Annotated in this window: 48 protein-coding genes (1 of these 48 running past the window's edge); 30 read left to right on the forward strand and 18 right to left on the reverse strand. The window is 56.1% G+C overall.

Translation table 11 applies throughout. The features are described from left to right. From VN577_20435 to VN577_20455, 5 genes are all read left to right on the forward strand, one after another. Positions 1-541 (forward strand): lipocalin-like domain-containing protein (locus tag VN577_20435; GenBank protein HWR17208.1); only part of this gene is annotated, 541 nt, incomplete at its 5' end. A gap of 463 nt (positions 542-1,004) precedes the next feature. Next, positions 1,005-3,029, forward strand: coding sequence for a hypothetical protein (locus VN577_20440; GenBank protein HWR17209.1), 2,025 nt, complete (start codon positions 1,005-1,007; stop codon positions 3,027-3,029). A gap of 261 nt (positions 3,030-3,290) precedes the next feature. Beyond that, entirely contained in the window at positions 3,291-3,944 is a 654-nt protein-coding gene (locus VN577_20445) for a DVUA0089 family protein (protein HWR17210.1), read from the forward strand. Positions 3,945-3,957: 13 nt separating this feature from the next. Continuing rightward, positions 3,958-4,443 carry a hypothetical protein gene (locus tag VN577_20450; protein ID HWR17211.1) on the forward strand — a complete coding sequence of 162 codons (486 nt, stop codon included), beginning with the start codon at positions 3,958-3,960 and terminating at the stop codon, positions 4,441-4,443. Positions 4,444-4,585: 142 nt separating this feature from the next. After that, complete coding sequence (locus VN577_20455) at positions 4,586-5,086, forward strand: hypothetical protein (protein ID HWR17212.1); 501 nt, start codon at positions 4,586-4,588, stop codon at positions 5,084-5,086. A 78-nt stretch (positions 5,087-5,164) separates the two neighbouring features. Here the strand turns inward: VN577_20455 and VN577_20460 are convergent, their stop codons facing one another. After that, the gene (locus VN577_20460; GenBank protein HWR17213.1) at positions 5,165-5,500 is read right to left on the reverse strand and encodes a hypothetical protein; all 336 of its coding nucleotides are present in this window, start codon (positions 5,498-5,500) and stop codon (positions 5,165-5,167) included. 821 nt (positions 5,501-6,321) lie between these two features. On the opposite strand from VN577_20460, the gene VN577_20465 reads away from it, so the two are divergent. The 6 genes from VN577_20465 to VN577_20490 all read left to right on the forward strand — a co-directional run bounded on the left by VN577_20465 (position 6,322) and on the right by VN577_20490 (position 14,766). After that, positions 6,322-7,398 carry a hypothetical protein gene (locus tag VN577_20465; GenBank protein ID HWR17214.1) on the forward strand — a complete coding sequence of 359 codons (1,077 nt, stop codon included), beginning with the start codon at positions 6,322-6,324 and terminating at the stop codon, positions 7,396-7,398. 280 nt (positions 7,399-7,678) lie between these two features. Next, on the forward strand, positions 7,679-8,560 hold the full coding sequence (locus VN577_20470) for a hypothetical protein (protein HWR17215.1): 882 nt from the start codon (positions 7,679-7,681) through the stop codon (positions 8,558-8,560). Between the two features lie 190 nt (positions 8,561-8,750). Beyond that, entirely contained in the window at positions 8,751-9,236 is a 486-nt protein-coding gene (locus VN577_20475; protein ID HWR17216.1) for a hypothetical protein, read from the forward strand. Positions 9,237-9,703: 467 nt separating this feature from the next. Beyond that, positions 9,704-12,553, forward strand: a complete 2,850-nt coding sequence (locus VN577_20480) for an endo-1,4-beta-xylanase (protein HWR17217.1) — start codon at positions 9,704-9,706, stop codon at positions 12,551-12,553. A 464-nt stretch (positions 12,554-13,017) separates the two neighbouring features. Further along, a complete protein-coding gene (locus tag VN577_20485) occupies positions 13,018-14,343 on the forward strand; it encodes a hypothetical protein (GenBank protein ID HWR17218.1) in 1,326 nt (441 codons plus the stop codon). Between the two features lie 63 nt (positions 14,344-14,406). Then, on the forward strand, positions 14,407-14,766 hold the full coding sequence (locus VN577_20490) for a hypothetical protein (GenBank protein HWR17219.1): 360 nt from the start codon (positions 14,407-14,409) through the stop codon (positions 14,764-14,766). Between the two features lie 108 nt (positions 14,767-14,874). On the opposite strand, the gene VN577_20495 is transcribed toward VN577_20490, so the two are convergent. Beyond that, entirely contained in the window at positions 14,875-17,931 is a 3,057-nt protein-coding gene (locus tag VN577_20495) for a TonB-dependent receptor (protein ID HWR17220.1), read from the reverse strand. 542 nt (positions 17,932-18,473) lie between these two features. On the opposite strand from VN577_20495, the gene VN577_20500 reads away from it, so the two are divergent. Beyond that, the gene (locus VN577_20500) at positions 18,474-18,935 is read left to right on the forward strand and encodes a hypothetical protein (protein HWR17221.1); all 462 of its coding nucleotides are present in this window, start codon (positions 18,474-18,476) and stop codon (positions 18,933-18,935) included. Between the two features lie 90 nt (positions 18,936-19,025). Here VN577_20500 and VN577_20505 read toward each other — a convergent pair whose 3' ends face one another. Both VN577_20505 and VN577_20510 read right to left on the reverse strand, forming a co-directional pair. Further along, positions 19,026-21,287 (reverse strand): hypothetical protein, encoded by a 2,262-nt coding sequence (locus tag VN577_20505; GenBank protein ID HWR17222.1) that lies wholly within the window; start codon positions 21,285-21,287, stop codon positions 19,026-19,028. 172 nt (positions 21,288-21,459) lie between these two features. Next, on the reverse strand, positions 21,460-21,963 hold the full coding sequence (locus VN577_20510) for a PEP-CTERM sorting domain-containing protein (GenBank protein ID HWR17223.1): 504 nt from the start codon (positions 21,961-21,963) through the stop codon (positions 21,460-21,462). An 852-nt stretch (positions 21,964-22,815) separates the two neighbouring features. Between VN577_20510 and VN577_20515 the strand changes: the two genes are divergently transcribed. From VN577_20515 to VN577_20530, 4 genes are all read left to right on the forward strand, one after another. Then, positions 22,816-24,711 (forward strand): hypothetical protein, encoded by a 1,896-nt coding sequence (locus tag VN577_20515; protein ID HWR17224.1) that lies wholly within the window; start codon positions 22,816-22,818, stop codon positions 24,709-24,711. A 320-nt stretch (positions 24,712-25,031) separates the two neighbouring features. Beyond that, positions 25,032-26,618 (forward strand): alpha-L-arabinofuranosidase C-terminal domain-containing protein, encoded by a 1,587-nt coding sequence (locus VN577_20520; protein ID HWR17225.1) that lies wholly within the window; start codon positions 25,032-25,034, stop codon positions 26,616-26,618. 4 nt (positions 26,619-26,622) lie between these two features. Further along, positions 26,623-27,423 carry a class I SAM-dependent methyltransferase gene (locus tag VN577_20525; protein ID HWR17226.1) on the forward strand — a complete coding sequence of 267 codons (801 nt, stop codon included), beginning with the start codon at positions 26,623-26,625 and terminating at the stop codon, positions 27,421-27,423. 534 nt (positions 27,424-27,957) lie between these two features. Further along, positions 27,958-28,407, forward strand: a complete 450-nt coding sequence (locus VN577_20530; protein HWR17227.1) for a hypothetical protein — start codon at positions 27,958-27,960, stop codon at positions 28,405-28,407. A 67-nt stretch (positions 28,408-28,474) separates the two neighbouring features. Here VN577_20530 and VN577_20535 read toward each other — a convergent pair whose 3' ends face one another. The 4 genes from VN577_20535 to thiC all read right to left on the reverse strand — a co-directional run bounded on the left by VN577_20535 (position 28,475) and on the right by thiC (position 33,673). Then, positions 28,475-28,813, reverse strand: a complete 339-nt coding sequence (locus VN577_20535; GenBank protein HWR17228.1) for a hypothetical protein — start codon at positions 28,811-28,813, stop codon at positions 28,475-28,477. A 112-nt stretch (positions 28,814-28,925) separates the two neighbouring features. Then, positions 28,926-29,867 (reverse strand): tetratricopeptide repeat protein, encoded by a 942-nt coding sequence (locus VN577_20540; protein HWR17229.1) that lies wholly within the window; start codon positions 29,865-29,867, stop codon positions 28,926-28,928. Positions 29,868-29,964: 97 nt separating this feature from the next. After that, complete coding sequence (tkt, locus tag VN577_20545; protein ID HWR17230.1) at positions 29,965-32,064, reverse strand: transketolase; 2,100 nt, start codon at positions 32,062-32,064, stop codon at positions 29,965-29,967. A 139-nt stretch (positions 32,065-32,203) separates the two neighbouring features. Further along, on the reverse strand, positions 32,204-33,673 hold the full coding sequence (gene thiC / locus VN577_20550) for a phosphomethylpyrimidine synthase ThiC (protein ID HWR17231.1): 1,470 nt from the start codon (positions 33,671-33,673) through the stop codon (positions 32,204-32,206). Positions 33,674-33,791: 118 nt separating this feature from the next. Between thiC and VN577_20555 the strand changes: the two genes are divergently transcribed. Further along, entirely contained in the window at positions 33,792-34,241 is a 450-nt protein-coding gene (locus VN577_20555; protein HWR17232.1) for a cytochrome c maturation protein CcmE, read from the forward strand. A gap of 57 nt (positions 34,242-34,298) precedes the next feature. Here the strand turns inward: VN577_20555 and VN577_20560 are convergent, their stop codons facing one another. Then, positions 34,299-35,288, reverse strand: a complete 990-nt coding sequence (locus VN577_20560; protein ID HWR17233.1) for an alpha/beta hydrolase — start codon at positions 35,286-35,288, stop codon at positions 34,299-34,301. A gap of 48 nt (positions 35,289-35,336) precedes the next feature. Next, positions 35,337-35,855 (reverse strand): hypothetical protein, encoded by a 519-nt coding sequence (locus VN577_20565; protein HWR17234.1) that lies wholly within the window; start codon positions 35,853-35,855, stop codon positions 35,337-35,339. A gap of 160 nt (positions 35,856-36,015) precedes the next feature. On the opposite strand from VN577_20565, the gene VN577_20570 reads away from it, so the two are divergent. The 4 genes from VN577_20570 (at position 36,016) to VN577_20585 (ending at position 39,044) form a co-directional block, all read left to right on the forward strand. Further along, entirely contained in the window at positions 36,016-36,693 is a 678-nt protein-coding gene (locus VN577_20570; GenBank protein HWR17235.1) for an ABC transporter ATP-binding protein, read from the forward strand. Continuing rightward, entirely contained in the window at positions 36,690-37,364 is a 675-nt protein-coding gene (locus tag VN577_20575) for a heme exporter protein CcmB (protein HWR17236.1), read from the forward strand. The genes VN577_20570 and VN577_20575 overlap by 4 nt, the downstream gene beginning before the upstream one ends. Continuing rightward, positions 37,361-38,047: a cytochrome c biogenesis protein CcsA gene (gene ccsA, locus VN577_20580; GenBank protein HWR17237.1), complete on the forward strand. Its 687-nt coding sequence runs from the start codon at positions 37,361-37,363 to the stop codon at positions 38,045-38,047. Before VN577_20575 ends, ccsA begins: the two co-directional genes overlap by 4 nt. Positions 38,048-38,165: 118 nt before the next feature. Further along, positions 38,166-39,044, forward strand: a complete 879-nt coding sequence (locus VN577_20585) for an ABC transporter permease (GenBank protein HWR17238.1) — start codon at positions 38,166-38,168, stop codon at positions 39,042-39,044. On the opposite strand, the gene VN577_20590 is transcribed toward VN577_20585, so the two are convergent. Continuing rightward, a complete protein-coding gene (locus tag VN577_20590; protein HWR17239.1) occupies positions 39,045-39,461 on the reverse strand; it encodes a DoxX family protein in 417 nt (138 codons plus the stop codon). A 30-nt stretch (positions 39,462-39,491) separates the two neighbouring features. Then, positions 39,492-40,682 (reverse strand): saccharopine dehydrogenase C-terminal domain-containing protein, encoded by a 1,191-nt coding sequence (locus VN577_20595; GenBank protein ID HWR17240.1) that lies wholly within the window; start codon positions 40,680-40,682, stop codon positions 39,492-39,494. Positions 40,683-40,763: 81 nt separating this feature from the next. On the opposite strand from VN577_20595, the gene VN577_20600 reads away from it, so the two are divergent. After that, positions 40,764-40,913 carry a hypothetical protein gene (locus VN577_20600; GenBank protein HWR17241.1) on the forward strand — a complete coding sequence of 50 codons (150 nt, stop codon included), beginning with the start codon at positions 40,764-40,766 and terminating at the stop codon, positions 40,911-40,913. 41 nt (positions 40,914-40,954) lie between these two features. After that, positions 40,955-41,707 carry a class I SAM-dependent methyltransferase gene (locus VN577_20605; GenBank protein HWR17242.1) on the forward strand — a complete coding sequence of 251 codons (753 nt, stop codon included), beginning with the start codon at positions 40,955-40,957 and terminating at the stop codon, positions 41,705-41,707. 43 nt (positions 41,708-41,750) lie between these two features. Here the strand turns inward: VN577_20605 and VN577_20610 are convergent, their stop codons facing one another. Next, positions 41,751-42,440 carry a hypothetical protein gene (locus tag VN577_20610; GenBank protein ID HWR17243.1) on the reverse strand — a complete coding sequence of 230 codons (690 nt, stop codon included), beginning with the start codon at positions 42,438-42,440 and terminating at the stop codon, positions 41,751-41,753. Positions 42,441-42,601: 161 nt separating this feature from the next. Continuing rightward, positions 42,602-43,522: a patatin-like phospholipase family protein gene (locus tag VN577_20615; GenBank protein HWR17244.1), complete on the reverse strand. Its 921-nt coding sequence runs from the start codon at positions 43,520-43,522 to the stop codon at positions 42,602-42,604. Positions 43,523-43,726: 204 nt separating this feature from the next. Here VN577_20615 and VN577_20620 point away from each other — a divergent pair, with 204 nt between their 5' ends. The 7 genes from VN577_20620 (at position 43,727) to VN577_20650 (ending at position 53,405) form a co-directional block, all read left to right on the forward strand. Then, positions 43,727-44,224, forward strand: coding sequence for an NUDIX domain-containing protein (locus VN577_20620; protein ID HWR17245.1), 498 nt, complete (start codon positions 43,727-43,729; stop codon positions 44,222-44,224). A gap of 301 nt (positions 44,225-44,525) precedes the next feature. Beyond that, a complete protein-coding gene (locus tag VN577_20625; GenBank protein HWR17246.1) occupies positions 44,526-45,770 on the forward strand; it encodes a metallophosphoesterase in 1,245 nt (414 codons plus the stop codon). Positions 45,771-45,885: 115 nt separating this feature from the next. After that, a complete protein-coding gene (locus tag VN577_20630; protein ID HWR17247.1) occupies positions 45,886-48,297 on the forward strand; it encodes a 3-hydroxyacyl-CoA dehydrogenase NAD-binding domain-containing protein in 2,412 nt (803 codons plus the stop codon). Between the two features lie 20 nt (positions 48,298-48,317). Further along, positions 48,318-49,496, forward strand: a complete 1,179-nt coding sequence (locus VN577_20635; GenBank protein HWR17248.1) for an acetyl-CoA C-acyltransferase — start codon at positions 48,318-48,320, stop codon at positions 49,494-49,496. Positions 49,497-49,512: 16 nt separating this feature from the next. Further along, positions 49,513-51,309, forward strand: coding sequence for an acyl-CoA dehydrogenase family protein (locus VN577_20640; protein ID HWR17249.1), 1,797 nt, complete (start codon positions 49,513-49,515; stop codon positions 51,307-51,309). A gap of 120 nt (positions 51,310-51,429) precedes the next feature. Further along, positions 51,430-52,275 (forward strand): zinc metalloprotease HtpX, encoded by an 846-nt coding sequence (gene htpX / locus VN577_20645; protein HWR17250.1) that lies wholly within the window; start codon positions 51,430-51,432, stop codon positions 52,273-52,275. A gap of 173 nt (positions 52,276-52,448) precedes the next feature. Next, positions 52,449-53,405, forward strand: a complete 957-nt coding sequence (locus VN577_20650; protein ID HWR17251.1) for a MoxR family ATPase — start codon at positions 52,449-52,451, stop codon at positions 53,403-53,405. 8 nt (positions 53,406-53,413) lie between these two features. On the opposite strand, the gene hpnE is transcribed toward VN577_20650, so the two are convergent. The 4 genes from hpnE to VN577_20670 form a co-directional block, all read right to left on the reverse strand. Beyond that, positions 53,414-54,787: a hydroxysqualene dehydroxylase HpnE gene (gene hpnE, locus VN577_20655; GenBank protein HWR17252.1), complete on the reverse strand. Its 1,374-nt coding sequence runs from the start codon at positions 54,785-54,787 to the stop codon at positions 53,414-53,416. A gap of 11 nt (positions 54,788-54,798) precedes the next feature. Next, positions 54,799-55,737, reverse strand: coding sequence for a phytoene/squalene synthase family protein (locus tag VN577_20660; GenBank protein HWR17253.1), 939 nt, complete (start codon positions 55,735-55,737; stop codon positions 54,799-54,801). Further along, complete coding sequence (gene hpnC / locus VN577_20665) at positions 55,737-56,666, reverse strand: squalene synthase HpnC (protein HWR17254.1); 930 nt, start codon at positions 56,664-56,666, stop codon at positions 55,737-55,739. Before hpnC ends, VN577_20660 begins: the two co-directional genes overlap by 1 nt. 93 nt (positions 56,667-56,759) lie before the next feature. After that, positions 56,760-57,671, reverse strand: the 3' portion of a protein-coding gene (locus tag VN577_20670) for a zinc-binding dehydrogenase (protein ID HWR17255.1). Its footprint extends 126 nt past the window's final position; the window shows 912 of its 1,038 coding nt (coding positions 127-1,038); the start codon falls outside the window, past its right edge — the gene reads right to left on this strand; it ends in the stop codon at positions 56,760-56,762.

Consider the following 57,671-nt stretch of genomic DNA (forward strand, 5'->3'; position numbering starts at 1 on the left):
CACTCCGTCCCACTCGATCCTGAATCCTTCTTCCCGCGCGCCTCATCTTTCCGATATGAAAATTAAGTTCTTTTCTCTTATCGCTCTCGTTATCGTAGGCTCTCTCACAGCCGCTGCGCAATCGCCTTCCATCGTCGGCACCTGGGCCCTCACCGCCGCCGACAAGCTTCTCCCGGACGGCACTCGCTCCCATGATTACGGCGACGCTCCCCACGGTCTCGTGATCTTCACCGCAGATGGCCATTACTCCGTCCAGATCTATCGGGAACAGCGCACCAAGTTCGCTTCCGGCGACAAGACCAAGGGATCGCCCGATGAGTACAAGGACGCCAGTCTCGGAATGAGCGTCCATTTCGGCAAGTACAGCGTCGATCCCGGGAAAGGCACCATTACCTTCCAAATCGATCGCGCGTCGTTTCCCAATTGGGACGGCACCACACAGGTCCGCGCTTTCGAGTTGAAGGACGACGAGCTTTCCTGGAAGGTCCCGCCCCGCCCCGACGGCTCCACTCCCATCACCGTCCTCAAGCGGATCAATTAGATCGTCGCCCCATCCTTCCTTTGTGGCGCCTGCGATTCCACCAGGCGCCCGGCCCCAGGTTGGCTCCGCGCCTTATCGCATAACGACCTGTGCAAAACGTAGGCCAGCCGGGCTATTGCAATGATTTTTCCGCAGATTTCCTCTTGACAATGTGAGCATTAGGTATATAGTTCGTGCCCTGAATTAAGTAGCTGAAAGCGCCGCGAGCGAACCAATCCCGGGCGCTGAACAGTTGGTCGTAAACTCCTTGCCTCGGGGTCCCGGTGAGTCCACGAGAGCACATCTACTTCTGTTTCCCAAGTTAACAAGGCATAGTTCGGGCCATGAATTAAATCGCTGCAGCGCCGATAGGGATAACAGCCCTCGGTGCTGAGCAGCTTGTTGCAAACACCTTCCCTCACGGTCAAGTAAGCCGTCGTGAGCTCATCACGAAACGAGAAGATCACCAAAACGGAGGAGCACGATGTACAGGTTCCAAGACCGATTTAATCTCGTCGACGTTGGCAAAACGTGTCTTTCGCTGATGCTGCTGCTCGTTCCAATCGTCGCCGTACCAGCAGTCGCCCAAGACACGTTACCCTTGGTTTATAACGTGGAGAATACTGGTGCGCAGTATCCGGCACCGACTTTCCCCTCGTTCGATCAACTACCAATCATTCGACCGTTGCCGGATCCGTTCGTGTTCTTCGCAGACGGACGGCGCGACACCACTTTCGCAAGCTGGCAGCAGCGGCGTAACGAGATCTTTGCTGCTGTCCAGAAATATATGCTGGGCCCAAAGCCCGATTGCCATGACTGCACGATCACTGCGAACTATGTGCCCAACGCGACCGATCCTCTTCGGGGAACACTGACCGTAAATGTCACGCGGAATGGCAATACGCTCACGCTGACCTCGGCAGTTACCCTGCCCGCGACGGGGTCCGCTCCCTTCCCTTACATGATTGGTATCGGAGCTAGCGGTACCGGGAGCCTCCCAGCCAGTCTTCTCACCAATGTCGCGAAAGTCGGATTCAACAATGGTCAGGTAACAACTGCGTTCTACACGCTTTATCCCGAGCTGTGCGCCGGAACAGCTTGTGCCGTGGCCACTAACTACGGAGCAGGAGGCAGTAACTCGGGGCAATACGCCGCATGGTCCTGGGGAATAAGCCGCTTGATTGACGGCATAGAAATCGCTTCCAAACAGGCAGACAATCCACTCTCGCTCGATACCACACACTCGGGGGTGACCGGGTGCTCTTTTGCCGGCAAAGAGGCGCTATACGCCGGAGCTTTGGACGAACGCATCGCTCTTACGATCGCCCAGGAAAACGGTGGTGGTGGCGCTCCGTCATGGCGTTTCAACCAGAATGTCGAAGCCCAGGCGCCTCCGGGATCGGCCGTATTGGCGGCAGGTTCGGTGGAGGACATCAACGACACAAACTATGGCTGGTTCAGCGGACAGATGTACCAGTTTAACGGCTCCAACGTTTACAAACTCCCGATCGACCAGCACGAGCTTATGGCCATGATCGCGCCGAGAGCGTTGCTCCAGACCGGGAACACCGGTTTTTACTGGCTGGGGAATGGCGCCGCGTATGTCTCGTCACGGGCAACGCAGCGGGTCTACGAACAATTTGGCATAGGAGACAGGTTTGGGTTCATCATCGACGGTGACCATAACCACTGTGCTATACCACCCATCCAACAGACCCAGGTAGCGGCGTTCATCAACAGATTCATGCTGGGCCAGGACGTCTCTACCGACATTAAGATCTATCCAAACCCGTACGTCCAGGAACAAACCGCGCCTCCCTATTATTTGCCCCACGGGAACTACACTGGACGCTACATCGACCGCAACGGAAACCGTTACCCAACGGACTATCCATACCTCTTTTCAACCATGGATTACAGTCGATGGACGAATTGGTGGGGTAGCGACAAAGCAGAATTCCCCAACAACTGGAACACAGGCGGAACCTTCGACCTGATCATGAACAACCAGGTACGTCGACTGAGTGCCGGCGATACGATCGTGGCCGGGTACGCTATCAACATGCCCACCGAGCACCCGGAAGCGACGGTGAAAGTTCCAAACGCGCGCATTGAGATGGACATCTCCTGTCCGGATGGCAGTTCCTATACCCTCGGAGTTCCGCTCGCGGGGCAGACCTATACGATTCCGGCCAACAACAACGATTGGTTCCCATCACCCAATCAAAACAGTCCACTTGTTTATCAGGGCACAGCAACCAACCCTGGCTGCAGTGGCGGCGGACAAGGGACCGCAACTCGGGCCTACTTCACAGCACTCGGAGTGCAAGACGGCTGGGCCGGCGACCCCGCGGGGCCTGGCTTGATAACCACTGACACTGTGAATCCAACCGACGTGAGGTTCCACCTCGCCAACAACTCCAATGGCTCCGGTGGTCACTGGAGCGAAACCATAACCGTGAACCATGACCCGCTGAATTGGCCGCCTCCTCCGAGGCCACTGCAATAGTTGCCGGGGGAGCCATGTGGGGCGGGTTCGAGTTCCCGCCCCATACTTCTAGTTCTGATTTAGGAAACTGCAGATTCCTGCCACTGACGTTGCAACAGCTTGCAGCTTGTCTTCCCTTTCGCCTCGTAACTCCTTTCGTTGATTACGCTTGCTTTGGTGAATGACGTGCTCTCATCACTCCGGAAACCTCTTTTTATATGGGCTGAACTACAGGGAATTATGTCGCCAAGGCTAATCGTCTAGTCTTCGGAGGAAATTCCGATGTCCCATCGTGCCTGGGTTTTGTTACTTCTCTTTCTCCTTTATTCCGTCGTCACTCTCAACGCTACAAGTATCTTCTTCAGCGGCAACCTGCGTAATGATGCCAACGTTATCTCTTGCGGGTCTGGCTGCACACTAACCTCTGCCGACAGCGACGCAGCATGGGCCCAGTTTGCTGCGCGGGTGGAGAGCTTCACAGTCGCCAGCACTTCCACCATGGACGCCATATCCTTCAGCTTCGGCGGAGGCACCAGTGGAACGGGGGCCGTTGTGTCCGCGGGCGGATTTTCGCCATACCTGAGCCTGTTCGACAGTTCCGGCAATTTCCTGGCGTCCACTTACTACGGCACGTATTGCCCAGCGGGAGCACAGTCCTTCAATGGACTTTGCTATGACGTCAAACTCGACGGCGGCGTGCTTGGTCCGGGCACGTACTCCATCGCATTCTCCGCGTACTTGAATATGTCCTATGCCGAGAACTGGGGCAGCGGAACCCTCGCCGATGGCTTCACTGGTTTGGGCAACTTCGATGGGGTGACGTTGGATTATGCGTTCGACGTAAACCTGACGCCCGTTGCAATTCCTGAACCTGCCACGTTGGCGCTATGCGCTGTGGGGATCGCGATGCTGTGGCGCAGGCGGAAGGCCTGGTGAGGTTGGAGGAAATATGGCCCGCATTCTGCTGATCCCTCTTTGGCTGATGCTCGCCTCGGTGGGTCTGTTTGCTCAGGCATCAACCAGTGCGCAAGAGCAGATGACAAACGAGTTGAGGCTCATTCGATCGACACTCGAGAGGATCGAGAAGACTCAGAACCTGCTCGTGACTCTGGAGAGGATTCGCTTGAACGAGCAACGGGTTGCGGCACTGGAAGCACAGCGCCTGCAACTTCTTAACCAGCAGACATCGCTTTCCGCACAGGTTGCGGCGGCCCGCAGTTCCGGCGGATCGCCGCGCAGTTCGATGATCGGTACACAGGTCGAAGATACCGGAAGTTCGGAAGCTTCTCAGGGCAGTGGTGCGGATCAGTCGAGGGCAGCCGAGTCGTGGGCACAGTTGACCGCTGTTGAACGAAGTTTGAAGGCCATTGATCAGAGGCTCGTCGAACTGAAGCGTCGCATCGCGGAAGCGGAAAAGTCGCTTCAGGGTTTTTGAATATCGACCCCAATCGGACAAGTTAGGCCCATCGGCCCAGCGTCATCCTCGGTCACGAACAAGCGGGATGGCCGGATCCGGGTCCGATTCTCCCGCCCATCCATTCGTCATAGATATCCGATGTTCCTGAAAGGAGCGCCACATGGAGGCATTGAAACATCGCTACATCACGGTGATCTTTACGATCGTCGGTGTTGCCGTTCTTCTGTCGATCTTCACGCAACCGGCCATGGCGCAGATACGGCCGGCCATGGTGCGTGATGTCGACACGCCAGCTCTCACGCCCTTCTTCGCCACTGTTGATTACTATTTCAATACCCTAAATGATCAACGGCTTCTAACGACTGTGCCCGCCGGAAAACGGCTCGTAATCGAATACATCTCTTATTGGTCGGCCGGGCCAATAGGGGACCAACTCGTATTTGCCACACTGCGCCGTGCACAGTACGGAACTCTCATGGTGATGATGCAAATCAACCCACCGCACCCTTCCGCTGATTCTTCCTATACGATCCAGGATGGGTCGCAAATGGTAAAAGCGTATTTCGAGGCTGGCGACCAGGTGTGGGTGTCAGCCAGTCACAACACAAATGGATATCGAGATTTCAATATTTCGGTATTTGGCTATTACGTGACGCCGTAGCAAACAGAGACAGTAGAGTTGAAGAGCCCCGCTCGCGAGACCGGGGCTTTTTTCTTTTATCGATTGAGCGTTCCAGGGTTATGCGGGATTACGAGGTTGTGAGCGCCGTTTGCGGGAGGGTTGGAGTTTGGCAAGTCCGTCCATGGCGATGCGGAGGCCGCGGAGCATGATGGCGACTTGTTGTTTCGAAAGGCGCTCCTGCTGGAGGAGGCGGAGTGCGTTCTCGGTGGCCTTGCGGATGTTGCGGACGTTGGTGAGGGGCGGGACGGTGTAGATGGGATGATTGGGCGAGATGGAGTGGTGCATGGCGCGACGGTTGTGGAAGTAACAGAGTTGGTGTCCGCGAAGAGCGGGCGAGCCGCATTTGGAACCATCGTCTTTGAAGCCCTGACATAGAGGTACTGGCCTGGACATCGGAAGTCTCCTTTGAGCGCAATGTGGATATCAAAATTTCCCTGGTTTAATGTTTTCAATCAGTTGGAGGGGTATTTATTCGCATCTTCGAGTAAACACGAGAGTTAGCGGCGAAAATATTGAACACGTAGGGGTTAGCGGTTAGAGGGTGGCAGTTAGGGGATAGCGGCTGGGGATTAGCCGATAGTGGGTGGTGGCAAGCGTCGATTGCCGGATGCAATAAACGCGGCAGACCCAACGGAAGTGGTGTTTGGCCAACTGACCGCGAATTCTGGGTCGCCATGTGCTAACTCTCCGGTGAAATGAAAATGGCCGGTGAGCGAAAGGGATCCGCTTTCACCAGCCTAATTTCAGATTAGCAAATTGGGCGGGGCACATTGCCAACAAAGTTAGAACTCGATTTGGTTTGTTTTCAGAGACTTAGGTTTTTGGAGTGCGCTTGACCCCCTTGACAACAAATTTTGTCACTTTCCCGGATTGGGAAGAAAAACACGAACGAGAGGAAGGGATTCAATTCGATGATCGGGTGATGACGTCAGCCGGTGATTGAAATGCTGTGGGCTACCGCCGGTGGCAAGCGGCCGCCCTGAGAAACTTAAGGGCAAGCTCGCAGCACGTAAGTTCGGCCACCCATTGCGGAAGCAACGCCCAACTTATATCGCAGATGATCAGTGCACCTTTTCGATTCCGGAAATGCATGCACGTACATACATGTTTCATTATTGCTCAAAAGCTGTAATATCATTCGCGAATCTCAGTTTACAACTGGCGTTAAGGCGAAGCGTACATCGCTTACGCCGTCTACAATTCACGGAGACGAAATGGGCGAAACCGCCAACATTGCTCAGATTGCCGCGAAGGTTGCGGACCAGTTATTCGCCAGATTTTTATGGAAAACATCTGAAGGGCCAAAGGACGAGAATTGGCCTTGTGAGCAGCCTGAATTGCATGGCAAGAGGAAGAAAAAGCAATCAGCCAAAGCGACTCCCGCGGATGAGCACAATCCGTATTCGGAAACTTCGGATGAAGATAACGACACCTCCACACCAAGTGTCACGCACCCGACCGACGTCGTGTTTTATTACGATGAACCTTACTCGAACCACCGGACTTACATCAACTGTGACCTGAAGAGTTACGCTGCATCTTCAATCAAGAAAAGCGAGGTCAAAAAAGCTGTTGGGAGTCTAGCAAAAGCAGTAAGTTGCCTTGAAAAGAGCGCCACCTGGCGGACACGATACGTAGCCGACGACAAGACCGCGCTGTACGCCGGAATGCTCTTTGTATACAACCACGACGGAGATTACAACTCGCGATTCGACGAACTTCTGGCTGACATAAATCTCACGACTCTCGATATCCCCCGAAACTCAAAGCTAGTAGTCCTTGGGCCTAGGGACATTTTCTGGCTTGATAACGTCAGCGACCAGATAGCACGGATGCGAGGCGACGGTCTGATTGGCCCGCCAGATCAAACTCGCTTTTTCTTTCCCCCTCTCGTTTTGTCAAAGAATGTTCAGCCGTCAGCCCGTGCTGCAACAATAGAAATGCTGACCGGTCCCTGGATAGTACTCAAGCACAGGCTCAACGACGCACCAAAGGAGTCGGTTGTCGTTTTCTATCGAGGAAGAGGCGAAGTAGTTGAAGAATTCTCTTTGCTGATCGATTACCTGATGTTTCACGGTCTCGTGGACCAGGGCGTGAACATTGTTGTCTGTGCGCTCGAACCCCACCAAGAAGCTAACGCTCTGTTCGTGAAAGCGATCGATGATTACATTCTTCGCTATGAGGGTGGCGAGGAGATTTCGAATTTGCTTAAGGCAATCACCTTCGAATCGATCACTCAAGTCCGGCGCGCATTTTCGACCTCGGAGATAGGAATGAAACGTGGCACGTAAGAAACTGATTTTCTCAGTAAGCGACAGCGAAATATTCGACGCATACATGTCCGCGCCTATTCACTTCAGCGAAAATGCACTGTTGGAAGAAGGTCGACGTCGGTCGATCATTTACTCGAAATATGAGAACGCAGAAGCATTGGCGAGAAAATTGTCGAGGCAGGTATTCGGATACCGCGAGCTACAACCCATCGAGCAATACTTCTCGCAATTAGGCCGTGGGGCGAAAACATCGTCCATTAAGATCGACACGCCAGTACAGGTAGACGAGTTGCGGTCAGTGATCGAAGAATTGGCGACCTCTCCTGAAAGGACCGAAGATATCACCTCGTATGTCGATGGTGTCGACATTGTAGTAAATGCGGCTTATACGGAGACAGACTTTAGCAAGAATCGCCTTCGTCAGCGGCAGCAAAAAGAAGCCAAGGTTCGATTCGAGATCGCCGTAGACTCAGTTACGGTTACTTCTCCTGCAACTAGCAAAGGCAGAGATCTGGTAAAAGCAGTAATAAACAGACTAGAAGAGAGAAGAAAGGCAGTACTGAATGTGGAGGAAGTTGATCTGTCGGGCATACGTGACAGCTTTCTGAGAACTCTCTTCTTCACTAAGCTCTGTTCAGGTCTCCCAAACGCAACCTTGAATGATGTCGTGCGAGTGAAACTTCAGAGCACCAACAAGGGCACATCGGACGGAGACGAAGCGGACGAAGAAGATGAAGAAGAGGATATCAATCTGGACATCGGAGTAACTAAGACGGAGGAGGTTGTTGCTGGAGTTCTCCGCGCAGCCGCGCTGAATGGACAAGACCTGTTTGGGACCAGCGTTTTTCAAGAGCTCCGCGAGAAAGGCTTCTATTTAACGAGCGTTACCTGGCGATCCCGATTGCAGGAGCCAGGTAATCCGATCGTGGAATTCAATGCAGACTTCGAAGACTCGGAGAACTGCAGGATGTTCACCTATACAGCTAACACTTGGAAGATACGCCGTACAACTGGTGAGTACAATGAGTCGTTTACATCGATACCGGCGGACAAGAAAGCGGACCTCCTGAAGATGTTGCACCGTTTTGCCCTGTCCACAATGCACGAGGTCGCAAAAGAACAAGCGTCATCATCACAGTCACCGGCAAAAGCGAACGGAGGCGACAGTGAACCGAATTAGATGGATGCGGGCAAGATTTCCAGGCTCGATCAGGCGGATCGCAAGGCAATTTCAGGCATCTAGCTTCACGAATGAATCTGAACAAGGGTTTGTAGTGGACCGCGTTCGAGACGATTACTTGGAAGCTCGATACTTTGAACGAGTTTCGTTTCAACAATCAGTTACCGATCCATTTGGAAACGTTTTCGTCATGGATAGACTCGAGTTTCGGGAAGTGGATTTCACCTTGACCAAAGCGTTCCCAGAACTGGAACTCAGAATGGCACCGCGAGCTTTGCGGGGATTTTCAAGCGCACTCCTGAAAGCGTCTGACTTTACGATGGAACTCGAGCAACATCCTGTGAAATTGAGCAAATGGGTTGCGGGAATTGAACGTCAACTCCATTCAAAAGTCTCGATTGGTTCGGCAATTGCTTCTGGCATCGAACTCGAAGGAGGAGCAAGAGCGAAGATTTCAATACAGAGCCCAAATGACGTGAGACCTGGATTGGCACAACTGATTCCCAAACATCCCTTCGAACTCGAAACAATCGAAATCGAATTCGAATATGACCGCGCGAGACACAAGGCAGTCCTGAGCACCGACAGCACTTTAAGGTATGGCACGAAGATGCCGGACGATGTGTTATCTATCCTTCGATCTTCTTTCGAAGCAACACGGGCGGCAAAAGAGTGAGTTAGCTACTGTTGGTGCCTTGTGCCCCTGTTTCCGCGCTGGGGTAAGAAGGAGTTCCTTTCTAAACAACTGTACCGCTAACGTTCACCCGCCACTATTTGGAACACAATACTCATTCTCCTACGCAATCAACTACGTCCTATTGCGAAAGTTCGGCATCCGCCCGGGACGAACGGTGAACGCGTAGACTGATTCCGCCACCGGCCAGGTGCAAAACTTTTCAGTCGGTGTCCGTTTCCTTTCCTTCCTCTTTTCCAAAATGGAAAAAAATCGGTTTAGGGCCCGTTTTACCTTGACCACGGAAGATTTTGAGATATAGTTCGAGCCGCGAATTTAGTGCGCGTGTCCCTGCGATTTCTCCGGATGTCGCAAGCCGCCTGGATTGTCGGATGACAATTCCGAAATCTGAAACTTGGCGACTCTACAACGAGATTCCAGCTTCCTTAAGAAACGGAGCGAAACATAAGATGAAAGGTAAACACTTAACCAACGTCTTCCGCCTCCCCGCAATGATCCTACTTTTCTCCGCGCTGGCGTTTGCCCTCGTCCCGGCCGCCGCGGCTGAACTGACACTTGTGTGGAATGGCGACGCCGACAAAGCAGTAGCCGTGGCGGTGGGAGGTTATGCGAATGTAACTCGCACTGACGCTTCCGGAGCCAAGATTACATCGAACGCGAATAGCGATGCGTTCCCCGGCATTTATTTCATTTTTGAAGAACAACAGAAGGACAGAGGCTTCTTAAAAGTCCATACCGAAGTATTCAGGAAATACACGAGCATCACGATAACCACAAAGGAAAGTAACGGCTACACGGATTACGTGATTTCTCCCGTAATGGGCCAGGGGAGGACCAGCGACAATTGCTTCGTGTTCTTCCTGAATAATGTGGCGTCGGCGAAAACCATCAACATGGTTTTCATCGATGACGCACTTCTGGTTCCGCTTGAGAGCGTCCCGTATCCGGCAATTATTGTTGAACTGAACAACGTGATTGCACAGGCCGAGGCTTTAAAAGCCGGCAACAAAGAGTTCCCGGTCCAGGTGAGCCATACCGAGGACGGATCGGATGTGAACCAGGCCTTCCCGTGGGTTTACGCCAACGAACTGCAAGACCTTGAGAACGCGATTGATTTCGCGCGCAATGCACCGATCGTGTGGGCCAACGAAGCGATGGCCAGCCTGAAAGACGCAATGGCGACTTTCAAAGCAAGGATCAAAGCAGACGGTACGGATCCCTATTTCCGTCTTGATCCGGGTCCGGGAAGATTACCTATCACAGTCACCTCGGTGACGAATGTGTGGACGGCCCGTAACCGGTTCGACAATCGTATCCCCGCGGACTTTGATGGCAGCACGTTCGCAATGGTTCCGTATCCTTTTGCGGATTCCGCAGGGAAACCTGATCTGCTTCAGATCAATTACATCTATAAGGGAGTAACCACGTTCGGCGGACTCAGCATGCAATCTCCGTTGTCCCCGGTGGTGAATGTCCCCACCGGCGCAACGATTGAGTTTGACGTGTACTATCCCAAGAGCGCGCAGGGCAAGTTCATGCGGTGGAGAATGACCAATCGCACCGGCACCACCGACAGCTACCTGAGAGGTTACGTCTACAATAACCTCAACCCTGACTGGGTTGGTCTCTACAACGGTGAAACCTGGTTCAAGACCCACCACAGCGTTACTGTCCCACAAACAGGCTCGTCCTCGAACTTCTCGCTTGAGCTTCATGGAGAGACGGGGCGTCCCGCAGAGACAGGCATGCTTATGGTCGGGCCAATCACAATCACCCAACCCGATCCCAACGGCATTCCGCTTCCCAACGTGGTCAACACCCAAAGCTACAGTGTCGTGGATCCGTTGAAGGGTCTTTACAACAGGGACAATGGGCTGTTCATGGTGGGCGCGATCGGAACCGGAACGGTAACCGGAATCAGGGCGCGGCACTATGAAATCTTTGTGGACGGCAACAATCTGAAGGCCGATGCCACGCATCCCCGCGGCCCGAACTGGCTGACCAGCGTCAGTGGCGCGCCGATGAATGGCGCAAACACCACGCCTGGCGTAGGGGAATTCAATTTCCCAGACAACGCTTACCTGGGGATCAGGGATTCCGGCAATCCGGGAGAGTACAAGTCTCACGCCCACGTTTTGGCATGGTACAACCAGGCTCCGGGATGGATGACGCAGATGATTCCCGCGACCCTTTCCTCCGGATATAGCGGCACACCCTATTTCTACGGATTGGGGAACGGCGTTCCAAGCACGTTGGTTCCGGTGGCCAAAGACATGGCCAGAAGAGTGCAGTTCAACCACACGATGTATGTGATGCGGCACTTCCTGACTACGTCTGCGAAGTATGGCTCGAGCGAAGCGCGTGGAGTGATCCCCTTCAATTCGTGGGACGTACTCAACGAAGAAGTCCACGAAAGCCGCCACAGCCAGAACATCCCCTTGGATGTGAACAGCTGGAGAACGAGCCTGAAACACACCAATTGGCTGGTTGCGATGTCGGATGACTTAATTGGCGGCGACATCACCGAGCATTACATCTACCTGCTCTTTAAGCACGCGCACATCGCGGCCCCCAACGCCCAGATGGCGGCGGCTTTCAAATCCCACTACTCTTCCCTTCCCGAGTACATGAAGCTGGATGGACACGACGATAGCGGCAGCATTGATGCCTATATCATGGCCAATCCTCCGAAGCTCACCTACAACGATTACGACATTGCCACGCGCAGCAAAGCGCGCACTGTCTACAACATGGTTCGCGCACTGAACACCGCATGGCGTTCCGATCCGCTGTACGACGGAAGGCCGCTTATCGAAGACGTCGGTATCCAGGGACACGATTCGGTTGGTAAGACTCTTGCAAGCAACAACCAATATGCGATGGCGCTGTATGCATCGCTGGTTGATCAAGGGCTTCTTTCCGGTATTTCGTTCTCGGAATTTGACCTTAAGATGCCGACCAACGCACCAGGCGGCGGCGCAACCGCTCCGGCAGTGCTCAATGTCAGACAGTCTGACGCGCTGGGTTATCAGTACGCGTTGATGTACAAGCTGTTCACGAAGTTCCAACCGTACGTCGATCACATCATCAGTTGGGGCGTATCGGGTTCGGGATGGCAGGGCAGCTATGTACTGTTTGACCAGCAGAGCAATGCCAATGCCGGCTACTACGGCGCGATGAAACCCGACAGATACGTTCTGGGACATTCATACCTGGATGATTTCTTTGCAGGCGAATACGAGAAACTCCAGGGCGGCTATGAAATTGACCTGGGCGATCTTGGAATCTACAAGCGCTGATTAAGAACAGTCGCGGGTGCCCGGTCCTTTTCTTCGGGAAAGGGCCGGGTTACCGCGGCGACAAGGCTTTCACTTCCCTACTCTGCATTTCTCTCCATCACGAGAACGGGCAAACGTCAAACCTTCCCGTTAGCAAGCGATCGACAGTTCGTCCTGTTGGAAAAGCCCAAGTGGATCGGGTTTTTCATTCTTCTGTGCAATCTTTTTCACTTTCACGCAACTTGGTTTCACCCTAATGGCTCACCAATGTGCCATTCTCCACATTTTCACTCACACGTTTCCCAATTAGGGAATGGCGAATCGTGCTGTGGTCCTAGCATCCCGCGCCAGAGCACCAAGAACCGTACATAACTCTCTGATTAATTACCTCCATCGTTTCGTTTTGGTGAGCTGCTTGCTCCGTTTGTTGTGGGTCCCTATTCCACCTTGCCACACGGGTTATTCAAGCCTCTGGGAGGAAATCCATGGTGAACCCTAAGCCCCAACTCTGTCTCCACGGACGTGAGCGACAGATTCTGTTCATTCCACTTGCGCTTCTTGCATTCATTGCTTTGGCAATTTCGCCCGCAGTAGCGGGTGAAACTTCAACAAGCGGCACGTTCCAAACCACTAATCAGAGCATCTGGAGCTCTGGAACTGCATTCTCATACGACTACTACAAGGACCTTGGCACAACGTTCTCTGCGAATCCGAGCATTGGGGATATCGGCTGCTTTCTCGGTGCGTGTGCCGGCGCCGAAGCTTCGCTGTATCTCTCCGGTAACATTGGACTGCGGATCGGAGCACACGTCGACGGCGGCTCTGTCGACGCGGCCATTCCGTTCAACGCAACCGTTAGCGCGCCGAACTTTGTATACGTCGGCCAAAGCCTTACGCCAACGGCTGCCATAGGGCTGGGAACCACGAGCTTCTCCGCGACCGGTCCAACCGCCGGAGCGTACACCGACTTTTACGCCAACTTCTACGCATCCGGTTCAGCCGAGGTGTGCTATGTGGTTGACTGCTCTGGCACATCGGGCGTTCTGTTCAACGGTGGGTTCACCCAGGAACTGCTCGCGGTGAATCGCAATAATGATGGCGAACTGCGCATCCTCGGATTGGACGTCGGCATGAGTGGGAGCGTGGGCCCGGTCAGCTTCTCGTTTAATCCCTCCATCAACGGGGCCAGTGCCACTGGAGGTGAAACCATCAGTGCCGTCGCATCTACCGACGTTGCCAACGTCGGCGTTGACCTCGCGCAGGTGGTTGCGAGTGCGGTTGGAATTCCAATTTCGGGCAGCCTCGGCGGTGTCATCAACTGGTCACTTTTGAGTGCCAGCGCCACACTTGACACATTATTTAACCAACACTTCTCCATGGATTCGAGCGTCGCAGTCAGGCTGCACGTCGAGGAAACCGGCGAAGACGTCTGGTGCTACATGGGCATGGGCTGTGGCGCGATCGGTGCCGCGGAGCACACCGGCATGTACACCATCACGCCGTATTATTACGGCTCTGCTCTATTCGGCAATCAGACCGGCATCTCCCTGGCGCCGGGCTACGACGTTAGTATTTTGTATGCGGAGATTCCGGGATTCTTGAGTCTGGGCCCGCTGGCCCAGTGGTCCAACAATTTCCCGCTCCCAGAGATTAGCGTCTTCGACAACTCCTTCAATCTGGATGGATTCGACGTTATTGCGGGCACACCGTTCCAGGTGCAAATCGTCCCCGAGCCTTGTTCGATTCTTCTCCTCGGTACGGGATTCCTTGCAACGGCGCGCTTGCTCCGTCGCAGAACAAAGAAAGGGTGAACCTTGGTCAAGACAACTAGTCGCGGTAGATCGCTTCTTGGACTCCTGCTGTTATTGCTTCTTATGGCAGCAGGTACTTCTTGCAGTCGCCTGGGCCTCAAAGACAAGACCCCAAAGTTCGACACGCCGTATCAGGTCGTCATCCTTTCCAATGGTGAAGTCCTGATAGGCAAACTGGAGGGGCTGGACACCGAGTATCCTGTACTTCGGGAAGCGTTCGCTGTGTCGATTGTCCCGGCCGGAGATCCTAATAATCCCTCAAAAACTACCAACATGCTGATCAGCAGGAGCAGGGTGCCAAACGCCCCTGCTTATACCGTCATCAACGCTCGAAATATTTCATTGATTGAACCCGTAACGCCGGGTTCAACCATGGACCAGTTACTGGCGAAGGAGAAAGCTGCGGCATCGCAGGCGAAGTAAGACAACCACGCCCTCGAACCTCGGGGCATAAAAAAAGCCCCACCAACCAGGTAGGGCTCGATAGCAGCTTCAGGGCTGGCCCATAAGCCAGCCCCTTTGTTTTGCGAACTAGAAGCTAAACCGAACACCGAACTCACCCCACGTGGAACGCGGGATGTACGTGCTGCTCGGGTTGATGAAGCCTATTGGATGACCGAAGGAATCCGGATCGGCGACATCTCCACCGAAGTTGTTTCCGTAATTTGCACGGTTGGTCAGGTTGAAGGCCTGCGCCACAAACTTCAGGTTCGCCTTTTCGCCAATCTTGAAGGTTTTCGCCAAGCTCATATCGAGTTGGAAGAACATATCGCCGCGGACCGGAGCATAATCCGAGATCCTGCAATCGCCGGTCACGTAATAGCAGATACGCGCCGCCGCGCCGTCGTTTGCATACGCAAAGTAATCGTTCGGATTACTCTTCGGAACCAAGACAGCGGTAGCCGTTCCACCGCCCGGGTTGAGCGGGTTATCCGAGTTGCTCAACTGATACGGCCGCGCCGAACCGAACTGCATGATCGGGGCGAGTTGCATACCAAAGGGCAATTCGAACAGGCCGCTAACGGTGACGTGATGGCGTTCATCGTTCGTCGAAGGACCCCATTCCACCGGGTCCAGCGGACGATATCCATCGCGGGCGTAGTTGCGGAAGATGGTGTTCGGTCCGCCGCCGCCGTCATAACCGTACGCCCAAGCCAACGTATAGTTCGCATTGAGCGAGAAGCGATGACTCATGCGCTGACGATAGCTGAAGTTAACGCCATCGTACCGGTTGCGGTTGATCGACTCTTCCACGCGCACGCTGGAGAACTGGCTCCCGGTGTACTGGTCCAGAGGACGTACCAGAACCACGTCGTCGCCGGCAGAGTTGAGGCCTTGCGAAACACGCTGACCGATATTGATGGTCTTGTTTTCGTGAAGGCCGAGCACGTGAGTGTACTCAACTTCGACCACTGAGGCCGGATTCACCGCCCAGCTGTAGCCGATGTTGAATTCTTCCGAGACAGGAGGCTGATAACGGGGATCGATCAAGCGGCCTACGCTGCGTGGAGCCAACGTGCTCGAGGGACCCGGCAGAGTTGGCATAGGATCAACTCCGTAACGCCAGTTGTTGAGGGTAATGCCGCCGGTTCCAGGGACCTCATCGTTGGCGGACAAACTCAACACCGTCTGGAAGATCGTCGGGTTCGCCTGCTGTTCCATGAACAACGGGATGTTCTGGAAAGTGTTGCCGTAGTACAAGCCGAAGCCGCCGCGAAGCACGTGAGTGCCGGCGCCGGTCAGGTCATACGAGAAGCCGACGCGGGGGCTGAACGCACGGTTATAGCTGTGCGGCAGGCTGTTGACGAATGGGTCGCTGATCGGGTTCGGGTTGGCCTTGAGCACCTGATACGTGCGGTTCTCGAGAACGTCGGACTCGCCAAGCGCGTTCCAGTCTTTGTCCCAGCGCAGGCCGAGGTTCAGGTTCAAGCGAGGAGTGACCTTCCAATCATCCTGGAAGTAGAAGCCAAGTTGCTTGGCAGATACCAGGAACGTCGGGTCGCCGGTGGCATAAGACATGCCGGTGATCAGACCGGGAGTGGCAAAGCCCTGCGGATATGTCGCCGGATCTGCAAGGATGGCGCTGGGATTTTTGTTGAAGTCAATTTCCAGCGTCGAACTGAACTTAAAGAAGCCGCCCTGAACCGGAGTGTGGATAAAGTCCACACCCGCTTTGAGGGTATGCTTCCCGATCGTCTTCGAAATGTCGTCCTTAAACTGCCACTTGCGCTGAACCGAATTTTGCGGAACGTTGGTGTTGGTGCCGAACGAGGCGCTCGGGAACACCACCAGCGGAGCGCTGATGCTGCTGTCGATCAGGTTGTTCCAGTACTGAAATCCGGCCGTGAACTGGTTCACCATCGTGTTCGAGATCTGCGATGTCAGCGTAATATTCGCGACCTGCAGGTGGTTGACCGTAAAGTTTCCGTTCGTCAGGTCGCCGGTACCATCCGACTGGTCGTTCAAGCTGTTGTTCGCCTGCGAGCTGTAGCTGACGTACGCCGTGTTGTGGTTATTGATCGTCCAGTCCATACGCCCGTTGTAACGGGTCTCATAGAACGGGCGCGGAATCGTGGCAGCCGGCTGCGCCGCGAGGCCGTTACTCGCAGCCAGGGTGAGTTCCGTAAGAGCATTACCAGACTCCGTCAATCCCTGGCTCTCACGTTCACGTTCGATGGTAAAGAATCCAAACAGCTTGTTCTTAATGAACGGTCCGCCGATGGACCCGCCAAAGAACTGCCGGCTGTAGTCAGGATGTGCTTTATCTTGTCCGCCCTTGCCGTCGGCCTGCTTTTCGTCGGCGTTGAGTGCAGCGTCACGGAAAAACCCAAACACTGAACCGTGATAATTGTTGGTGCCGGATTTGGTGATGACATTGATTGCGGCGCCCTGAGAGCGTCCGTTCTCAGCCGAGAAACGTTGCGTGCTGATCTGGAATTCCTGTACGCCTTCCAGCGGAAGCTGCATCACAGGTCCGCCGACGGTGTTGTCCTTGTTGTCGATACCATTAACGGTCATGTTCACGTTGCGGCCATCGCTGCCGTTCACCGACATGACGGCGTACCGCGACTTGGTTGGATCGTAGGAATCGGCGGCCTTTACACCGGGAGCGAGATAAGCAAGGTTCGCGGCGTCGCGGCCCACGAGCGGCAGTTCTTCAACTTCGCGCGGGGTGATCGACTGACTGACGCTGGTCTTGTTCACATCTACGATCGGGGCTACATCCGTCACCTCCACCGTCTCAGTAATGGCGCCGGGTTTCAGTGTGGCATTGGCCGTCGCCGTCTGGCCCACGAGCAGTTCCACATTCTGCACCTGTGACGAGAAACCCTGTTTCGTGACCTTCACCGAGTACTTGCCGGCTGAAAGCAGATCGAAACGGTAATGCCCTGTTTCATCAGTCGTTACTGTGCGTGAACTACCGGTCGACTTGCTGGAAATAACCACAGTGGCGCCGGGCACCAGTGCTTGCGATTCGTCAACAACCGTTCCCTGGATCGTACCGCTCGCGGTAGCCTGCGCGAAAACGTTTGCGGTACCAAAAACAATCAGCAGAGATAGCAACAATAGCTGCAAATATCTCCTCATAACTTCACTTCCTCCTGGAGGTGGATCGGTTCGAAATGTAGATCGGTTTGGATCGTGAGTCGCATCGCCTCGCAGTTGTGGCTTGGCGGCGGCTTCGCGGTACGTGTATTTGGCCCCGGGCAGTTTTCCCCGAGAATGGTCTATTCGTCCCCACGATGAACAGACCGGTCCCTAAGGTCGGGGCAATTCTGCGACCAGACCCACGGTCCATGCTAACTCGCTGAATCTAAGGGAATCGCCGGATCAGTGCTAAGGCGGAGATGCCGCCAAGCTCTGGAAATATGGAGATTTTAATTGGCGAAATACCACTTTTCATATGTGCCGAGGTATGTAGCGCTGATGAAAAGGGAGAGAATGCATCGTATCGTAATCCGAGGTTTCGTCCCCGGGGCATGTGGGCTGGGCCTGAGCCTCCGGTCATTCTCGAATGCGGGCAAACCCGAGGCACCTCCCCTGTCTCTAAGCCTCAACTTACTGCAAATTCCTGCCGGGAGACCAGTTTCAACTCACGGGAGGGTCGCAGAAATTTATGGAGGCTTTCCGTGAGAAGAACTTTAGCCGTTTGTCTCTTCACCATCGCAACGTTCACATGGGCAGTGGCCCAGAACCCCGGCAGTACCAACCCCGGCAGTACTACCCCGGGCGCCACTCCCTCACAGACTCAATCCGGAAGCACCGGAGCGACTCAGTCGCAATCGGGTGCCACGTCGGGATCGCAAACCCCGATGTCCGACGCGCCGATCACTCAGGGCTGCCTCGGCGGCAGCAACGGAGGATACACGCTGACCGACAACGCCGGCACAACCTACAACTTGAAGTTCCCCGCCAACGCGAACGTCTCCGTGCTGTCTTCGCACGTTGGCGAATCCGTGGCAGTGATGGGCGACATCCAAGGATCGGGCAAGACCGGCCAGACCATCAACGTCAGCAGGATTGGCAAAGGAACCACCACGTGTTCTTCCGGTACCTCCGCTCAGCCACAGACGCAAACGCCTAAACCGTAATCAGAGCGAGACAAAAGAAAAGGTGCTGAGCCTTTCTGCGCCCAGCACCTTCGCTGCCAAAAAGGACCGGTTCGCCGGTCCTTAATTATGTTAAGGAATTACCACGCGGAGCGAGTTCGAGAATGATCCGCCGGTGTACGTTCCCATAATCCTCAGCACGGACGGTGTACCCGACGTGCCCGCCGTTGCCGGGAAGGTCAAAGTGGTCGCTTTGATGCTGCCCGGGAGCAGGTCGCCTGGTGACGGCAGGTTGCCTGTTGCGCTTACGCCGCCAAGCGTCGCCGCGGTCACTCGGATCGCACGCACCGTTGCGGTCCCGTTGTTTTTCACGGTCAGGGCCGCTCGATAAGTTCCATTTGTGTTCTTCGTCAGCACGGCCGTAATCGTGATCTGTGCTTTGACCGGAGTGACCGTTTCCGGTTCGCTCCAAGCCGCGCCGGCATCGGGAGCACCAACGCTGTAGTGATACCGGACAAGCAGCGGATCCACAACGTTCGTGCTGATGAAGCCGGGTCCGGCAGCATTGCCAGAACCGCGAGTGGCTTGTTTGCCCAGCGCGGTGAAAACAACGTTCTTCACGATACCGCCATCGCAAGCGGTGGCCGCGTTGTTGATCAGCGAATTCTGATAGTTCTGGCCGGGTCCCGGATGCCAGGCGTTGTCACCAGCGTCGACAACGTAGGACTGCTCCGGCATCATGACCGTCAAGGTCCGAGAAGTGCCGTCCGGACACGATACGTCCGCCTGCACGCTTGCGCCTTGCCACTGCCCATACGGCCCAAAGTAAGTGCTTGTGGGCTGCGAACCTACCGGCACCGTTATAGTTGCTGCCTGGTGATTGCCCGGCATGGAGACTTCGTACCCGGCATAAAGCGTGTCACCGGTATTGATCGGCAGTTGGGGACCGGGCGTGGAGAGAACTACGGTGGCGTCTCCCGGGACCCAATCGTTCTGGAAGACCGGGTTGTTGGTGCCCCACCAATCCGTCCAACGGGCCGCGTCGATGTTGTTAAACGGCGTGACCTTGGTCTCCGTGTTTGCAGTAGCGTCATCAAACAAATACTTGCGTACCCAAGAGTTGATCACCGGCACCTGAATTGCCGGCACCGAGCAGTGGCCGTGTGCGCCGTCGATGAAGAAGCCGAAGCGGTCTCCAATACCGAGCGTCTCGTAGATCTTCTGGGTTGCGCGCGACGAGATCGTGTTGGCGCGATTGGAAAGCCAGAAGTAATCGGTGTTGCCCGTCTGTAACAGCGCACGGGGAGCGACCATCGCCATCAACTCGTGATGGTCATGCGGAAGTTTGTAGACATCGTTGCCCCAGAACTTCCACATCTGGCTACCGAACCAGTTGGTGTCGGTGTGGTCCAGGTTTTCCACCACATTCTCGGCTTCAATCTGGGTCGAGGTACGCCAGGCCGGTGCTCCACCGCCGCCGTTTTCCTGAGCGACCGTGAGAGCAATGCGCTCGTCGAAAGCGCCGGCGTATAGAGCCATCTTCCCGGCATACGAACAACCGGTCACCATAAGCTTGCTCATGTTGATCGGCAGCGGGTTCGTCGCCTGCTGGGTCGCGATCTTCATGCCGTCAATCACGCGGCTCACGCCCCAGGACCAAGCGGCATACTGCCCCGAATTTGAGCCATCGGGGAAACCGTTGGCTGCATTGCAATTCGACGCTGCTGCCATTCCCGCGCAAAACTCGGGATAGAGTTTGTAGAAATTGTCAGTCCTTCTGGCCCCGCCATATGTCGTGGTCGAGTTATGCGGGAAATCACAACTTGCGATCGGCAGGCCGGTGAAAACCGATGCTCCAAGGCTGCCCGTACCCAGGTTTGAGCTGCCGGCAGAACCGGTCATCGGGATAATCGCCGGGAAACCGCCGTCGGGCGCCGCTACGCTTGGAATGTAGCAGCGAGTCGTGATGGTTGCCGTGACATCGGCGCCGTTAACGTTTCGGGTAACGTTGATCACAAGCGTGCCACGGGTTGGCGCCGTGGCTGGCGTGTAAGTGGCTGTGATGGTGCAATCGTGACAATCAGGCTTGGGGCCAAGCTCGTACTTCTCCATGGCCGCCTTAATCTCGTTGCGCCGTTGTTCCCAACTTGCGAACGAGGTGTCGCGCCTTCCGTCCGCGAAAAAGACGAACGGGTCCGGCAACGGCCGGATGATCGGAAGATGAGCGAAATCCGGGAACGCTGGTGCCTCGAAGCTCGCACCTGTATTCTCGACGTTGTAAACGAGGGGGATTGAATCCTGCGCGAACGCTGCCACGCCCGCAGCTGACACGAACAGCAGCAACATCAGCAAAACATGAGCTGCAGTACTTCCAGGGTGATGCTGACCTTTCATAATTGCTCCTCTTTGGGTTACGGGGCCCAAAGCCGCGAGCACACGGCTCGCGACGAGAGAACAGATTTTGTTTGACAGCACAACTAAATAGACTCGCGATTTCCGGTCCTAAGGCCTTCATTCATACTTTCTTGAACGGCGGTGGGAGACCGTTAACCGCGACCGCCTGCTTCTAACGTTTACGGCGGACCAAGCCCAACCCGGCCAGGCCCATGCCGAGCAGCAGCATGCTTGCCGGTTCCGGAACCATAAAGCTGGCAGATTGGAAGGACGTTGCATCGGACGCGCCTGCGGCATCGCTGAACAGGATCGACGCCTGCACCAGGTACAGCGTCGTTCCTGGCGTGTTCGGCCCAGCGGTCACCGTGAACAACTCACCAGAAAAGAAATCACCCGGATTCAGGAACAGCGGAGTGTTCGCGAAGAACGGTGTGTCGTCAAACAACAACCCTGCTGGCGACGTGACGATCGAGATCCCGTCCAGATATACCGGGCCAACATTCGCACCAGGTGCCGTGATCGTGCCGGTGAAGGAAAGAGTGGTTCCGGTTGAGATAAGCGCCGGTTGCGGGTCGAGCACAAACGTCAGGCTATCGGCGCGCGCAAGAGGAGCCGAAAGCACCACACCCGCCATCAGCACCATCAAAAAGAGAGTCACTATCGATTTGCGATTCATAATGTTCCCTGTCGTTTCTTTCTCCAAAGTGAATGCAGGTTCGCGCGCTTGTCGCTTGCGAATGGCCTGCTGTAGTGCGAACTGCCCCGTTGGTTCGGTCCCGCGTGCTTTAGTTTGATACCCAAATTAAACAGTGCGAAAGACTATACCTTTGTTTCTCGTTGTCAACCGAAAAATACAAATCTGGGTCGGATACCGCGACCGACAGGGTGCTCGTCTAAATCGATTTTGCAATTACCGCTCCAAGTGTCGCCGAGAGCGAAATCAACAACTTGCAACCGATTTGTGACGGGCAAACTAACAATGTTTGCACTTCGTGGGAACAAAAGTTTTCTTTCTCGCGTGATCCCCGTGCACCAACACGGTTAAGCTAACCCTCGGCGTTACGGCCGCCATTCGCGGACAGAAACGAGCGTCGCCTGGACGCATATCAGTGCTTGACAGCAATGGATCACATGCATATAGTTTCCGGCGCGAACTAAACGATTGTTCGCCATCTCGGTTAGAACATTTCTTTTTTCTGACCTGCGCAGCTCCGTTGCAAGCCGACGGGAGCGCTAACTTGCGGTACGCGCTGAGCACGCTTCGCCACTGACGCCAAATTCCTAAGGGAGCCTCACGTGAACCAGGCCACTCCGGATAGTTCAGACCATGAACTAACTCTGACGGTACAGGTTTGCGAAGCAGTTCCCCTCCCTGCACGAAGTTCACCGCAACTACTGCCGCGACGGTGCAACTGGCTTTGCCATGCTTCCTACACGCGTTACGCGTCCGAACCGCCCTTGCAAGAGCACTCCCTTCCGTTCAAGAGAAATCAGGACATACATACAGAACAAACTCAGGAGAATCATCATGTTCAGGGTCCAAAATACCTTTCATCGCGTCACACCACTCTTGTCGGCTGTAATACTGCTGGTCTTATCGGCTCTGGCAGTCCCTGCATTCGCGCAAGACAGCATTCCTTTGGTTTATAACGTCGAGAACACAGGTGCGGCTTTCCAGGCGCCTGGCTTCCCGGATTTCGCCCATCTACCGATTATTCGCCCGTTACCAGATCCGTTCCGTTTTTATGACGGAACGTACGACACCTCCTTCAGCAACTGGGAGAGGCGGCGCAACGAAGTGAAAGCCGCCATCGAGAAGTACGAGATTGGCCCGAAGCCTGATTGTCATGACTGCGCGATCGCAGCTACCTACACCCCAGCGGCGGCAGGATCGAACGCCGGAACGCTGCAGGTGATCGTTACGCGCAACGGCAAAACGGTTACGTTGAACTCTCGCGTCTACATTCCGCAGGGAATGGGCAACGGACCATACCCCGTGTTAATTCCTATGTCGCTCGCATTCCCGCCGTTCTTTGTTCCCCCAATTCCGAACTATGGAAGCATGCCGGCCAGCGTCTTCTCGACGCGCCCGATCGCGACGATCGACTTTTTCCATAACGACGTCACCAACTATTGTTTCTTTGCACCATGCAACTTCTCGGGCGACCCGTTCTACCAGATGTATCCTGAACTTTGTGCTGGTACATCGTGCAGTGGGACGAGCAACTCGGGCCAGTACGCCGCCTGGGCCTGGGGCGTGAGCCGACTCATCGATGGCATCGAGATCGCCACGCATCAGTCGGTCAATCCGCTGCCCATCGACCTGAAGCGCATCGCGGTAACCGGCTGCTCCTATGCGGGCAAGATGGCGCTCTTCTCCGGGGCGCTCGATGAACGGATTGCCCTTACGCTTCCCCAGGAAAGCGGTGGCGGTGGCGCAACAGCGTGGCGTGTGTCGCAAGAGATTGAGGCCACCCGTGTTGTCGAGAGCCTGACACGCACCGATCACAACTGGTTCGCTGGACAGTTGTTCGAGTTCAGCGACAACAACGTGTACAAACTCCCGTATGACCATCACGAATTGTTAGCCATGGTGGCGCCTCGCGCCCTGTTGGAAACCGGCAACACCGATTTCCTCTGGCTCTCAAACAAGGCCAACTACGTTGCAGCCCGTGGAGCACAGAAGGTCTACAACACGCTTGGTATCGGAGACCGGTTTGGCTTTGTCATCGATGGCGGACACGGACATTGCCAGGTGCCGACCTCTCAGAACCCTGCGATTGCGGCCTTCGTCGACAAATACCTCCTCGGCGATACGTCAGTCACAACGGATGTGCAGGTTCATCCATATGGGTCGTTCGACTACGCTCGCTGGATCGAGTGGTGGGGGAGCAACAATCCGAAGTTCCCGCGCGATTGGAATCCTGGAAACGGCACGCTGGTCGCGTTCATGAATCGGCCGCTCGACATCGGTGTGGGCGATAACGTTCTGGCGGGATATGGCCTCTACCTGGACGGTGCTCACCCGGACGCGACAATCGACGTGGCCGGAGCAACGGTCCAGACGGATATCTCCTGTCCGGATGGCAGCTCCTATACGCTGACCGTTCCGCTGCCTGACCAGTCCTACTCAATCCCTACCCTCGACAACGCCTGGTACCCATCACCGAATCAGAAGAGCACGTCGACCTATCAGGGATCGGTGGCGAACATCTCGACAGCCGCTTGCAGTGGTGGACTTGCGAAGAGCAGCTACTTCAGCGCGTTGGGAAAACAAGCCACATCGGGAGCCGGAAATCCGGCAGGACCGGGTTTCACCAGCACCGATACCACTGATCCTCTTAACGTAAGGTTCCACTGCACGACTGATGGCGCCACTGGCGCCGGCGGAAGCTGGAGCCCAACTACAACCGTTAAGTACTAACCGCAAACTTGTTGTGCTGTGCAGAAGGCCCGCTTACACGAGCGGGCCTCTTTTTGCGGCGTATTGTCGGAGCTTGTCACTGAATCCAAACTCCAGATGAGGCATCATTAAGGTAGAGCCGGGAGTCGCCGAAAGGCCACACTCGACCTCAGCAGGCCACGCGGGCTTGAGCGTGACGACTCCCGGCACACACCATCTTCGTGCGTAAACCTTCTCGGGGATCTCCGTTCACAGAATGGCCCTTGCACTCTGCACTACTCGCATCGGTTTTGAAGCTGATAGAGTAATCGTTTACTCAGGCTGTTCCGTGGAGAAATCGAATGACTCTACCTCGCCCTTACGGGTTCACGCGAGCCTTAATCGTTCTCACCCTGAGCCTGGCCTTCACCACGAATGTTGTGGCGCAAGCCGTCAAACTGACAGTCGATACCTCACGTCCGGGGGCGACGATCGATCGCAACCTCTTCGGCCAGTTTGCCGAGCACCTCGGGCTAGGGATCTACGAAGGTGTGTGGGTGGGGCCGGATTCGAAGATTCCGAACACGCGCGGGATTCGCAATGACGTCGTTGCTGCCTTGAAGGAGCTCAAAGTCCCGAACGTTCGATGGCCCGGCGGATGCTTCGCCGACGAATATCACTGGCGCAAAGGCATCGGCCCACTCAATCAAAGACCTGCAACTCTCAATCCGAACTGGGGCGGCGTTATTGAACCGAACACCTTCGGCACGCACGAGTTCATGGACTTCGCGGACCAAATCGGCGCCGAAGCCTATATCTCCGTGAACGTCGGGTCGGGTACTCCTGCGGAAGCGGCGGACTGGTTGGAATATCTCACCACGAATCAGCCGACACAGCTCGCGAAAGAGCGTGCGGCGAATGGGCATCCGCAGCCGTACAAGATCAAATATCTCGGGATAGGCAATGAAAGCTGGGACTGCGGCGGAAACATGACGCCCGAGTACTACCTGGATCAACTCAAGATTTACAGCCGCTTTGTCCGCAACTTCAATCCAGCGCAGCAGGAAAAAGACAAGATGCTGAAGATCGCTGTCGGGCCGGGTGGAATCGAGCCTCGCTGGACCGAATGGACCGAAACCATCATGAAGGCGTACGAGAAGCATACGTGGAGTTGGGATATCGATGGGCTCTCGATGCACAACTACACGGTGATCAAATGGCCGCCGGCATACAAGTCTGTCGGGTTCGGCGAAACTGAGTATGCCGAGATCCTGAAAAAGACCCTGGAGATGGATGACCTGATCAAGACTCATTCGGCCATCATGGACAAGTACGACCCGCAGAAAAAGGTCGCGCTCGTGGTCGATGAATGGGGCGCCTGGTACGAGAAATTGCCCGGCACAAAGGAAGGTTTCCTGATTCAGCAAAACAGCCAGCGCGACGCCGTTCTCGCAGCCCTGAATCTGAACATCTTCGCCCGTCATGCCGACCGTGTGCGCATGGCCAACATCGCGCAGATGGTCAACGTGCTACAGGCGATGATCCTGACCGACAAAGAGAAGATGGTTCTTACGCCGACGTATCACGTATTCAAGATGTATGTGCCATTTCAGGATTCCACTTTCATTCCTGTCGCGTTCGACGCTGGGATCTACAAACACGGCGAGATCACTTTGCCGCGCGCAGATGCCATTGCGGCCAAGGACAAATCCGGCAAACTGTGGCTGGCCATCACGAACCTTGATCCAAACCAGACGCTCGAAATCGAGGCGAATGTCGGCGGCAAGGCAGCGAGTGGCGAAACTCTGTCGGCCCCGAAGGTGGACAGCGTGAACACTTTCGATGCGCCCGAAACAGTTTCGCCAAAACGCTTCTCTATAAAGATACAAAATGGAGCACTGTCTCTGAAACTGGCGCCCGCGTCCGTAACAGTCGTCTCGGTACAATGAACGCGTGCGATTGCTCAGGGCCTTACGTTCGGTTGTAGAAAAGGTCGTCCCGGATCGAATACTTGCACCCTTGATGGCCGAGCGCTCGCGACGCCATCAGGTGCAATATCTTCGCAATGAGGGTTTCATCGCGCTCGCGGACACTTTCATTGCGCACAATGGCCTCGAAGTGAAACATGGCCCGTTCAGGGGCATGCGCTACACGCTGCCTGCAGCACGTCATCGCATCGTAATTCCAAAGCTCCTCGGATGCTACGAGCGAGAACTGCACGGTGTCGTTACACAGGTTCAGCAAGGTGACTACGACGTCATCGTGGATGTCGGGTGCGCGGAAGGCTATTACTCGACAGGCCTTGCGCTAACAACAAAGGCCAAGGTCATTGCCTTCGACGCCGAACAGATTGAACTTGCGCACGCGCGAGAAATGGCAAGAGAGAATCGAGTCGAGGATCGGATCGAGTTCCGTTCCTGGTGCAACGCCAACGCTCTCATCGAGATTGCTCGCGCATACCGACGCCCGTTTCTCCTTTCCGATTGTGAAGGCTATGAAGTTTCGCTTTTCACCCCGGAAGTAATCGCCGAACTTCGACACGCCGATCTTCTGATCGAACTGCATGGCGACGCGAAGCCGATCTTCATGCTTCGTTTTGCGCAGACTCACCGAGTGGAAATCATCTGCTTCAACGGCGACAACCGTGGCGATTACGAGCAACTGAAGACCCTTCCGCCTGACAAACGTGCTCAGGCAGTCAGCGAATTGCGAAGCGCGCAGGAATGGCTGTGGGCACAACACATCTCCGACTGAACTGTGCGCTTAAGCGGACTTCATTTCTTGTTTAGGACAATTCGAGATCGCTGCAATCGCAGTGCCGTATTACGGAGCAAATCTGCTTTACGATCTCTTTACGAATCCGTGCGCGACTTGTGAAAAGTCGGAGTGTTAAAGCGATTGAGGTTGCAAGATGCACGGATCGCGCAAGATCGTTTGGATCACTTCTTCGCTGATATGCGTTGCGATCCTTGCAGCCGGAATTCTTCACCTCACGCATACCTGCCAGCTATTTGAGAAAACCGGCTCGGAAGTCGGTTGCACTTTGTGCACGCTCTCATTTCAGATTCTGATCCCGCAAGTACTGACGATGGTCACGCTCGTGCTGATAAGCAGACAGCAAGGCGTTGCGATTCTTTCTTCTTATACGACACGCTATTTTGCGCTGCCTTGTTCGCGGCCGCCGCCTAGCAATTCCTGATCGCACTGTCCTCAGAAACATCAACTCAGGAGGATTCAATCTCCTGTCGTGCGCGTGCGGATATGACCGCACTCAGAAAGGAAATTGTTATGTCCCGCGTAATGAGAATTGCTGCAGTGTTCGTTGCCGTCCTGGCGATGACGTACATAGCGGTCCCGGCGAATGCCCAGGCCGTAGACAACGTAAAAGTTCACTTTGATCACCCGGTTGCTGTTCCCGGCCAGGTACTCGCTTCCGGAGATTATGTGTTCCACGTGATGGACCCATGGTCCGCGGTCAACACGGTCCTGATTCGATCGGCTGACAATAACCGGTACATCGGCTACTTCCACATGGTTCCGACGGAGCGCAGTACGGATGCGAAAACTGAGGTCGTGCTGAACAGCCCGGATGCAATTGGATTACGTACTGTCCGCGACCTGTTCGTGGCCGGCAACCGCCAAGGACTTGAATTCAAGTACTCCCGCGGCGATGCGTCGAAGCTCGACCAGATGGCCACGAATCTTGGCTATGGCGAAACGGTCGCGAACGGCTTTTAAGTTTACCCCCTGTTTAGCCCCCTGGGCCCACCGTAAAAAGTGGGCCCGATTTTTTGGTGCGCCGAAATTACTTCGGCTGCTTCTTCCCTTTTATCTTGAGCTCAATCATCTGCCCGTCGAAGTTCTGGACGGTCATTACTTTGGCTTTCTCATCCACCTTCGCCGGTAGTTCTTTGTTGATGGTCCAGTCCATAAAGGTCTTCACCGGACCGCTCGCCTCGCACATGTAGAGGATGTCGCCGATGCGCATCGACATTTTGTAGCGGTCGGAGTTTTCGGGATGCTGTACGCTGGCCGCGAGCTTTTCGAAGGACACGACTCTCGCAGTCTGGAAGCCTTCCTGAGCACAAGCAAACACAGCGATGAAGACCATGATGCAAGACAGCGCTGTTAGCCGTTTATTCATCTATGTCTCTCCTTGAGGTCGAAAAGTATACGGGCTCGGCACAAGGCGGGCGAAAGAAAAAGGCGCGCTATCATCGAGCGCGCCATGGGTGCGACAACAGGAGGGTTCGTGGCTAACTGGCTTTCAGCTTCTTAACAGCTTCGGGTCTCGCGAAAGCATTCACCGGACTATGGCTGTTGTTGGCCATCACCTTCTGCCAGTACTCCTTCGCCTTGACGGCGTCGCCGGCTTTCTCGTGCGCCTGTGCCAGCATCATCAGGATGAATGGATCCTGCTGATTTGCTTTCTCCAAGTCGGCAATAGCGTTCTTGTAATCGCCACCGTAGTAGGCAACATACCCCGTGAGATAGGGCAAGAATTCAGCCTGTTGGGGATTGTTGGCCTTTTCGAGCGCGGTTTTGGCGGCCGCTACATCTTCCTGGACCTTTGCCTTATTTCCTCGACGGGCGGCGATACGCGCCTGCGCGTGCTCGAAACGAAACTTCCAGAGTGCCTTGTCCGTGTCCTTCATGTCCGGCTTCCGCAGGGCAGTCTTGTAACCAAGCCGGTACCATTTGTCAGCGCCGTCAATGTCACCCGACTCCAGCATGATGCGAGCGAGTTCATTGGCGACGCCGGCTGCACCTTCGAAGTCGTTTTTCGCGAGGGCAGAGTCAAACGCCTGCTTGTGGTACTTTTCGGCTTCCTTCGCTTTTCGCTCGAACGCGTACGACACGCCCATGACGCGCAGCGCACGATTCTTCTGCTCCGGTGAAGCCAAGTCAATCGCCTTCTCCAGGTGCTTGCGGGCTTCGGCGTAGTCTCCCTTGAGATCGAGGGCCATACCGGATTCGAGGTGAGCTTCGTAGAGATTCGGGTTCTTCTCAAGCGCCTGCTGATACAGCTTCAGCGCTTCATCCTGTTTACCCTCGCTGTTTAGCTTTCTTCCCTGCTTAACGAGTTCAAGAGCCGGTTCAGATGGAGCCGACGTTTGCGGCGGGGCCGCCTGCGCCACACAAACCATAGTCACAAGGACCATGGCCATCCCTAGAGCAATTCCAGGAGCAAATTTCATGGGCGGGATTATAGCTGCCGGCGCGACGCTCGTGTAGCGGAGGGGATGAACAGAAAGGGCGTCGCCCAAAGGCGACGCCCCAAATCGACCTTCGAGACTATTTCTTTAACAGCATCTTGGCCTGCTTCACTACATTCTCCGCCGTGAACCCGAACTGCTTGTAGAGTTCCTTCAGCGGAGCCGAAGCACCGAAGTCGCTGCGCGCGATGATCACTCCGTCAAAGCCGACGAATTCACGCCAGCCGAGGTTTGTGCCGGCTTCAATCGCGATGCGCGCCCGCACCTTCGACGGAATCACCGATTCGCGGTACTCCGGCGACTGCTTCTGGAACAATTTCATCGACGGCATGCTGACCACTCGGCTCCGAATCCCTTCGGCTACCAGTTGCTCGTGAGCGGCGACCGCAAACTGTACCTCCGAGCCGGTCGCGATCAGCACGATCTCCGGGTCCTTCGAATCCGCTAACACGTAGGCTCCCTTTGCGACTCCTGCTGCGCTCGCGTACTTGGATCGGTCTAGCGTCGGTATCGCCTGGCGAGAAAGGATCAACGCCACCGGCGTGTGCGTCTGTTGCATCGCAACGCGCCAGCATTCTGTTACCTCGTTAGCATCGCCTGGTCTCAAATCGATCATGCGAGGAATCGCGCGAATGGACATGATCTGTTCAATCGGCTGGTGCGTGGGCCCGTCTTCTCCGAGGCCGATGGAGTCGTGCGTGTAAATGAAGATGACGGGCTGATCCATCAGAGCAGCCAGGCGTAGTGTATTGCGCATGTAGTCGGAGAAGATGAGGAACGTAGCGCCGTAAGGACGCAGCTTCGAAAGGGCCATGCCATTGAGAATGCCGCCCATCGCGTGTTCGCGGATACCGAAGTGCAAGTTGCGTCCGTGGTAATTGTCCGCGTCAAACGAGTTGCTCTCCTTAATCAAGGTCTTCGTTGAAGGCGCAAGGTCGGCGGCTCCGCCAACCAGCCATGGGACGTTTTTGGCGACCGCATTCAGAACCACACCACTGGTTTCGCGCGTCGCTTTGCCTTTCGCATCCGCCGGAAACGTCGGCAGATCTTTGTCCCAGCCGGACGGCAATTCGCCGCGCTGCATGAGTTCAAACTGCCCGGCAAGTTGCGGATTCGCCTTCTTGTACTCCGAGAATTTCTGGTTCCATTCGGCTTCCCATTTCTGCCCACGATCGACGGCTTTGCCCATATAGTTTCGGACTTCTTCCGGAACCAGGAAGTGCGCGTCCTCAGGCCAGCCGTACGCTTTCTTGGTAAGGCGAATCTCTTCCTCTCCGAGCGGCTCGCCGTGTGCTGCGGCAGTGTCGTGCTTGTTGGGCGCGCCCCATGCAATGTGGGTATCGACAATAACGAGGGTCGGGCGCTCGGTTTCCTTTTGCGCAGTCTTGATGGCGACGTCCAGCAAGGCGAGATCGTTGACTTCACTCACGCGCAGCACGTTCCAGTGGTAACCAAGGAAACGCGTTCCTACGTCTTCCGAGAAGGCCAGATCGGTGTTGCCTTCAATGGTGATGCGGTTATTGTCATAGAACCAGATCAGGTTCGAGAGTTTCAGGTGTCCGGCGATTGAGGCAGCCTCGCCCGAGATGCCCTCCATCAGGTCACCATCGCCGCAGATGGTATACACGCGATAGTCGATGAGCTTCTGGCCGTCTTTGTTGAACTGCGATTCCAACCAACGCTCGGCGATCGCCATACCCACGGAATTGGCGCAACCCTGTCCGAGTGGACCGGTGGTGGTCTCAACTCCGGGCGTCAGTCCATATTCCGGGTGACCGGGCGTTTTGGATCCCCACTGCCGGAAGTTTTTTATTTCATCGAGAGACAGGTCGTATCCGGTGAGATGCAGCATGGAGTAAAGCAGCATCGAGGCGTGCCCGTTGGAGAGGACGAAGCGGTCGCGATTCGCCCAGTTCGGGTTCTTCGGATTGTGCCGAAGATAACGGTCCCAGATCACATAGGCGAGCGGTGCCAGTGACATCGGCGTTCCCGGATGGCCGCTGTTTGCCTTTTGGACGGCATCCATGGAGAGCGTGCGGATGGTGTTGATGCATTGCAGTTCGAGCTTCTCGCCTGGTTTATCTTCGCTCGTCGGTCCACGTTTCGCAGCGGAAGCGGTATTCGCTTCCACCATATTCGCGGTTGCTCCCACGCGTGATTCGCCTGCACTGTTCGACATCTTGTTCACCTTTCTATGAATGCGTAATCGCCTTTTTGTATATGACGGTCGCGTCAAACGCAAGGAACCGACGCCACAAAACGCCGACAGCCGCACAATCGCGCGGCTGTCATTCCCACTTCTAGCCCGAAATCCGGCGCTATTTCAGCGTCACCAATTTGTCCACCAACTCGGAGTAATCGGTTTTTTCGATGCCATGAACCTTTTTGTTGAACTCGTCGATCTTGGACGAATAGTTCATGGAGCAGAATTTCGGCCCGCACATCGAGCAGAACGCAGCCTTGTAATAGTCGCCACCGGGCAACGTCTCATCGTGCATGGACCGAGCCGTCTCCGGATCGAGTGACAGGGCAAACTGCTTTTCCCAATCAAAGGTGTAACGAGCGTAGCTGAGCGCGTTGTCGCGATCCTGCGCTCCGGGACGATGACGCGCAACATCGGCAGCATGTGCCGCGATTTTGTACGCGATAATGCCGTCCTTCACGTCCTTCTCATTCGGAAGCCCGAGGTGTTCTTTCGGCGTCACGTAGCAGAGCATCGAGGCTCCGTACCAGCCGATCATGGCGGCGCCGATTGCGGATGTGATGTGGTCGTACCCAGGCGCGATGTCTATCACGAGCGGGCCGAGTGTATAGAACGGTGCGCCAAAGCAGTACTCGACTTCCTTGTCGACCTGGTCCTTGATCTTGTCCATCGGCACGTGCCCGGGGCCTTCGATCATCACCTGCACGTCTTCTTTCCAGGCCTTTGCGGTCAGTTCTCCGAGCGTCTTGAGTTCGGCGAACTGGGCTTCGTCGCTGGCGTCGGCGATGCAGCCAGGGCGAAGTCCGTCGCCGAGCGAGAAGGAGACGTCGTATTTCTTGAAGATTTTTACGATGTCGTCGAAGCGCTCGTACAGGAAGTTCTGCTTATGATGGTGGGCCATCCACTGCGCCAGAATTGCGCCGCCACGGCTCACAATGCCGGTGATGCGCTTGGAGATCATCGGCAGGTACTGAATGAGCACGCCGGCGTGGATAGTCATATAGTCCACACCCTGCTGCGCCTGCTCTTCTATGACCTCGAGCATGATGTCGGCGTTCAGATCTTCGACGCGTTTTACGCGGGCGATGGCTTCGTAAATCGGAACGGTACCAACCGGAATCGGCGAGTGGCGAAGAATAGCTTCGCGGATTTCATGAATGCCGCCGCCGGTGGAAAGATCCATCACCGTGTCGGCGCCGTAGTGGACCGACGTATGCAGCTTCTTCAGTTCTTCATCTACGTTGGAGGTAACGGCGGAATTTCCAATGTTGGAATTGATCTTGCATTTGGCGGCGATGCCAATCGCCATCGGCTCGAGTTCAGGATGGTTAATATTGGCCGGGATGATCATGCGGCCGGCAGCCACTTCGTCACGAACGGTCTCTGGAGAAATCAATTCCTTCTGCGCGACGTACTGCATCTCCTCGGTGATCACGCCCTTGCGAGCGAAGTGCATCTGGGAGAAATTATGGTCGCCGATGCGTTCGGCTTCCGCCCGGCGCTTTGCTGTCCATTCCGCACGCGGCCTCTGAATCCAGCCGGATTCCCTGCCCGCGAGATTGCCGTTTCCGTTCGGGTTCGTCATTGAAAATCCCCTTTAGCTCTATAAAAACCATCATTATACGCTGCGTAAGTATAAGTCACATGGACCGGTGACACTTGACCCAACCTATTGTGCGAGTACAATTTAGTAGGTACCTCGAATGAGCAACCGATATATCCGCTTCGGTCTTGTGTCCGCCGTCATTATTCTCTCCCTCGGCTATCTCGCCTACACCGGCGTGCAGGAGAGCAAGAGCTATTACGTCACTATCAAGGAATTGAACACCATGGACGACAGCGCGCACAGCAAGAGGCTGCGCGTCGCCGGCAACGTAAAGCCGGGTTCCATCAAACGGCAAGGATCCAGGGTCGAATTCCTCCTCGAGGAAGAAGGACGCACGCTGCCCGTTGTTTATACGGGGACGGAAGTTCCTCCGGATACGTTCAAGGATTCCTCACAGGCACTCGCCGAAGGCAGCTACGGGCGCGACGGCGTCTTCCATGCCAAGCAACTCCAGGCCAAGTGCGCATCGAAATACGCTCCCCAGGAGCAGCAACAACAGCAAGGTGCTCCGGCAAGCCCGGTACAGACTTCGCAAAAAACCCAATAGGCAAAAATTGTGGAGGAGCCCGGGACGTGGTCCCGGGCTTTCCGTTTGGTGGTCGCGTTATGCAGCAGCTTCTCTGGTGCTCTCGCTCGAGAGCGCTTCCGACAATTTCTGCGCCGCCACTGAGATCGCAACCCTGGTCGCTGGAGTTTCCGAGATCGCGTTCAGCAGGGCGAAATCGTGAATCGTAGCAAGCGCGCGAATCACGGTTGTTTCGACTCCCGCCTCGATCAGCTTGCGCGCGTACCCTTCTCCTTCGTCGCGAAGCACGTCGTTTTCGTCGGTGATGAGCAGTGCTGGTGGCAATCCTTTGAGTTGTTCGGTGGTGGCAAGAATCGGAGAGGCGGTGATTTTCTTGCGGTCCTCCGGGTTGGGGGCATACGCATCCCAGAACCATGCCATGGCATTGGCAGTCAGCCATGGCCCGTCCGCGAACTGGCGATACGACTCAGTGGACATGGAAGCATCGGTGACGGGATAGAGCATCACCTGGTACTGGATCTCCGGTCCGCCGCGCTCTTTCGCGAGCAACGTGACAGCCGCGGTCATGTTGCCGCCCACGCTGTCACCGGCAACGGCTAAACGCGAGGAATCAAGCCCAAGTTCGGCCCCATGCTCAGCAACGTACTTCGTGGCCGCATACGCCTGCTCGATCGGAACCGGGAACTGCGCTTCGGGTGACGGAGTGTAGTTCACGAACACGAATGCGGCTTGCGTTGCGTTGGTGAGGTCGCGCAGCAGTCGATCGTGCGTGTGCTTGCTCCCAAGAATCCATCCGCCTCCGTGGAAGTACATCACCACCGGCAGAGGTCCAACACTTCCGATGGGACTGTAGATTCGGACAGACACTTCCCCGGCCGGACCTACAGGGAATGTGCGGTCATCGATCTCGGCCGGAAGTTTCTCAACCGGCCCGGACTGTGCGCCTTCGAGCACGCTTCGGGCGTCGGCGTACGAAAGCTGGTAAATCGGCTTGCCTCCCTGACTCGCGAGAGTGTCAAGGAACGCTTGTGTGGTGGGCTCCAGAATAGGTTTTTTTGCAGCAGCCATTGGTGAATCTCCTTTCAGGCTGTGGGTGCGATTGATTTATGTGTAGCTTTAGCTCGCCCGTGCCGCGCGGGTCGCGATAATAGGGGAAATGTGAAATTTCTTAACGGCGCGAATGCCGATGGCAATGAAGACCGCAAGCACCAGGAACTGCGCGATTGCAAACGGAGGCTCCGTCTGCTTCGGCGCCAGCGCCTTCAGGGAAGGAATCTTCGCGAAGGCCTGTACCACGGCGACGAAGCAGTTCAGGTATAGAGCGGTCATGCCGGTCACGATGTAAATCCATCGCCAACGTCCCGCTAGATGTTTTGCATAGAGCGCGAACAGGGCGATGAGGAGAACCACGAACGAGATAGCGCCGACAATGTGCGAGGGGAGAATCTTTTCCGCGGAAAACAGGTATCCGGTGAGGCTGGTTAGAACAGTGGTGCTCAGGAAGATCGCGGTCCATCCGGGAAGCCGTTTGCTGTTGAATAGCCCGTAGACAACGACGAAGCCTGAGGCGATCCCTGCAAGACTGATGACAACATGCAGGAGTGTGAAGGCCGAGAGCGATATGCCGAGAACCATGCTGCGCCTCCGTGCTGAACCAAGATGATCGCGGTTCCGGGTTCGATACATAAATTCGTTTTATGCTGTGGATGGGCGTTTTGGATGCGGTGAAGGGTTCGCCTGAAAGTGCACCGGTCCTGATTCAACTCTCCGCTACAATAGTCAGGAACTTCTTATCGTGACTTCATCGATCAACTCAGAGCGCGTTGTCTCGCTGGCCAATGTCGCGAGGCTTTACGGTCGTTTTGCGGCGCTGCGCAACGTCACCGCTGAGTTCAGCGGCTCGAAGCTCTATCTCATCCTGGGCGAGAACGGCGCGGGAAAGAGCACGTTGCTGCGAGTGATCGCTGGCCTGATTCGGCCCACACGGGGCGAGTTACTGGTTCTGGGCTCGAAAAACATTCGTGAAGTCGCACCGCAGTTCGGATACATGGCACATGCGTCCATGCTCTACGACGAGTTGAGCGGCATGGAGAATATCAAGTACTTCGCACGTCTGTATGGAATCACCGACTCCGCCGCTTGCGAGGACATCATCCGCAGGGTAGGCCTTGATCCCACCCTGCCGCGGCGCGTTGGACAGTACTCGCAGGGAATGCGCCAGAGAATTTCTCTCGCACGGGCAATCCTGCATCATCCGAAGCTCTTGCTCCTGGATGAACCGTTCTCGAATGTGGACGCGCAATCGGCACAGGAAATGGTTCGTCTGCTGGGTGAAATGCGCGATGCGGGCACCATCATCTTGCTGGTGACACACCAACCGGGACTGCTCGAGCACGTGGCCGACGAAGCTGTATTCATGAACGCCGGTGAGATTGTTTCCCGTCGAGTGATGCGAGCCGAGGTGCCTTCGTGACGTTTGCTACAACTCTGCGCAACAGCCTTGGTAAAGACCTCCGGCTCGAGTGGCGGTCGAAAGACGCCATCAACTCGATGTTGTTCTTCGCGCTGTTAGTGGTGGTGATCTTCAGCTTCTCGTTCGAGCTATCGGCCGAGGAGTCGAGGCGTATAGCAGGTGGACTGATCTGGGTCGCATTGTTGTTTGCGACCGTGGTAGCTCTCAACCAGACCTGGGCTCGCGAGTTAAGGAACCAGGTTCTTGACGTTTACCGGATCGCACCAGCGCCGCTCGAGTCACTCTTCCTCGCGAAGGTTCTTGGCAACTTCATATTCGTTTCGGTACTGGAACTGCTGATCACGCCTCTTTTCATCGTGTTCTACAACCTGCGCAGTGTGGGCCCGTGGTACTACCTGGTGATCGCAAGCATTCTGGGCAACTGGGCGTTGGTGGTAAACGGAACATTCTTCGGGGCGATCTCACTTCGGACTCGCAGCCGAGAAGTGCTGTTGCCGTTAATACTTTTTCCGGTCTCGATTCCTGCGTTGTTGGCCATGGTGAGTGCAACCACGGTAACGCTCACCGGTGAATCGTCACCGTACCTGTCGCTCGTATTTTTGGCGGTTTACGATATCGTGTTTACATTACTCGGGCTTCTTCTGTTCGAGACGGTGCTACAAGCTGAATGAAAACCAAGTTCGTAGTCTTCGCTCTTGTCACGCTTGCGCTGTTGTCGTGGGGACTGTACGAAGCGCTCGTGGGCGCTCCGACGGAAGCCACCATGGGGCACGTCCAACGAATCTTCTACTACCACGTCCCGTCGGCATGGGTCGGATTTCTGTGCTTTATCGCTAACTTTGTGGCGTCCCTGATTTACCTGAAAACCCGTAGCGCCAGGGTGGATGCGGTAGCCGTTTCTACCGCTGAAGTCGGCGTTGTCTTCTGCACCATCGTCCTGCTGACGGGGCCGATCTGGGCCCGGCCGGTGTGGGGCATCTGGTGGACCTGGGATGCGCGCCTCACTTCAACTCTTGTGCTGTGGCTCATTTACGTGAGTTATCTGATCCTGCGGCGCTATTCGGTCGGCGGCCCCAACCCGGTCCTCGCAGCGTCACTGGCTGTATTTGGATTCATCGACGTCATCTTCGTATATATGGCGATCCGTTGGTTCCGCACCCAGCATCCGCAACCCGTGATTGGTGGGGGTGAGAACTCCGGCATCGATCCCATGATGCTGAAGGCGCTGCTGATCAACTTCGCCGCATTCGCCGCGTTTGGATTCCTCGTGATCTGGTTACGGTACACGCTGGAGCGAGTGCGACAGAGAGTGGAGGAAGCACATGCGATGAAAGCGCTGGGGAGTGCCCGATGAAATTCTTGTATGCGGCTTATATCGTTACGTGGGCAGTACACATCGTGTACATCGCCATACTCGTGAGAGGCTTCCGCAAGGTGGAAGACGATCTTCGCGACCTGGAGCGTTAGTCTATATGTCGAGCGCCGTCACGCCGAACGCATCGATCAGATCGCAGGTATTTCGCGCGGCAACATTCAATCCGCTCGCTGCGGCAGGGCTCGTATTTATCTTCATCTTTGTTTGTTTCGCGCTGTTTGCGCCATGGATCGCTCCACAGGATCCCGCCTTCATTGATTTGCCATCCCGATTGATGAAGCCCTCGGCGCATCATTGGTTTGGGACCGACGAGCTCGGGCGCGACATCCTCTCGCGCATCATCTACGGCGCGCGCCTCTCGATGCTCGTCGGAATCGGTGTCGTCTCTGGATCTCTACTGCTCGGCCTGATCATCGGCTCGCTCGCCGGATACTACGGCGGAAGGCTCGACCGCTTCGTCAACGTCATCGTGATGAATGCCTTCCTATCGTTCCCCGGCTTCCTGCTCGCCATCGCCTTCGTTGCATTTCTCGGGCCGGGCCTGTTCAACCTGATCTTCGCTCTAATTCTGGGAGGATGGGTCGGCTATGCGCGTTTGGTGCGCGCGCAAGTGCTGGCCGTCCGCGAGCGCGAATTTGTGGAAGCGGCGCGGGCGCTTGGCGCAAGCGATCTGTGGGTTCTCGGCAGGCACATTCTTCCCAACATGATCCAGCCGGTTATCGTACAGGCTGCCATTGGCATGGCCGGCGCGATCCTCGCGGAAGCGACCATGAGTTTCCTGGGACTCGGAGTACCGCCGCCAACCGCAAGTTGGGGCACCATGTTGAATGACGGGCGATCACACCTCTTCGATGCGCCGCACCTTGTGCTCTTCCCCGCGGTCGCCGTCATGCTTGCGGTTCTGTCCTTCAACTTTATTGGAGATGCTCTGCGGGATTACCTCGATCCTCGAGCGAGGATCGAGGCAGGACTTTGATCAACGACGAGATGAACCGCGACTTCCTCCGATTACCCAGTCAATGGAGATCGAGCCTGCGCCCATAAAGATGAGCGCGAAAGCCATGGCGGCGAGAGCAAGTGGGAACTCGTAACCGCCCAGCAATCCCTGCTTCCAGTGAACCTTGAAAACTGCAACCAGCATGTTGATGCATACGGCAACAGCCGCAAATCGCGTAAGCAATCCCGCGACCAGCAACATGCCGCCTACAAACTCGGCTCCGGCAGAAAGATAGCCTAGCCAACCGGGCATTCCCATCGCGGCCACATTCCCCACGTGCCTCGACAATCCACCGAAGACCTTCCCATATCCGTGCCCGATCATGATGGCACCGAGAACGACGCGGAGCACAAGAAGCCCCAGCGGTTGGAGCCGATCCAAAAATTGCAGATTCAACAAACGGCCTCCCATTAAGTAATCGTAAAACTACTCCACGAATGCTTCGCGGTATTGAATTTCAATGCCACGTTCGGCCATTGCGGCCAGGAATGCCTCGGCCGAAACGTCACGCTCCTGCAAGAGCGCACCGCGTTTTTCTATCATGCCAGACGCCATCATTTGCACCACTACCGCCGCAGGCCAGGCAGTCGTGCGCATCATGGAGGTCATCTGAGTCGCCGGGTCAAAGCGATCCACGAGCGTGAAACTCAAAACTCGTTGCGGCTCCTTGTTCCGCCGAAACAGGCTGTGCTTCTGTTCGGAATGTGCTTCCACGCGCATCACCGTCAAATCGGGGTCTTTCCCGGCAAATTTCTCCAGGAACAACGATGTCGTCATCACACGTGGTGACATCTCGACGCCGTTGATCTTTCGCTTTTCGCTCGAGAACATGCCTAGATCGTAAAGTCCGCGGATCAGTTCGAAATGTCCCTTGTAGCGGAGCGTCTTCTCGAAGCATTCGCCGACTTTTCCGGCGAAGGTCTCGGGCAGCGTGGAGGTTCCGCCCGAAGTGTGGAAGGCATCCAGCGGCGGAAGCCCTTTAATTCGGAAGGTCTCGAGTTCGCTGAGAGGCTCAATCTTCTGAATTTTTCCTTTGCGAAGAACGTTGGCCGGCTCGCAGTACTCGTTGATCAATCCTTCCACGGAAAAAACCAATTGGTAATTGAACGGAGGCTTCGGGTTCTCAGGTAATCCGCCGACGTAAATTTTCAGAGCTTCCGCGCGACCACCGATCCGCCGCATCAGTTCTCCGGCCAGAATCGAAGCCATACCTGGGGAGAGTCCGCAGTCCGGAGCAAGAGCAACGCCGGCCTTTTCTCCCTTGCGGGACAATTCGAGCGTTTTGCGAACGACGACATTGTTTCCGCCGAGGTCAGCGAAGTGGCACTTGGCGCTGATAGCGGCCTTCGCAAGTCCCAGGTTATAGAAATACGGGACCGCCGACAGGCACGCATCGTGACCGCGCATCAGTTTGTACGCTGCGCGTTCACTGGAAGCGTCGACTTTCTCGGCCGCAATTCTCTTGCTGCCGATGAGCTTATTCAGGCGAGCAGCCGCCTCTTTCGCACGCTTGTGATCTGTATCGGCCAGAGTCACCGACCTGACGTCGGGGTTGCGCGCCATGTCATAAGCAGCTGCAGAGCCCATCATCCCGGAACCGATTACTAAGAGCTTCATATCAAGTCCGTTCGCACGAGAATTAGAAGCAGACATTCTCTATTGTCCGCTGCGGAAAGTCTAATTGCGTACAATCGATCCATGCCGGAAGAACGAATCCATGTGGTGCTGTATTGCCCGAAGTGCGAGCGTGAAGTCAGCGATCCGTTGATTTGCGGTGACTGCTCCGCTGTGATCTGCAGAGTCTGCGGCACGCCGCTCGAATCGCCCGACGAACTTGCCATGGGTTGATAACAAACCTGCCACCGCTCCGATTCATCTTTAACTGGACAATGTCCAATCCAGGAACCCCATCCAGTCCGGCCAGGGCCTACGATCCCTTTGCTGCCGTTTACCACCGCGATATCGCCGGACATTTCTACCGTAAAGCATTTCTCGCCATCGAGAAGCTGCTACTCTCCAAAATTCCCCGAGGCGGCGCAGTTCTGGACCTGTGCTGCGGATCAGGGGAGATGGCACGGGAGTTGTCGGCGAGGGGTTATCGGGTAGTCGGCCTCGATGGCTCACCGGAAATGGCCAAGATCGCCCGCGCGAACGCGCCACAAGCGAAGTTTTTCGTTGCCGATGCGAAATGCTTTTCCGCAGCCCCTGTCTTCGACGCAGTGCTCTCGAGTTTCAACAGTCTCGCTCATGCGCATGACGCGAACGAACTTCGACTCATTCTTCAGAATGCCAAAGCTGCGCTCAAGCCTCATGGTATTTTGCTCTTCGATCTGAGCATGGAGGAACAGTACGCGGCAAAGTGGCGCGGCTCCTTTGGTGAAGTGCACGAGGACGTTTCGTGGATTGTTCGGGCCAGCTTCAATGCTGATGCGAGACTTGCCCGCAACGACATTACGTTGTTCCGGAAGAACGGTACTTCATGGAAACGTGAAGATTTTTCTTTTTCACAGACCTGCCATTCGCGAACCGAGGTAGAGAACGCAGCACTCGCAAACGGATTCAGTCACATCGAATCGTTTGATGCCGAAAAAGATCTGGGAATCGAGAAAGAGGGCGGGCGGCGATTCTTTCGATGTCAGTAGCAAACCCACCCTGCCGTGGGGGACAAGGTGGGTTCCCATCAGATTACTTAGGGAAGACGCGATCAGCGATCGTATCCCGGTGGAATGTGGCGTTTTCTCGGGTTTGATTCCATCCATCCGCGTTCGAGGGTGCCGAGCGATCTGAGGCTAGATCCTGCCAGGAGTTGTATCTCGTAAGCGTCAGGAAATTCCATGGACCGCCCTCGAGATGTTGCATCATCACATTCCCGGTCTCAATTTTTCCGCCTGCTACAGGCGACAGAGTCTTCTCCAGTTGATCGCGGTGTCCTGGTGCCGCGCGATACGTGCTCACGATGTAAACGGCATTGGCAGTCTTCGAAGCGTTTTCGCCGATACCCATTTCCCGGGTGAAGTCCTTCCACGAGGGCCCGGCGACAAATGTGTCGCCATGCCATGCGCTCAGGTCGCGAACCGAAGGCGGAGTGGTGCTAGGCGAGGCATCTACAGTCGCCTTGGTTCCAAGGTGCTCGATAACGACGTAATCCCATTCATCGCCTTCCTGGTGGCGAAGAACAATAAAGTGGCCCGGCATGGGCGCGCTTGAGTCGACAGTCGCCAGTGCACGACCCAACTCAGCGGCTTTTCCCAGTGCGGCTTTTGTAAAGTGGACATGGTAGACATCTGTGTTAGCGGCGGGTTTGCTTGCGGGCGCCTGGGCCAGCATGACTGTGCTGAGCAGAACGGCCAAGCACACGTATTTGATTGATTTCACCGACTCCTCCAGTTATCGCTTTTGATTTTGCGAACCTTACCTGACCCATGAAGCCGGTATAGAAGTGTTTCAGGGGGAAAAGAAAGTGCGCGAAGTATAGCAGGCAGTGGGCGCAACACAACAAATATGTGAGTGCTATTTTTGTAGCAGTGCGATCCGGGCTATGGATGCACGGGCGCAATCACGCCTGCCGGAAGTTTGACCTTTGCTTCTTTCGGTTTTGCCAACCATGATTCAATTTGCGGCAGTGCCGCGCGTGCAACTTTCTCTCCGGCGGCGATCAGTTCTGGCGCGCGCTCGAAGCCGTCGTAGCTGAACCCGCGCACATCGGGCGTAATAATCACATCGGCGGCCGATTCCCATAGCCCGCACATCTTTTGCTGTGCGATGGAGAAGCATTGCCCGATGACGTCGAACACGTGGCGAGGGCCGCTCAAGTTCACCCAATGCGCGCTCAGGTAGACCCCAATCACTCGATCGGCGCCCATCTCCCGCAGCGGCACGGTGGGTACGGCGTGTCCGAGCAAGCCGTCGATCAAGAGCCGGCCATCGATGTTCACCGGTAGGAACATGCCCGGATAGGCGCAACTGGCGCGAACGGGTTCAATGAGATCGCCGGAGCGGAAAACAACCGCATCTCCCGTCACGAAATCCGTTGCAGTCACGGCGAGCGGAATCTTCAATTCCTCAAACGTGTGAACCTTCAGCATTTTTCGCAGGAAGCCCGACATCCGGTCGTTGGTCGCGATTCCCAATCGCGAAATTGTCCACCGCGCAAAATGCTTGAACCGAACGAGCGCCGCGATCTCTTCCAGTTCTTTCGCCGAAATGCCGCTGCAATATGCGGCGCCAATCACCGAGCCGACGCTGGTGCCGGCCACGAACCTGACCGGAATGCCTTCCTGCTCCAAAACCTTGAGTACGCCAATATGGGACAAACCCCGGGCAAAGCCGCCTCCCAGCGCGAGGCCAATCGACGGTTCTTTCGTTGGTTGTGTTGGCTGGATAGGGCTTTGGCGTGTATGACCGAACTGCCGGGCAAATGCTCCGATGCCACGTGCGACTTTACCTATCTTGTTCAAGGTCGCCGGGACCCCACATCCCTCTTTATACGGCGAATTACAATACGTTAGGATGCTGTGCTCCACTGGAATGTTTCAGCACTGCATCACTTTGGTACCCAAACAGCGCCAGCGTTTGGCGCCAAAATGTGCCAGTGTTGCGGAAAACGCGGGATTTCGGGCATGATTCGAGAATTTTCAGCCGGAGGAGTCGTGGTCCGGCGAATGAAGCACCGATGGTGGGTCGCAGCCATTGAGCCGCAAGGACGCCGCAGCCCAGCAGCCAAGCCGAGCCCTCGCGAATCGACGCTTGCCCTGCCGAAAGGCGCGGTAGATGCCGGGGAAACCGCCGAACAGACCGCTCTGCGCGAGGTTCACGAAGAGACCGGCGTTATCGCTGAAACGATCGAAAAACTCAAGGACATCAAGTATTACTACATTCGCAGTTGGGGCGATCACCAGCGGGTGTTCAAGATCGTCAGCTTCTACCTCCTGGCCTACAAAGCCGGCAAACTGGGCAATATCTCGCCGGAAATGAAGAAAGAAGTTCGGCGGGCCCTGTGGATCCCTCTGGAAGATGCCGGCAAGGAACTGTCGTATCCGGGCGAACGCGATGTTGCACGGCTCGCAGCCGAATGGGTACTCGGGCACCCAGAACTCGAGGATCGTTTTGCACCGGGCGGTGCGAAGGCTGCCAAGGCGGCCGACCCAAATCCGGAATAATCACACGCAATTGTGACGGATGCACTTGCGCTTTCATCAAAATATCGATCGTGGTTACCGTCGTAACTTACTGATTCCCAAAGATTTATTTCACTTTTCGTATTGACAGTGGATGCAATTAACCCTAAGATAAGTTCAATTAAATAAGGCGCGCGTCGTTGCCATCCTCACCCCACATCTTCTTCGGCGCGCGCCGCTTCTGTTTTTAGGGCGCTTTCGCCGACTGAACTTCCCTTTTAGCTCTTACGTATCTGCGACTTAGGCACTGCTGTTCTCATCTTTGTAGCAGCGGTCTTTACACATGATCCTTAGGTTACTCATCGTCATTCTGGTTTTTGTACTTTCCTATCTTTCCCAGAGGTTCTGGTTCAAATCCCTTTGGAGGGCCACCGAACGGTGCGTCCCCTGGAAGCGCCGAGTTCTGCGAGGGCTGGTCGTTGCGGCCCTCACGCTGGTGATACTCAGCTTTTCCGAGCGTGTCGTTGGCCGCTACTGGCTGCCGCGCGTCGGGGTTCTGCAGGACGTCACGGCTCTTACTCAGCTCTGGCTGTTCACCTCACTTTTCGCTTTCCTGTTGTTCGGACTGGTCAGGCTGATCGAGACGGCCTGGTTCAAATCGAAAGATCTTCTGACGCGCACCAAGCCGTCTGGGCCTGCCGATCACAACCGCAGAGCTTTCTTCCGTTACGCGGCCCGGACGGCGGCCGCCATCCCCTTGGTGGCGGGTATCTACGGCTTCGCCTCGGAACGTTTTCGCTTCCGGGTCCGTGAGGTGAACGTCCCGCTCCAGGATCTGCCAAAGGGCTTAGACGGCCTTCGCATTGTCCAGATGAGCGACATCCATGCCGGCGATTACATGCCCATCGACGAACTCCGGCGCGCCGTGGACATGGCAAATAACCTCCGTGGGCACATCGCCGTTATCACCGGTGACTTTGTTTCCAACGAACACGATCCGCTCGACCATTGCATCGCGGAACTGAGTCGGCTCAAGGCGCCTTTGGGCATCTGGGGATGCAACGGCAATCACGAGATTTACGCGAAGGCCGAAGAACGCTCGCAGGCATTGTTCCAGCAGCACGGCATGACCCTGCTCCGGCAGGAAAACCGTCAGATCGAATTCAATGGAGCAAAGTTCAACTTGATCGGCGTGGACTATCAGCGCGACCAGATGGTCGCCGGTCCCAAAATGCCGATGCTCTACGACGCCAATTCTCTCGTGCGGCGAGACATGCCGAACATTCTGCTCTCCCACAATCCCAACAGCTTCAACCGCGCGGCGGAGATGGGAATCGAACTGAGCCTGGCCGGTCATACACACGGAGGACAGGTGAAATTCGAGATTCTCGACAAGAACATCACTCCGGCACGTTTTATTACCGACTTCCCCGCGGGTCTGTTCGATTTACCTCTGTCCGGCAGCTCTGTTGCATCCAACCTGAAGCGGTCATTTCTGTATGTGAATCGCGGGCTTGGAACCTTCGCCTTACCGGCGCGGCTGGGTGTGGAACCGGAGATCACGCTTCTGACGCTGAGAAGCGTTTGAGCCGCAGAAATTGCGGCGTTAGAGCAGTTTGCTAGTAGTCCCACTTCTCGCGTGTTTCGGTTGACGAAACCACCTCCAAGCGATTTCACTAGTTCGCATGGCCGTGGGGATGAACTTGAAACGCATTGATAAAGTTGCTGTCCTTGGCGCCGGAACGATGGGTGCGCGCATTGCTGCTCACCTGGCGAATGCCGGCGTTCCCTCTTACCTGCTCGACATCGTGCCGCCCGACGCCGACGGTCCTGCCCGCAATAAGATTGCGCAGGCCGGACTGGATGGTGCGATCAAATCGAAGCCCGCGGCATTCTTCGAGCCCTCTCTCGCCAAGTTGGTGAAGGTCGGCAACTTCGATGACAACCTGAAATGGCTGTCCGAATGTGATTGGGTGATCGAAGTCGTCGTCGAGAACGTGGAGATCAAGCGCTCCCTCTTGCGCAAGGTCGAACAGGTACGCAAACCCGGAACGATCATCACCACCAATACCAGCGGACTACCCGTGGCCAGCATCGCCGAAGGATTCTCGGAAGACTTCCGGCGCATGTGGTTCGGCACACACTTTTTTAATCCGCCGCGCTATATGCGCCTGCTGGAGATTATCCCCACGCCGGAATCGGACAAATCGGCCATGGATGCGATCGCACACTTCTGCGACGTGCGTCTTGGAAAAGGGATTGTCTGGGCGAAGGACACGCCGAATTTCATCGCCAACCGCATCGGAACCTTCTCGGCGTTGAACGTTATGAAGGCCATGCAGGAGATGGACCTTTCGATCGAAGAGGTGGACGCGCTCACCGGCACCGCAGTGGGCTGGCCAAAGACAGCGACATTTCGCCTCATGGACCTTGTCGGCCTCGACATCCTCGGTCACGTTGTCTCCAACATGACGGCCAATGTGAAGGACGAGCGCGGCGACCTTAAGATCCCCGACTTCTATCGTCAAATGATCGAGCGGAAAATGCTCGGCGATAAGACCAAGGGCGGCTTCTACAAGAAGGTCAAGGGACCGGAAGGCGAACAGCGTCTCGGACTCGACTGGAAAACTCTCGAATACCGTCCGCGCCAGAAGGCACATTTCGCTTCCCTCGAGATGGCCAAGAACATTGAGGACACGGCGCAGCGCCTGAAGATGCTGCTCAACCTTGACGGAAGCAAGCCAGACAAGGCCGGCCACTTCCTCTGGCGTACCCTGAGCGATCTTTGGAACTACGCCGCAAATCGTGTTCCGGAGATCAGTGACACGGTTGTCGAAATCGACCGTGCCATGAAACTGGGCTTTAACTGGGAGATGGGTCCGTTTGAGTTGTGGGACGCCGCCGGTGTAGAAGCTACCGTCGCCCGGATGAAGAAGGAAGGCAAGCCGGTAGCCACGAACGTCGAGAAACTTCTGGCGGCCGGCGTCAAGACCTGGTACGAGGACTGTCCGCACGCCGCGTCGGGCAGATCGTACTTCGACCTGCGCTCGAATTCCTATGAACATGTCCAGGTTCCTGAAGGAGTCTGGTCTGTTACGGTCGCGAAGAAATCCGAAGGCGTAGTAAAGAAGAATGCCGGCGCATCGCTCGTTGACCTCGGCGACGGCATCGGCTGCATCGAGTTCCACTCGAAAATGAACGCAATCGGCGGCGACATCGTCCAGTTGATTACTGAGACTTTGAAACCGGGTTCTCAGGTCGGCGCCAACTTCGATGGGTTCGTGATCACCAACGACGCCTCGAACTTCTCCGTCGGCGCGAACATCATGCTTCTGCTTATGTCGATTCAGGAAGGCGAGTGGGACGAGATCGACTTCATGATCCGCGGCTTCCAGAACATGACGCAGGCCATCAAGTTCTCGCCGAAGCCGGTGGTCTGTGCGCCTTTCGGCATGACGCTCGGCGGCGGTTGCGAAGTAGCCCTGCACTCGTCTGTCCGGCAGCCGCACGCGGAGCTCTATATGGGACTGGTGGAAGTCGGAGTGGGATTGCTGCCCGGTGGCGGCGGTTGCAAGGAAATGACGCTGCGTGCCGTCGATGCCGCGACTTCAATTCGTCCGGATGGACGTGGCGAGTCCGTCGAACTGATGGAAGCCATGAAGCGCGTGTTTGAAACTGTTGCCATGGCGAAGGTGTCAACGTCGGTGAACGAAGCACGCAATCTGGGCTTCCTCTCCCATAGTGACCTCGTCAGCATGAATCGCGAGCGCCAACTTTCGGACGCGAAAGCCTGCGCTCTTGAGCTGGCACGGCTCGGATACAAGCCTCCGGTGCCGAGAACGGACGTTCCCGCTCCAGGCGAAAACATTCTTGCCACGCTGAAACTGGGCGTTCACATGATGCGTCAGGGCGACTACATCAGCGACCACGAGCAAAAAATCGGCAACAAGGTCGCTGAGGTGCTCTGCGGTGGAGCGGTTTCACCAGGAATGCCAGTCAGCGAGCAGTATCTGCTCGATCTGGAACGTGAAGGATTTAAGTCGCTCTGTGGGGAGCGAAAGACGCAGGAGCGGATTCAGTACACACTGAAGACCGGCAAACCCCTGCGGAACTAGTGGGATTTTAGGAAATCGCTATGCTTGAAGTCGTAATCGTTTCATCTGTTCGTACTCCCGTAGGCAAAGCCTATAAGGGTACGCTCCGCGCCACGCGGCCTGATGATCTGGCCGCAGTGGCGATTAAGGGCGCACTCGAACGCGTGCCTCAACTCGATCCGAAAGAGATTGAAGATGTCATCATCGGATGCGCGATGCCGGAGGCCGAGCAGGGCATGAACGTTGCTCGTATCGCTTCCCTGCGCGCCGGACTGCCCGTCGAATGCTCCGCCATGACGATCAACCGTTTCTGCTCGTCAGGATTGCAGGCGATCTCTCTGGCAGCGGACGCGATCGCAGCCGGCCGCGCGGAAGTCGTCGTTGCCGGCGGAACCGAGTCCATGACCATGATCCCCATGGGTGGACACAAGGTCTCTGCGAATCCGTGGCTCGTTTCGAATTATCCGGATGCCTATCTCTCGATGGGTTTGACGGCGGAGCGTTTGGCGAAGCGCTACGGCATCACCCGCGAGCAGGCCGATGAGTTTTCCTTGCGCTCGCATAAGAACGCCATCGCCGCCATCCAATCCGGCAAGTTCGATGACGAAATTGTTCCCGTACCCGTAAGCTTCACCACCCCGAACGGTTCGAAGCCGAAGCGTACGGAAATCGTCTTCAAGGTCGACGAAGGCCCGCGTGCCGACACCACAATAGAAGCACTCTTAGCGCTCAAACCTGCCTTTCACGTGAAAGGCACTGTCACCGCCGGTAACTCGTCCCAGATGTCGGACGGAGCAGCGGCATCGGTCGTAATGTCTGCCGAGAAGGCGAAAACGCTCGGCCTTAAGCCACTCGCTCGCTTTGTCGCATTTGCCACTGCCGGATACAAGCCGGAAGAGATGGGTATCGGGCCGGTTTACGCGATCCCGAAGGCACTGAAGATCGCCGGCCTCAAACTCGGCGACATCGACGTCATCGAGTTGAACGAAGCCTTCGCCGCTCAGTCGCTGAGCGTCATCAAGGAAGGTGGTCTCGACCCAGAGAAGGTGAATCCAAATGGAGGGGCCATTGCACTCGGCCATCCGCTGGGATGCACCGGAGCCAAACTAACGGCGTCTATCATCCGTGAACTCAAGCGGCGCAACGGGCGTTATGGAATCGTGACGATGTGCGTCGGCGGTGGAATGGGCGCAGCAGGAATTATCGAAAGCATGCAATAAAAGACGGGAGAGCACTATGGCAACAGCAGCAATTCCGAAGAACAAGATTATGGGTGCGAGTTTCCTCCTTGAGGATCGCACTCCCGAAGAAGTCTTTACCCCCGAAGATTTCAACGAACAGCATGTGCTCATCGCCCAGACGGCAGAGGAGTTCGCAACCAAGGAAATCGTCCCCGCCAACGATGCGATCGAAGCCAAGCAGTTTGACGTCACCCGCGGTCTGCTGAAAAAAGGCAGCGAGCTCGGCCTCTCTTCCGTAGACATCCCCGAGGAATACGGCGGGATGGAGATGGACAAGGTGACCTCCGCGATCATCGCTGATCGAATCGCGAAGTCTGGAAGCTTTTCAGTCGCCTGGGGCGCTCACGTGGGTATTGGCACGCTGCCGATCGTGTGGTTCGGCACCGCCGAGCAGAAAGCCAAGTACCTGCCGAAGCTGGCCTCCGGCGAATACATCGGCGCTTACGCCCTTTCGGAATCCTCCTCCGGTTCGGACGCCCTGAGCTTGCGAACCAAGGCCGTTCTCTCGCCCGACGGAAAGCATTACATCCTTAACGGCGAAAAAATGTGGATCTCGAACGCGGGGTTCGCCGACGTCTTCATTGTGTTCGCGAAGATCGACGGCGAGAAGATGACTGCCTTCATCGTCGAGCGCACGTTTCCCGGCTTCAACGTAGGAGCTGAAGAGCACAAGATGGGAATCCGCGGATCCTCTACCTGTCCGCTCATTCTCACCGACTGCCAAGTCCCCGTTGAAAACGTCTTGGGTGACATCGGCAAAGGGCACGTGATCGCCTTCAACATCCTCAACGTGGGTCGTTTCAAGCTTGGTGCGGGTTGCGTCGGCGGCGCGCGTAACTCAATGACGAACGCCATCCAGTACGCAAAATCCCGCAAGGCCTTCGGGAAGACGATCGCCGACTTCGGCCTCATCCGCGAGAAGATCGCCCGCATGGCGACCCATATCTACGTGGGTGAGAGTGCGGTCTATCGCACCGTAGGCATGATGGACACTGCGCTTAGCGACATAGACAAAACAGCGCCCGATGCCACCCAGCAAATCCGCAAAGCCATCGAGGAATACGCGGTAGAGTGCTCCATCATCAAGGTCTGGGGCTCGGAAATGCTCGACTTCGTTGTGGATGAAACGGTGCAGATCTACGGCGGCTACGGTTTCGTCGAGGAGTATCCAGCTGAGCGAGCCTATCGCGACTCGCGTGTGAACCGCATCTTCGAGGGCACCAACGAAATCAATCGTCTCATCACCACCGGCTTCGTGCTGAAGCGTGCCATGACGGGCCAACTCCCGCTGATGCCGAAGATCAAGCAGGTGCTCGACGAAGTCATGGCTGGCCCTTCGTTCAGTGAAGGCGCGGAAGGTCCCATGGCGGCAGAACGCGCCGTGGTAGCAAATGCCAAGAAGATTGGCCTCTTCTCCTCCGGCGCCGCTTCGCAGAAGTACATGGCTGCTCTTGCCGATCAGCAGGAAATCATGGGCGCCATTGCCGACATGATTATCGAGGGCTACATCATGGAGTCGGCACTGCTGCGGACCCTAAAGCTGATCGAGAAACAGGGTGAAGCCGCGGCGGCCCTGGCCATCGCCATGACCCAGGTCTATATCGCCGAAGCCATGGAGCGGATCGAATCGGCCGCACGGCGTGTGATTGCTGCGGTCGCCGAGGGTGACATGCTCCGGACGCAAATGGCCATCCTGCGGCGGCTTGCGAAATACGAGCCTTTCAACACCATCGGCCTCACTCAGCAGATCGCCTCACGTACTCTGGATGCCGGTAAGTACGTCATCTCCTAAAGTACTGGGATGAACAACGGCGGGTGCTTCGGCACCCGCTTTCTTATTGGGAAAATCGCCATGCATTCAGCTCTCGACTTTGCATCCTCGCCAATGATTTAACATCTACTTAGGTAAGCTATGAATACTTTTAAGACTGCGTTCCTGCTGACATTGATGACGTTGCTGATGCTCGCCATCGGACAGTACTTTGGTGGCGAACGCGGCATGATCATGGCCCTGGTTTTTGCCGGCGTCATGAACTTCGTCTCGTACTTTTTCTCCGACAAGATTGCCTTGGCGATGTACGGCGCTAAGCCTGTCACTCGCGAACAATCTCCACGTGTTTATGGGATCGTCGAACGGTTGACCCAGCGCACCGGGTTGCCGATGCCCAAGCTGTTTGTCATCCCATCCGAATCCCCGAATGCGTTCGCAACCGGCCGAAATCCGAAGCATGCGTCTGTGGCGGTCACGGAAGGCATCCTGCAATTGCTGACCGACGAAGAACTTGAGGGCGTGCTGGCGCACGAACTCGGCCACGTTCGCAACCGCGACATTCTGATTGGATCCGTTGCCGCAACCATTGCCGGCGCCATCACCATGCTGGCAAGGATGGGCTTCTGGTTTGGAGGCAGCCGCGACGACCGCGACCGTGGAGGAAGTCCGATTGGCGCCATCGCTATGCTGATTCTGGCTCCGCTGGCTGCCATGCTGATCCAGATGGCCGTCTCGCGTTCGCGGGAATACGCTGCCGATGCCACGGGCGCGCACATCACCGGAAACCCGTACGCTTTGGCCAGTGCGCTCCGCAAACTCGATGCCTACTCGCGTCGCATCCCGATGATGGGCAGCCCTTCCACGGCTCACCTTTTCATCGTGAAACCTATGCTGGGCATGGACGTTGCGAGCCTGTTCTCCACTCACCCGCCGATCGCGAAACGAATCGAACGGCTCACCGGCAGGCCGGCTGAATTCCAGGCCTGATGGCTTGAACTGATCGCTTGAACAAGAAGGCTGGGCGCGAAAAGGCCCAGCCTTTTTGCATTCAGCTTGTCTCGGATCGTGTAGAACGGTACAAGTGCAAGTACTTCAGTTATCACCGTTCCACTACTGAATGCGGTAATTGAATGCGCGCCGCTGAGTTAGAATCCAAACGAATGTCCACACAAACTCTCAAGGCGTCGTCGCGGGCAGCGGCGCTTGAAAGCGCGTTGCGCAGCATCATCCGGGGCCAGGACGATGTTGTCCGTTTGTCATTGGTATGCCTGTTCGCGAGAGGGCACCTGTTAATCGAAGGCGTGCCCGGAGTCGGCAAGACCACGCTGGCGCAAGCCATCGCTCGGGCGCTCGACGTCGACTTCCAACGCGTTCAGTTCACCGCGGACATGTTGCCGAGCGACGTCCTCGGCATCTCGATGTACTCCACCGTTGAGCAGAAGTTCGAGTTCAAGCGCGGTCCCGTATTCACCAACGTTCTGCTCGCCGACGAAATCAACCGCACCACCCCGAAGACGCAGTCCGCCTTGCTGGAAGCCATGAACGAGCACCAGGTGACGGTCGATCGCGACTCCTATCCATTGCCGCAACCTTTCCTGGTAATCGCGACGCAAAACCCAGTCGAACATCATGGCACCTATCCGCTTCCCGAATCGCAGATGGACCGCTTCCTGATGCGGCTTCACATGGGCTACCCAGCGGCTGAGAGCGAGCGACAGATCCTGCGCGCCGAAGCCGGCGCCGCCCGCCTCGACGAAGTACAACCGATCTTGAGCAGAGAAGAAGTCATCGCGATTCAGGAAGAAGTCACCGGCGTGACCGTAGACGATTCGCTGGTTGAATACGCGCTCGCCATCGTGAACCGGACTCGCCAATCGGCGCACCTTTCGCTCGGTGTGTCACCTCGCGGTTCGCTGATGCTGTATCGCGCCGCTCAGTCTTTGGCTTTTGTCGACGGACGAAACTTCGCCACACCAGAAGACTTCAAGACGCTTGCCATCCCCGTCTTCTCTCATCGCGTGGTTGTGAGCGGTCGCTACTCTTCTACTTTGAAGAAGTCTGAGCAATCAGAGCAGATTCTGCGGGAAATCGTAGAGAGCGTGCCGGTTCCTGTCTAGTTTCGAGATCAGCAGAATAGCTTCATCAGGCCGGAAGCCGGCAGATCGGGCACTAGAAATTGCTTGCCTGTCAGGGCCTCTGCAGCCAGGTAGCCGCTTCGCACAGCCCCTTCCATCGTCGCCGGCCAGCCTGTATCGGTCCAGTCTCCGGCCAGAACGATGCGGGGCCATCCCGTTTGCGCCTTCGGACGATACTCATCCACGCCCGGTTTCGGTGAGTACGTGGCGTGAACTTCCTTGATCACCGTTGCCTTCTCTAGCTTCGCCTCACGGACCAGCGGCAAGAATTCGCCCAGTTCCTTCACGGCAAGGTCGATAATCTCCTGTCGCCCCATCTCCACCAGCGACTTCGACGCGCTGACCACCAGTTCCACATAGCTTCCCGACCCGTCGCGGTTCAGTAGCTTCGACTTGTGGAACATCCACTGGATCGTCCGGTCGAGCAGAACGGCATGCTCAAGAGTGGTGATCTGCCGATCAAACCACAGGTGTATGCCCGTGATGGGAGAGCTTTCAAAATGACCGGCCATCTCTCGAATGGCGGCCCCTACATTGTCTCCAGGAAGCAAGTTCGCAACGGTATTGAACGGAACTGCAAGCACAGCGTAATCGGCCTTAACTTCCTGTCCGCTGACGCCGAGCACTACCCCCGAATCCCCGGCCGCAAAACTCTCGACGGCCGCGCGCAAATTCACTTCGCCGCCACGTTCACGGATGTAATCTCCCGCGGCGCTGTACAACTCACTCAACGGGATCGCCGGGATTCCCATGCGACCAGCTTCTACCGACTTAAGGAACGACTCCCGAAAAACTAGTGCCCCGTATCGAATCGAGCAGTTCTCCAGATTTTCATTCAGCGCACTAACCAGCACCGGAGCCCAGAACCGCGAGATCGCGCACTCCGTCTGCCCACGGCTGCGCAGCCACGCGAGGAACGATCTTCCGTCATCGTTCACGTCGCCCATAAGCTCAAGCATTGCTTTAGCTATTGCCAGTTTGTCGGAGAAACCAAGGGCTCTGGCTGTTAGGAATGTTGGTGCGGTGTGCAACGGTGCGGGCAAAGCTCCGATCGCAATTTCGGAGTTCCTTCCCCCCGGTTCGAGAAAGTTCAACCGATCAAACCAGCGGATTTGATTCTCCACCCCGCTTCGTCGATATAGATCAATCAAGTTCGTGCAACATCCGAGCAGCACGTGCTGGCAGTTGTCGACGACCTCCCCGGTCCCCGGATGCTGATAAGACGAGGCTCTTCCTCCCAAGTACGGACGCCGCTCGAACAGCGTCACCCGGTATCCTGCATCGGCAAGCGCACACCCCGCCGCAAGGCCGCCAAGGCCGCCGCCCACAACTGCGACCGTTTGACTTGTGTTTATTGCCGGCATGACTTCAAGCGTTACTTCAGACGCTTCAGCATTCCTTTCGCCAGCACTTTGACTTTTTCCCACGTCGTCAACCGGACCTTTTCTCCAAGTACGCTGTACTCCTGCTTTGCGATCTTATCGAGTAACCGGCTATAGATTTCCACCAGCGTCCAAAGCGCAGGACGGCTGTCCTCATCGATGTAGTTCAGAAGTTCATACCCGGACTTGTAGAACTCACGTGCGCGGTCCGCTTCCAGCATCAGCAACGGCTTCAGGTTTGGGACATTGGAGCTCGTTGCCAGTTCGTTGGGTTCAACATGGAACTGCTTCAGGTCCGCCGCCGGAAGATACACCCGGCCCATCTGAGCATCTTCCTTTACGTCGCGGATGATGTTCGTTACCTGGAACGCAATTCCGGTTCGTTCAGCGAGTTTTTCAGCCCGCGGATGCTGGTACCCAAAGATGCAGATGCAAACCAGGCCAACCACCGAAGCGACGTGGTAGCAATACTGATAGAGATCATCGAAAGTACGGTAAAGAACAACGGGCGCACCCGGCGTAGTAGGTTGAGCGGCGCCGAAATTCAAGTCCATCGTGGTGCCGTAGACGAGTTTCTCAAGCAGATGGCTCGGAATCTTGAACCGCTGTTTCGCGTTTGCCAGAGCTAGAAGAACCGGGTCATCCGTCGGTCGTCCTGCATCCACCGCGTGGAAACCTTCCATCAGAGTTTCCAGCCTGGCCCGTCGTTCCGCGTCCGAAATTCCCGGTGCGTCCGAGATGTCGTCGGCATTCCGCATGAACGCGTACACCGCACAAAGAGCATCACGCTTTCGGCGCGGTAACACGAGGAATCCGTAATAGAAGTTCTTGGCGGAAGCTCTGGTTATGCTCCGGCAAACCGCATACGCCGCCCTTAGTTGGAGTGGAGCGGCTTTGTTCGCCGGACGGCGTGCCGTGTCGGCCGCCGCCATCAAAAGACCCTCCTCAGGGCCGCACCCAGGACGAGCGCCACCTTCCGCGACTTCGAAATCGACGGTCGCGACTTAAGCACGTTGAAGTCCTGCCGTTCGATCGCGTTCAAGATCTCCTGCCCTCCCCGGGTGAAAAGTTCGATGTCCGTGCCCAGCTTCTCGTCTACCAGGTTCGCGAGCGGAAGTCCCATGTTGAACAGGTCTCGCGCACGTCCGACTTCGTACTTCATCAGTTCGCGGAATTCCGGTGAAAACCGACGCTCTGCAATCTGTTGCTCGGTCACACCGAAACGCTCCATATCTTCCAGCGGTATATAGAGACGTCCTTTTTCCCAGTCGACGGTAACGTCCTGCCAGAAGTTCGCAAGCTGCAACCCTACGCACGTGTAATCGGAAAGCTTCTGGAGTGCCTCGTCACTATACCCGCACACGTAAAGCACCAGGCGGCCCACCGGATTCGCGGAATTCCGGCAATATCCAAGCAGGTCCTCAAATCGCTCGTACCGTGTGGTCGTCTGGTCCTGCCGGAAAGCAATTAGCAGGTCGGCAAAGGGCTTCTTCGGGATGTCGCAGACTCGAACGGTGTCAGCCAGCGCAACAAACACCGGATGCTTCGCGCGGCCTTCGTAGCATGCGTCGAGTTCTTGTTCCCATGCATTCAGCAGCCGAAGCGACTTCTGCGGATCACCTGCCTCATCTCCGAGGTCGTCTGAAATCCGGCAGTACGCGTACACAGCATAAAAGTGTTCGCGCAGTTGCGACGGAAGGAACCATGTGGCGACTGAAAAGTTCTCGTAGTGGCTGGTAGCCAGGCGCCGGCAATATTCGCGTGCTTCCTTTAAAGAAGGTGCCGTCGCAGGCGTGACATAACTGGAGGGCAATGCAGACCAATCTGAAGCGGTCAGTGGTGTGTTTCCGCCCTGGGTCATGATTTCCATTATAGGTAAGGTATGGAACTTCAGAAGTGACAAAGGACGAAGCTCTCTGTGATGAACTCGAACTTCGTCCTCTGCCCTCGGTGTCTAGTGACCGGGAATAATCGCCGTCTTGATGTCGCCATTCCGGTTCAACATGTGCTTCAACACATGCTGCAGGCGCGACAAGGGCGCTTCTCCAGTAATGTAGTCATTGCCCTTGATCTTTCGCTCCGAAATCAGGGCAAACGCCTTCCGCACGCTTTCCGGAGTGTGATGGAACGTCGCCTTGAGTGTGACCTCCGAGTAGTGCAGGCGCTGGGTGTCCAGGCTCACCTTGGTTCCCGACGCGCACCCTCCGAAGAAATTCACGGTTCCGCCCTTGCGGACCATGTCAATGGCCCACTCCCATGCCGTCGGACGGCCGACAGCTTCAACCACTACGTCAGCACCACGACGGTCGGGCGTCAGGGCTCGGACTGATTCCACCGGATCCTTTACCTGCGTGATCTGAACCACTTCGTGCGAGCCGATCCGCTTTGCGGCAGCCACCTGCCCGTCACGTTTTACGACCGCAATCACATTGCAGCCCGTAAGTTTCGCGGCCTGCATAAACATAAGGCCGATTGGGCCGCCGCCGATCACGGCTACGGTGTCGCCGATCTCTACCCCTGTCTCGTGCAGTCCACGCAGCACGCAAGCCAGGGGTTCCACCATGGCAGCTTCTTCGTACGAGACGTCGGGCGGAATCGCGAGCATGTTCGCTTCCACGATCCGTCGGGGCACTTTGATGTATTCCGCGTAAGCGCCGTTATTGAAGAGCAGGTCTTCGCAAAGATTCTCCTGGTGCTTGGAGCAGTAGAAGCACATCCCGCACGGCGCGGAGTTGAGCGCAACCACACGTTGGCCGCGCTTGAAGCCCCTCACCCCGGGGCCTACCTCTTCAATCACTCCGGCCAATTCGTGCCCAAACAAGGCCGGAGGAACAATCATGCGCGCATGGTACCCGCGCTGGTACAC

The organism is Terriglobales bacterium, from assembly GCA_035561515.1.
Taxonomy (GTDB): Bacteria; Acidobacteriota; Terriglobia; order Terriglobales; family Acidobacteriaceae; genus DATMXP01.

What these genes read in the sequence shown, in the direction of transcription:
- VN577_20440 (HWR17209.1), top strand. Translation starts at nt 1,005, where the DNA reads ATGTACAGGTTCCAAGACCGATTTAATCTCGTCGACGTTGGCAAAACG.
- VN577_20445 (HWR17210.1), top strand. Translation starts at nt 3,291, where the DNA reads ATGTCCCATCGTGCCTGGGTTTTGTTACTTCTCTTTCTCCTTTATTCC.
- VN577_20450 (HWR17211.1), top strand. Translation starts at nt 3,958, where the DNA reads ATGGCCCGCATTCTGCTGATCCCTCTTTGGCTGATGCTCGCCTCGGTG.
- VN577_20455 (HWR17212.1), top strand. Translation starts at nt 4,586, where the DNA reads ATGGAGGCATTGAAACATCGCTACATCACGGTGATCTTTACGATCGTC.
- VN577_20460 (HWR17213.1), bottom strand. Translation starts at nt 5,500, where the DNA reads ATGTCCAGGCCAGTACCTCTATGTCAGGGCTTCAAAGACGATGGTTCC.
- VN577_20465 (HWR17214.1), top strand. Translation starts at nt 6,322, where the DNA reads ATGGGCGAAACCGCCAACATTGCTCAGATTGCCGCGAAGGTTGCGGAC.
- VN577_20475 (HWR17216.1), top strand. Translation starts at nt 8,751, where the DNA reads ATGGATAGACTCGAGTTTCGGGAAGTGGATTTCACCTTGACCAAAGCG.
- VN577_20480 (HWR17217.1), top strand. Translation starts at nt 9,704, where the DNA reads ATGAAAGGTAAACACTTAACCAACGTCTTCCGCCTCCCCGCAATGATC.
- VN577_20485 (HWR17218.1), top strand. Translation starts at nt 13,018, where the DNA reads ATGGTGAACCCTAAGCCCCAACTCTGTCTCCACGGACGTGAGCGACAG.
- VN577_20490 (HWR17219.1), top strand. Translation starts at nt 14,407, where the DNA reads ATGGCAGCAGGTACTTCTTGCAGTCGCCTGGGCCTCAAAGACAAGACC.
- VN577_20495 (HWR17220.1), bottom strand. Translation starts at nt 17,931, where the DNA reads ATGAGGAGATATTTGCAGCTATTGTTGCTATCTCTGCTGATTGTTTTT.
- VN577_20505 (HWR17222.1), bottom strand. Translation starts at nt 21,287, where the DNA reads ATGAAAGGTCAGCATCACCCTGGAAGTACTGCAGCTCATGTTTTGCTG.
- VN577_20510 (HWR17223.1), bottom strand. Translation starts at nt 21,963, where the DNA reads ATGAATCGCAAATCGATAGTGACTCTCTTTTTGATGGTGCTGATGGCG.
- VN577_20515 (HWR17224.1), top strand. Translation starts at nt 22,816, where the DNA reads ATGTTCAGGGTCCAAAATACCTTTCATCGCGTCACACCACTCTTGTCG.
- VN577_20520 (HWR17225.1), top strand. Translation starts at nt 25,032, where the DNA reads ATGACTCTACCTCGCCCTTACGGGTTCACGCGAGCCTTAATCGTTCTC.
- VN577_20530 (HWR17227.1), top strand. Translation starts at nt 27,958, where the DNA reads ATGTCCCGCGTAATGAGAATTGCTGCAGTGTTCGTTGCCGTCCTGGCG.
- VN577_20535 (HWR17228.1), bottom strand. Translation starts at nt 28,813, where the DNA reads ATGAATAAACGGCTAACAGCGCTGTCTTGCATCATGGTCTTCATCGCT.
- VN577_20540 (HWR17229.1), bottom strand. Translation starts at nt 29,867, where the DNA reads ATGAAATTTGCTCCTGGAATTGCTCTAGGGATGGCCATGGTCCTTGTG.
- tkt (HWR17230.1), bottom strand. Translation starts at nt 32,064, where the DNA reads ATGTCGAACAGTGCAGGCGAATCACGCGTGGGAGCAACCGCGAATATG.
- thiC (HWR17231.1), bottom strand. Translation starts at nt 33,673, where the DNA reads ATGACGAACCCGAACGGAAACGGCAATCTCGCGGGCAGGGAATCCGGC.
- VN577_20555 (HWR17232.1), top strand. Translation starts at nt 33,792, where the DNA reads ATGAGCAACCGATATATCCGCTTCGGTCTTGTGTCCGCCGTCATTATT.
- VN577_20560 (HWR17233.1), bottom strand. Translation starts at nt 35,288, where the DNA reads ATGGCTGCTGCAAAAAAACCTATTCTGGAGCCCACCACACAAGCGTTC.
- VN577_20565 (HWR17234.1), bottom strand. Translation starts at nt 35,855, where the DNA reads ATGGTTCTCGGCATATCGCTCTCGGCCTTCACACTCCTGCATGTTGTC.
- ccsA (HWR17237.1), top strand. Translation starts at nt 37,361, where the DNA reads ATGAAAACCAAGTTCGTAGTCTTCGCTCTTGTCACGCTTGCGCTGTTG.
- VN577_20585 (HWR17238.1), top strand. Translation starts at nt 38,166, where the DNA reads ATGTCGAGCGCCGTCACGCCGAACGCATCGATCAGATCGCAGGTATTT.
- VN577_20595 (HWR17240.1), bottom strand. Translation starts at nt 40,682, where the DNA reads ATGAAGCTCTTAGTAATCGGTTCCGGGATGATGGGCTCTGCAGCTGCT.
- VN577_20600 (HWR17241.1), top strand. Translation starts at nt 40,764, where the DNA reads ATGCCGGAAGAACGAATCCATGTGGTGCTGTATTGCCCGAAGTGCGAG.
- VN577_20605 (HWR17242.1), top strand. Translation starts at nt 40,955, where the DNA reads ATGTCCAATCCAGGAACCCCATCCAGTCCGGCCAGGGCCTACGATCCC.
- VN577_20620 (HWR17245.1), top strand. Translation starts at nt 43,727, where the DNA reads ATGAAGCACCGATGGTGGGTCGCAGCCATTGAGCCGCAAGGACGCCGC.
- VN577_20625 (HWR17246.1), top strand. Translation starts at nt 44,526, where the DNA reads ATGATCCTTAGGTTACTCATCGTCATTCTGGTTTTTGTACTTTCCTAT.
- VN577_20635 (HWR17248.1), top strand. Translation starts at nt 48,318, where the DNA reads ATGCTTGAAGTCGTAATCGTTTCATCTGTTCGTACTCCCGTAGGCAAA.
- VN577_20640 (HWR17249.1), top strand. Translation starts at nt 49,513, where the DNA reads ATGGCAACAGCAGCAATTCCGAAGAACAAGATTATGGGTGCGAGTTTC.
- htpX (HWR17250.1), top strand. Translation starts at nt 51,430, where the DNA reads ATGAATACTTTTAAGACTGCGTTCCTGCTGACATTGATGACGTTGCTG.
- VN577_20650 (HWR17251.1), top strand. Translation starts at nt 52,449, where the DNA reads ATGTCCACACAAACTCTCAAGGCGTCGTCGCGGGCAGCGGCGCTTGAA.
- hpnE (HWR17252.1), bottom strand. Translation starts at nt 54,787, where the DNA reads ATGCCGGCAATAAACACAAGTCAAACGGTCGCAGTTGTGGGCGGCGGC.
- VN577_20660 (HWR17253.1), bottom strand. Translation starts at nt 55,737, where the DNA reads ATGGCGGCGGCCGACACGGCACGCCGTCCGGCGAACAAAGCCGCTCCA.
- hpnC (HWR17254.1), bottom strand. Translation starts at nt 56,666, where the DNA reads ATGACCCAGGGCGGAAACACACCACTGACCGCTTCAGATTGGTCTGCA.